The sequence below is a fragment of the Dactylosporangium sp. NPDC049140 genome (assembly GCF_040648435.1).
The window spans coordinates 177,055-233,063 of sequence record NZ_JBEZDS010000012.1 but is presented as its reverse complement, the minus strand read 5'-3'; the positions used below and the strand labels follow the sequence as shown (position 1 = coordinate 233,063).

Annotated in this window: 51 protein-coding genes and 1 riboswitch (2 of these 52 only partly in view); of the genes, 23 read left to right on the top strand and 28 right to left on the bottom strand. The window is 73.3% G+C overall.

Translation table 11 applies throughout. The features are described 5' to 3' along the window. A protein-coding gene (locus AB0B76_RS22020; RefSeq protein ID WP_360377994.1) for a C39 family peptidase crosses the window boundary here: on the top strand, positions 1-385 show its 3' end. Its footprint begins 833 nt before the window's first position; only the last 385 of its 1,218 coding nucleotides appear in the window; the start codon falls outside the window, past its left edge; its stop codon occupies positions 383-385. Between the two features lie 6 nt (positions 386-391). Further along, complete coding sequence (locus AB0B76_RS22015; protein WP_360377992.1) at positions 392-2,305, top strand: N-acetylmuramoyl-L-alanine amidase; 1,914 nt, start codon at positions 392-394, stop codon at positions 2,303-2,305. 132 nt (positions 2,306-2,437) lie between these two features. Here AB0B76_RS22015 and AB0B76_RS22010 read toward each other — a convergent pair whose 3' ends face one another. From AB0B76_RS22010 to AB0B76_RS21985, 6 genes are read right to left on the bottom strand one after another with little or no spacing between them, the layout of a single operon-like run. After that, positions 2,438-3,253: a C40 family peptidase gene (locus AB0B76_RS22010; RefSeq protein WP_360377989.1), complete on the bottom strand. Its 816-nt coding sequence runs from the start codon at positions 3,251-3,253 to the stop codon at positions 2,438-2,440. A 2-nt stretch (positions 3,254-3,255) separates the two neighbouring features. After that, positions 3,256-4,347, bottom strand: coding sequence for a dipeptide epimerase (locus AB0B76_RS22005; RefSeq protein WP_360377986.1), 1,092 nt, complete (start codon positions 4,345-4,347; stop codon positions 3,256-3,258). Next, a complete protein-coding gene (locus AB0B76_RS22000; RefSeq protein WP_360377983.1) occupies positions 4,344-5,123 on the bottom strand; it encodes a serine hydrolase in 780 nt (259 codons plus the stop codon). The genes AB0B76_RS22005 and AB0B76_RS22000 overlap by 4 nt, the downstream gene beginning before the upstream one ends. A gap of 4 nt (positions 5,124-5,127) precedes the next feature. Continuing rightward, positions 5,128-6,870, bottom strand: a complete 1,743-nt coding sequence (locus AB0B76_RS21995) for an ABC transporter substrate-binding protein (RefSeq protein ID WP_360377981.1) — start codon at positions 6,868-6,870, stop codon at positions 5,128-5,130. A 12-nt stretch (positions 6,871-6,882) separates the two neighbouring features. Next, positions 6,883-7,848, bottom strand: coding sequence for an ABC transporter permease (locus AB0B76_RS21990; RefSeq protein WP_360377978.1), 966 nt, complete (start codon positions 7,846-7,848; stop codon positions 6,883-6,885). Then, positions 7,848-8,813 (bottom strand): ABC transporter permease, encoded by a 966-nt coding sequence (locus AB0B76_RS21985; RefSeq protein ID WP_360377975.1) that lies wholly within the window; start codon positions 8,811-8,813, stop codon positions 7,848-7,850. Before AB0B76_RS21985 ends, AB0B76_RS21990 begins: the two co-directional genes overlap by 1 nt. Before the next feature lie 177 nt (positions 8,814-8,990). Here AB0B76_RS21985 and AB0B76_RS21980 point away from each other — a divergent pair, with 177 nt between their 5' ends. Then, positions 8,991-10,217, top strand: coding sequence for a hypothetical protein (locus AB0B76_RS21980; protein WP_360377972.1), 1,227 nt, complete (start codon positions 8,991-8,993; stop codon positions 10,215-10,217). Here AB0B76_RS21980 and AB0B76_RS21975 read toward each other — a convergent pair. From AB0B76_RS21975 to AB0B76_RS21965, 3 genes are read right to left on the bottom strand one after another with little or no spacing between them, the layout of a single operon-like run. Beyond that, a complete protein-coding gene (locus AB0B76_RS21975; RefSeq protein WP_360377970.1) occupies positions 10,107-10,682 on the bottom strand; it encodes a helix-turn-helix domain-containing protein in 576 nt (191 codons plus the stop codon). The genes AB0B76_RS21980 and AB0B76_RS21975 overlap by 111 nt on opposite strands. Continuing rightward, positions 10,675-11,514 (bottom strand): SAM-dependent methyltransferase, encoded by an 840-nt coding sequence (locus AB0B76_RS21970; protein ID WP_360377967.1) that lies wholly within the window; start codon positions 11,512-11,514, stop codon positions 10,675-10,677. The genes AB0B76_RS21975 and AB0B76_RS21970 overlap by 8 nt, the downstream gene beginning before the upstream one ends. 54 nt (positions 11,515-11,568) lie before the next feature. Further along, positions 11,569-12,081, bottom strand: a complete 513-nt coding sequence (locus AB0B76_RS21965) for a response regulator (protein ID WP_360377964.1) — start codon at positions 12,079-12,081, stop codon at positions 11,569-11,571. Positions 12,082-12,101: 20 nt separating this feature from the next. On the opposite strand from AB0B76_RS21965, the gene AB0B76_RS21960 reads away from it, so the two are divergent. Next, positions 12,102-12,299: an SAM-dependent methyltransferase gene (locus AB0B76_RS21960; RefSeq protein WP_360377961.1), complete on the top strand. Its 198-nt coding sequence runs from the start codon at positions 12,102-12,104 to the stop codon at positions 12,297-12,299. Here AB0B76_RS21960 and AB0B76_RS21955 read toward each other — a convergent pair. From AB0B76_RS21955 to AB0B76_RS21940, 4 genes are all read right to left on the bottom strand, one after another. After that, complete coding sequence (locus AB0B76_RS21955) at positions 12,296-12,670, bottom strand: hypothetical protein (protein ID WP_360377958.1); 375 nt, start codon at positions 12,668-12,670, stop codon at positions 12,296-12,298. The two genes, AB0B76_RS21960 and AB0B76_RS21955, sit on opposite strands and share 4 nt — an antisense overlap. A gap of 74 nt (positions 12,671-12,744) precedes the next feature. Continuing rightward, entirely contained in the window at positions 12,745-14,499 is a 1,755-nt protein-coding gene (locus tag AB0B76_RS21950) for a trypsin-like peptidase domain-containing protein (protein WP_360377956.1), read from the bottom strand. A 176-nt stretch (positions 14,500-14,675) separates the two neighbouring features. After that, a complete protein-coding gene (locus tag AB0B76_RS21945; RefSeq protein WP_360377953.1) occupies positions 14,676-16,022 on the bottom strand; it encodes a class I SAM-dependent methyltransferase in 1,347 nt (448 codons plus the stop codon). Beyond that, a complete protein-coding gene (locus tag AB0B76_RS21940) occupies positions 16,019-17,392 on the bottom strand; it encodes an FAD-binding oxidoreductase (RefSeq protein WP_360377951.1) in 1,374 nt (457 codons plus the stop codon). The genes AB0B76_RS21945 and AB0B76_RS21940 overlap by 4 nt, the downstream gene beginning before the upstream one ends. A gap of 116 nt (positions 17,393-17,508) precedes the next feature. Here AB0B76_RS21940 and AB0B76_RS21935 point away from each other — a divergent pair, with 116 nt between their 5' ends. Beyond that, the gene (locus AB0B76_RS21935; RefSeq protein WP_360377947.1) at positions 17,509-17,802 is read left to right on the top strand and encodes a nuclear transport factor 2 family protein; all 294 of its coding nucleotides are present in this window, start codon (positions 17,509-17,511) and stop codon (positions 17,800-17,802) included. An 83-nt stretch (positions 17,803-17,885) separates the two neighbouring features. Here the strand turns inward: AB0B76_RS21935 and AB0B76_RS21930 are convergent, their stop codons facing one another. Beyond that, entirely contained in the window at positions 17,886-18,962 is a 1,077-nt protein-coding gene (locus AB0B76_RS21930) for a hypothetical protein (protein ID WP_360377944.1), read from the bottom strand. A 62-nt stretch (positions 18,963-19,024) separates the two neighbouring features. After that, a complete protein-coding gene (locus AB0B76_RS21925) occupies positions 19,025-19,597 on the bottom strand; it encodes a helix-turn-helix domain-containing protein (RefSeq protein WP_360377942.1) in 573 nt (190 codons plus the stop codon). Positions 19,598-19,677: 80 nt separating this feature from the next. Between AB0B76_RS21925 and AB0B76_RS21920 the strand changes: the two genes are divergently transcribed. Beyond that, positions 19,678-20,325 carry an NAD(P)H-binding protein gene (locus tag AB0B76_RS21920; RefSeq protein WP_360377939.1) on the top strand — a complete coding sequence of 216 codons (648 nt, stop codon included), beginning with the start codon at positions 19,678-19,680 and terminating at the stop codon, positions 20,323-20,325. 186 nt (positions 20,326-20,511) lie between these two features. Here the strand turns inward: AB0B76_RS21920 and AB0B76_RS21915 are convergent, their stop codons facing one another. Both AB0B76_RS21915 and AB0B76_RS21910 read right to left on the bottom strand, forming a co-directional pair. After that, on the bottom strand, positions 20,512-22,275 hold the full coding sequence (locus tag AB0B76_RS21915) for an ABC transporter substrate-binding protein (RefSeq protein ID WP_360377936.1): 1,764 nt from the start codon (positions 22,273-22,275) through the stop codon (positions 20,512-20,514). Between the two features lie 331 nt (positions 22,276-22,606). Next, positions 22,607-23,032, bottom strand: coding sequence for an RpiB/LacA/LacB family sugar-phosphate isomerase (locus AB0B76_RS21910; RefSeq protein ID WP_360377934.1), 426 nt, complete (start codon positions 23,030-23,032; stop codon positions 22,607-22,609). Positions 23,033-23,306: 274 nt separating this feature from the next. On the opposite strand from AB0B76_RS21910, the gene AB0B76_RS21905 reads away from it, so the two are divergent. Next, on the top strand, positions 23,307-24,347 hold the full coding sequence (locus tag AB0B76_RS21905; protein WP_360377931.1) for a caspase family protein: 1,041 nt from the start codon (positions 23,307-23,309) through the stop codon (positions 24,345-24,347). Continuing rightward, entirely contained in the window at positions 24,347-24,916 is a 570-nt protein-coding gene (locus AB0B76_RS21900; RefSeq protein WP_360377928.1) for an RES family NAD+ phosphorylase, read from the top strand. Before AB0B76_RS21905 ends, AB0B76_RS21900 begins: the two co-directional genes overlap by 1 nt. A gap of 82 nt (positions 24,917-24,998) precedes the next feature. On the opposite strand, the gene AB0B76_RS21895 is transcribed toward AB0B76_RS21900, so the two are convergent. After that, the gene (locus AB0B76_RS21895) at positions 24,999-25,628 is read right to left on the bottom strand and encodes an alpha-ketoglutarate-dependent dioxygenase AlkB (RefSeq protein WP_360377926.1); all 630 of its coding nucleotides are present in this window, start codon (positions 25,626-25,628) and stop codon (positions 24,999-25,001) included. 76 nt (positions 25,629-25,704) lie between these two features. Between AB0B76_RS21895 and AB0B76_RS21890 the strand changes: the two genes are divergently transcribed. The 3 genes from AB0B76_RS21890 (at position 25,705) to AB0B76_RS21880 (ending at position 27,965) form a co-directional block, all read left to right on the top strand. Further along, positions 25,705-26,898, top strand: a complete 1,194-nt coding sequence (locus AB0B76_RS21890; protein ID WP_360377924.1) for a cytochrome P450 — start codon at positions 25,705-25,707, stop codon at positions 26,896-26,898. A gap of 91 nt (positions 26,899-26,989) precedes the next feature. Next, the gene (locus tag AB0B76_RS21885; RefSeq protein WP_360377922.1) at positions 26,990-27,370 is read left to right on the top strand and encodes an STAS domain-containing protein; all 381 of its coding nucleotides are present in this window, start codon (positions 26,990-26,992) and stop codon (positions 27,368-27,370) included. A gap of 43 nt (positions 27,371-27,413) precedes the next feature. After that, positions 27,414-27,965: a hypothetical protein gene (locus tag AB0B76_RS21880; RefSeq protein WP_360377920.1), complete on the top strand. Its 552-nt coding sequence runs from the start codon at positions 27,414-27,416 to the stop codon at positions 27,963-27,965. Here the strand turns inward: AB0B76_RS21880 and AB0B76_RS21875 are convergent. Further along, positions 27,941-29,338: a PLP-dependent aminotransferase family protein gene (locus AB0B76_RS21875; RefSeq protein ID WP_360377918.1), complete on the bottom strand. Its 1,398-nt coding sequence runs from the start codon at positions 29,336-29,338 to the stop codon at positions 27,941-27,943. The genes AB0B76_RS21880 and AB0B76_RS21875 overlap by 25 nt on opposite strands. Between AB0B76_RS21875 and AB0B76_RS21870 the strand changes: the two genes are divergently transcribed. Beyond that, entirely contained in the window at positions 29,337-30,263 is a 927-nt protein-coding gene (locus AB0B76_RS21870; protein WP_360377916.1) for a DMT family transporter, read from the top strand. The genes AB0B76_RS21875 and AB0B76_RS21870 overlap by 2 nt on opposite strands. A gap of 18 nt (positions 30,264-30,281) precedes the next feature. Further along, complete coding sequence (locus AB0B76_RS21865; protein ID WP_360377914.1) at positions 30,282-31,094, top strand: helix-turn-helix domain-containing protein; 813 nt, start codon at positions 30,282-30,284, stop codon at positions 31,092-31,094. Positions 31,095-31,110: 16 nt separating this feature from the next. Here AB0B76_RS21865 and AB0B76_RS21860 read toward each other — a convergent pair whose 3' ends face one another. Next, on the bottom strand, positions 31,111-32,412 hold the full coding sequence (locus AB0B76_RS21860) for an ROK family transcriptional regulator (protein WP_360377911.1): 1,302 nt from the start codon (positions 32,410-32,412) through the stop codon (positions 31,111-31,113). 721 nt (positions 32,413-33,133) lie between these two features. Here AB0B76_RS21860 and AB0B76_RS21855 point away from each other — a divergent pair. After that, the gene (locus AB0B76_RS21855; protein WP_360377908.1) at positions 33,134-37,432 is read left to right on the top strand and encodes a discoidin domain-containing protein; all 4,299 of its coding nucleotides are present in this window, start codon (positions 33,134-33,136) and stop codon (positions 37,430-37,432) included. On the opposite strand, the gene AB0B76_RS21850 is transcribed toward AB0B76_RS21855, so the two are convergent. Further along, positions 37,422-38,372, bottom strand: a complete 951-nt coding sequence (locus AB0B76_RS21850) for an AraC family transcriptional regulator (RefSeq protein ID WP_360377906.1) — start codon at positions 38,370-38,372, stop codon at positions 37,422-37,424. The genes AB0B76_RS21855 and AB0B76_RS21850 overlap by 11 nt on opposite strands. Then, the gene (locus AB0B76_RS21845) at positions 38,369-38,956 is read right to left on the bottom strand and encodes an isochorismatase family protein (protein WP_360377903.1); all 588 of its coding nucleotides are present in this window, start codon (positions 38,954-38,956) and stop codon (positions 38,369-38,371) included. The genes AB0B76_RS21850 and AB0B76_RS21845 overlap by 4 nt, the downstream gene beginning before the upstream one ends. 137 nt (positions 38,957-39,093) lie before the next feature. Between AB0B76_RS21845 and AB0B76_RS21840 the strand changes: the two genes are divergently transcribed. Continuing rightward, the gene (locus AB0B76_RS21840; RefSeq protein WP_360377901.1) at positions 39,094-39,882 is read left to right on the top strand and encodes a methyltransferase domain-containing protein; all 789 of its coding nucleotides are present in this window, start codon (positions 39,094-39,096) and stop codon (positions 39,880-39,882) included. A 147-nt stretch (positions 39,883-40,029) separates the two neighbouring features. After that, a complete protein-coding gene (locus AB0B76_RS21835; RefSeq protein ID WP_360377899.1) occupies positions 40,030-40,857 on the top strand; it encodes a histidinol-phosphatase HisJ family protein in 828 nt (275 codons plus the stop codon). A gap of 1 nt (position 40,858) precedes the next feature. Here the strand turns inward: AB0B76_RS21835 and AB0B76_RS21830 are convergent, their stop codons facing one another. Next, a complete protein-coding gene (locus tag AB0B76_RS21830; protein ID WP_360377897.1) occupies positions 40,859-41,968 on the bottom strand; it encodes a lytic polysaccharide monooxygenase in 1,110 nt (369 codons plus the stop codon). A gap of 162 nt (positions 41,969-42,130) precedes the next feature. Between AB0B76_RS21830 and AB0B76_RS21825 the strand changes: the two genes are divergently transcribed. Beyond that, a complete protein-coding gene (locus AB0B76_RS21825; RefSeq protein ID WP_360377895.1) occupies positions 42,131-43,081 on the top strand; it encodes a metallophosphoesterase family protein in 951 nt (316 codons plus the stop codon). Between the two features lie 41 nt (positions 43,082-43,122). Next, positions 43,123-44,025 (top strand): hypothetical protein, encoded by a 903-nt coding sequence (locus tag AB0B76_RS21820; protein WP_360377893.1) that lies wholly within the window; start codon positions 43,123-43,125, stop codon positions 44,023-44,025. Between the two features lie 163 nt (positions 44,026-44,188). Here AB0B76_RS21820 and AB0B76_RS21815 read toward each other — a convergent pair whose 3' ends face one another. Then, positions 44,189-44,776, bottom strand: a complete 588-nt coding sequence (locus AB0B76_RS21815; protein ID WP_360377891.1) for a TetR family transcriptional regulator — start codon at positions 44,774-44,776, stop codon at positions 44,189-44,191. A gap of 46 nt (positions 44,777-44,822) precedes the next feature. Between AB0B76_RS21815 and AB0B76_RS21810 the strand changes: the two genes are divergently transcribed. Next, a complete protein-coding gene (locus AB0B76_RS21810) occupies positions 44,823-45,584 on the top strand; it encodes a class I SAM-dependent methyltransferase (RefSeq protein ID WP_360377889.1) in 762 nt (253 codons plus the stop codon). Here the strand turns inward: AB0B76_RS21810 and cobN are convergent. Continuing rightward, positions 45,581-49,129, bottom strand: coding sequence for a cobaltochelatase subunit CobN (gene cobN, locus AB0B76_RS21805; protein ID WP_360377887.1), 3,549 nt, complete (start codon positions 49,127-49,129; stop codon positions 45,581-45,583). The two genes, AB0B76_RS21810 and cobN, sit on opposite strands and share 4 nt — an antisense overlap. Before the next feature lie 35 nt (positions 49,130-49,164). Continuing rightward, positions 49,165-49,296: riboswitch (cobalamin riboswitch) on the bottom strand. A 36-nt stretch (positions 49,297-49,332) separates the two neighbouring features. Here cobN and AB0B76_RS21800 point away from each other — a divergent pair. The 3 genes from AB0B76_RS21800 (at position 49,333) to AB0B76_RS21790 (ending at position 52,842) form a co-directional block, all read left to right on the top strand. Next, positions 49,333-50,394, top strand: a complete 1,062-nt coding sequence (locus AB0B76_RS21800; protein WP_360377884.1) for a precorrin-3B synthase — start codon at positions 49,333-49,335, stop codon at positions 50,392-50,394. Between the two features lie 305 nt (positions 50,395-50,699). Continuing rightward, on the top strand, positions 50,700-51,320 hold the full coding sequence (locus AB0B76_RS21795) for a precorrin-8X methylmutase (RefSeq protein ID WP_360377882.1): 621 nt from the start codon (positions 50,700-50,702) through the stop codon (positions 51,318-51,320). Between the two features lie 10 nt (positions 51,321-51,330). Continuing rightward, entirely contained in the window at positions 51,331-52,842 is a 1,512-nt protein-coding gene (locus AB0B76_RS21790) for a precorrin-2 C(20)-methyltransferase (protein WP_360377879.1), read from the top strand. On the opposite strand, the gene AB0B76_RS21785 is transcribed toward AB0B76_RS21790, so the two are convergent. Then, positions 52,757-53,902: a hypothetical protein gene (locus tag AB0B76_RS21785; RefSeq protein WP_360377877.1), complete on the bottom strand. Its 1,146-nt coding sequence runs from the start codon at positions 53,900-53,902 to the stop codon at positions 52,757-52,759. The two genes, AB0B76_RS21790 and AB0B76_RS21785, sit on opposite strands and share 86 nt — an antisense overlap. Positions 53,903-53,993: 91 nt before the next feature. Between AB0B76_RS21785 and AB0B76_RS21780 the strand changes: the two genes are divergently transcribed. Further along, on the top strand, positions 53,994-54,509 hold the full coding sequence (locus AB0B76_RS21780; RefSeq protein ID WP_360377875.1) for an Lrp/AsnC family transcriptional regulator: 516 nt from the start codon (positions 53,994-53,996) through the stop codon (positions 54,507-54,509). Here the strand turns inward: AB0B76_RS21780 and AB0B76_RS21775 are convergent. After that, positions 54,466-55,272, bottom strand: a complete 807-nt coding sequence (locus AB0B76_RS21775; RefSeq protein ID WP_360377873.1) for an ABC transporter ATP-binding protein — start codon at positions 55,270-55,272, stop codon at positions 54,466-54,468. The two genes, AB0B76_RS21780 and AB0B76_RS21775, sit on opposite strands and share 44 nt — an antisense overlap. Then, a protein-coding gene (locus AB0B76_RS21770) for an iron chelate uptake ABC transporter family permease subunit (RefSeq protein ID WP_360377870.1) crosses the window boundary here: on the bottom strand, positions 55,265-56,009 show its 3' portion. 257 nt of this gene lie beyond the right edge of the window; the window shows 745 of its 1,002 coding nt (coding positions 258-1,002); its start codon lies off the right edge, out of view; the stop codon is at positions 55,265-55,267. Before AB0B76_RS21770 ends, AB0B76_RS21775 begins: the two co-directional genes overlap by 8 nt.

Below are 56,009 nucleotides of genomic sequence, written 5' to 3'. Positions count from 1 at the left end.
GGCCACGTTCGGGCTGTCCGGCATCGTGACCCGGCTGCACTCGCTCGACGAGCTGGAGCGGTTCATCGCGGCCGGCATCCCGGTCGTCACCTCGCAGTCGTTCCTCGCCTCGGAGCTGACCGGCGCGAACTACTCGACGTCCGGGCACCTGTTCGTGGTCGTCGGGTTCACCGCGACCGGCGACGTCATCGTCAACGACCCGGCCTCGTCCTCCGACGACGCCGTGCGCAACGTGTACTCGCGCGCCGAGTTCGAGCAGGTGTGGCTGCGCACCAAGCGCCACCGCGCGGACGGGTCGGTCGCCTCCGGCAGCGGCGGCGTCGCATACCTCATCACGCCCCCGTGGAAGCCGCTGCCGCGCGTGCCCGGCTCGGAGAATTGGTAGGTCCACATGAGACGGCTGCTCACCGTCGCGGTGCTCGGCGCCGCGATCCTCACCGCGCCCGGCGCCGCCGCGGCCGCGGACAGTCAAGGACAGCAGGACTACGCCGATGCCGCAAACGCCGCAGGTGTACCGGCTGACGTGCTCCTCGCCGTGTCGTACCTGGAGTCGCGGTGGGACACCAACCAGGGCGCCCCGAGCACCAGCGGCGGCTTCGGCCCCATGCACCTCACCGACGCGGCCGCCGTCCGGGCGCGCCACGACGGGGCCGGCGACGCGCGCGGCGACACCGCGCGACCGTCCACGGTGGACGCGCCGGCGGGCGACACGGTACCGGCGGCGCAGACCCTCGACGCGGCGGCCGCGCTCACCGGGATCGACAAGGCGCGCCTGCGCACGGACGCGCGGGACAACATCCGGGGCGGCGCCGCGCTGCTGGCCTCCTACCAGCGCGACCTCGGCGCGCCCGGCGGGGCCGGCAGCGACCCGGCGGCCTGGTACGGCGCGGTCGCCCGCTACAGCGGCGCCGATACCGCCGACGCGGCCGGGGACTTCGCGGACGAGGTGTACTCGACCCTGCGCGACGGCGCCGACCGGGTCACCGACGACGGGCGGCACGTCACGCTGACCGCCCACGCGGGGGTACAGCCGCAGACCTCGTGGCTCGACCGGCTCGGGCTGCCGAGGCCGCCGCGGGGCGACGTGGAGTGCCCGGCGAACCTGCCGTGCGAGTGGATCCCGGCGCCCTACGCGGACCTCGGCGGCGGCGACTACGGCAACCACGACCTCGGCGACCGGCCGGCGAGCCAGAAGGTGCGGTACATCGTCATCCACGACACCGAGGAGTACTACGACCGGACCGTCCAGCTGGTGCAGGACCCGGCGTACGTCAGCTGGAACTACACCATCCGCTCGGCCGACGGGCACGTCGCCCAGCACGTGAGGACCAAGGACGTCGCCTGGCACGCCGGGAACTGGTACGTCAACGCGACATCGGTCGGCATCGAGCACGAGGGGTTCGCGGCCGAGGGCGCCTGGTACACCGAGGCGATGTACCGCTCCTCGGCGAAGCTCGTGCGCTACCTCGCCGCGCGGCTGGACATCCCGCTCGACCGCGGCCACATCGTCGGCCACGACAACGTCCCCGGCACCGTGCCGTCGACCGTGAAGGGCATGCACTGGGACCCGGCGCCCTACTGGGACTGGAGCCACTACTTCGACCTGCTGCACGCCCCGTTCCGCGGCACCGGCACGGCCCGCACCGGCCTGGTCACCATCGACCCGGACTACGACGCGAACCGGCCCGCGTTCACCGGCTGCGACGGTACCGCCGCCGATCCCTGCTCCTCCCACGGCGCCTCCGCGCTCGTCCTGCACACCGCGCCCGACGCGAACGCGCCGCTGCTGAACGACCCCGGGCTGCACCCGGACGGCTCGGCGTCGACGATGGCGCTGTCCGACCACGGCTCCCGGGTCTCGGCGGGCCAGACCTACGCCGTCGCCGGGCTCTCCGGGGACTGGACCGCGATCTGGTACCTCGGGCAGACCGGCTGGTTCTACAACCCGCCCGCGCACCCCACGGCGAAGTGGGCGACGGGCCTCGTCGCGGTCCCGAAACCGGGCCGGACCACGATCCCGGTGTACGGCCGCGCGTACCCGGAGGCGGCGGCGTACCCGGCGGGCGTGCCGTACCAGGCGATCACCCCGCTGCAGTACACGTTCGCGGCCGGGCAGCGCTACGCGGTATCCGGGGTGGTGCCGGGCGAGTACTACCGGGCCGTCTCCTTCGACGGCTCCTCCCCGGGCGACCGGACGGTCGTGCGCGGCCAGAACCGGTACGTGCAGGTCCAGTTCGGGCACCGCTTCATGTTCGTCAACCTCGACGACGTGTGGCTGGTGCCGTCACCTAGGCCTGTTGCATAACTGGGGTGGGTGCGAGGCCGAGTCCAGATTTCGTCAGGGTGTGCCCCGCGGAAGCCCGGCTACCGGTGTTGTAACCGGGCTTTCGCGGGGTGCGCCCTGGCGGAATCTGGGCCGGCCGCAGCCCCGCCTCAGTTATGAAACAGGCCTAGGGCGCGCCGCGCCCGTGAGGGTGGCCACGCGCGACGGGGGCAGCGGCTCCTCGACCACGATCCGGGCGTCGCCGCACGCGTGGAGCATGGAGCCCGGGTTCACCACGATGCCGACGTGGTGGACCCGGGCGCCGGGCTGCGCGAAGAAGTACAGGTCGCCGGCGCGCTCCTCGCCCGGCGCGAGGGGCTCGGCCGCGGCCGCCTGGGCGTGGGCGTCGCGGGGCAGCCGGACGCCGGCCCGGCGCCAGGCCAGGTGGACCAGGCCGGAGCAGTCGATGCCGCCGGGCGAGAGGCCGCCCCAGACGTACACGACGCCGAGCAGCCGCCGCGCGGTCGCGAGGGGGTCGGCCGGGTCCGAACGGACGTCGGCCGCGGCCACCCACCGGGGCTCGGCGGCGCCGGGGACCCGGACGGGGAGCCAGCCGTCGCGGCCCGGGCCGGCGGCGACGAGCCGGGTGCCGAGCGGTACGCCGGGCATGGCGAGGGTGCCGTTCGGCTCGTCGCGCAGGTCCGTCGCCAGCGCATCCACGGTGGCGACCGGTCCGTCCACGGTGGACCCGTCGGCCAGCTGCGCGATCGGGAGCCAGCCGGGGTAGTCGCCCTGGTCCGGAAGCCGGACCCGGGCCCAGCCGTCCGGGCGGACCTCGTCCACCACCGCCTCGTCGCCGAGCAGGGCCTGCGTCACGACGTCGGAGGGGAAACTGAGCCGCCGCCGGCCGACGGCGTCTCCATCGACGTGGCCTGTGTCATTGAGGTCGGGGTCCGACCACAGCGTGGCCAGGGGCACGCGGACGAGCACGGTCACTCCTTCAGGGTCAGGCCCAGTCCGGGTGCGTCGGGCAGGACCACCTCGGCGCCGTCGTAGCGCAGCCCGCCGGTCACCGGGGAGGCGCCCAGGAACCAGGCCGCGTCGAGGTCGGAGACGACCGTGGTGCCGAGCGCGGCCACGAGGCTCGCCGCGGCGCCGACGCCGACCTCCGTCTCCATCATCGAGCCGACCATCGTGCCGACGTCGTGCGCGGCGGCCAGCTCGAGCAGGGTGCGGGCCGGGCCGAGGCCGCCGCACTTGGCGAGCTTCACGTTTACCATGTCGGCGGCGCGGCGGCGGATGACCTCGGTCAGGTCGCGGACGCCGAACACCGCCTCGTCGGCCAGGATCGGCACGTCGACGCGGGCGCTGACCCAGGCCAGGCCGTCGAGGTCGGCGGCCGGGACGGGCTGCTCGACCAGCTCGATGTCCAGGCCCGCGTCCTGCATGCCGCGGATGGCCCGCACCGCCGCGCGCGGGGTCCAGCCCTGGTTGGCGTCGAGGCGGATGCGGGCGTCCGGGCCGGCCTCCGCGCGGATGCGGGCGATGCGGGCGATGTCGGCCGCGGCCGGGTCGCGCTCGCCGGCGCCCTTGCCCACCTTGACCTTGAGTACCGCGAAGCCCTCGGCCACCCGGGCCCGCGCGGCCACGCCGAGCTCGTCGGGGCCGCCCGCGGGCAGGGTGACGTCGGTGGGCACGCGCAGCCGGGCGCCGCCGAGCAGCCGCACGAGCGGGATGCCGAGGCGGCGGGCGGCGAGGTCGTGCAGGGCGGTGTCGGCCGCGGCCTTGGCCGCGAAGTTGCCGGCCGCGGCCGCCCGCACCGCCCGGAGGTTCGCGGCGAGGTCGTCGGGGTCGCGGCCGGTCAGCGCGGGGCCGAGGAGCTGCTCGACGCAGGCCTCGGCGCCGGCGACGGACTCGCCGGTGACCTTCCAGACCTGGGGCGCCTCCCCGAAGCCGGCGCGGCCGTCGGCGTCGACGACCTCGACGAGCAGGCTCTCCACCGAGGTGGCGGTGCGCAGGGCGGTGACGAACGGGGTGTGCAGGGGCACGCTGACCCGGTGGGTCCGCACGCGGGCGATGGTCATCGGGCCCGCTCCGCCCAGGCGTCGGCCGAGATCTCGGCGATCCGGCGGCAGGCCAGCTCGTCGTAGTCGTCCGGGGGAACGCCGCGGGAGGTGGTGCAGACGGCGATCACGTACGGTTCGGCGTCGGGCGGGTAGACGATGCCGGCGCTGTGGCGTACCCCCGTCATCCAGCCGTTCTTGTGGGCGATCCGGACGCCGTCGGGCACGCCGGCCGCGAGGTCCACGCGCCACTCCTGCTCGGCGAGCAGGTCGAGCATCGCCGCGCACGACTCCGGCGCCGCGAGCTCGCCGCGGTACAGGGCGGTGAACAGCGCGGCCAGGTCGGCCGCGGTGACGACGTTGTCGCGGCCGGCGTCGCGGGCCGCGTAGTCCTCGATGCCGCGCGCGGTCACGCTGCCGGTGGCGCCCGCGAGCGACCACACCTCGGCGACGGCGGGCAGTCCCACGCGCGCCAGGAGCAGGTTGGTGGCCAGGTTGCTCGAGCGCACGATCATGCGGCGGGCCAGCCACCGGGCGGGCACCGGCTCGCCGAGGTGCTTCCAGACCTCGTCATCGTCGTCGTAGGAGCGGTCGTTGCGGTACCGCGAGCCGTCGTCGGCGGCGCTCGCGAAGTCGTTGACGACCGGCACGGGCGCGTCGAGATCGGCCCCGCGGTACAGCGCCGCGAGCACGGCCACCTTCATCGTGCTCGCGGCGCCGTGGAGGCGGTCCGGTTCGCGGCTGCGCCGGGGCGGGCCGCCGGGGCGGCCCACCCAGATCGAGACGGAGCTGGTCATGCGCTCACTTCACGTAGGTGTTCGCGAACTGCGGGCTGCCGAAGATGCTGTCGATGAAGACGCCGTGCACCTTCGAGCCGTGCAGCGTGAACATCACCTGCACGTAGAGCGGGACCACCGGCGCGTACTCCCGCATGATCTTCTCGTCCAGCTTGGCCCACTCGGCGCCCTGCTGCTCGACCGGGAGGGCGAGAACCCGGTCGAACTCGGCGTTGAGCGCGGGCGCGTTGAGGTACGAGGCGCCGTTGTTGCTGCCGTCGGCCTTGATCGCCCGCCCGTCGTAGAGCACCGGCAGGATCGCCGCGCCGCTGGGCCAGTCCGCACCCCAGGAGCCGATGTACAGGTCCCAGGGGTTGTCCTTCTTCTTGGTCTCGTCGAGGAAGGAGTCGGCCGGGATCGCCTTGAGGGTGATCTTGAACCCGGCCTTCTCCAGGTTGCCCCGCAGCTGGGTGCTGACCGCCTGGAACGTGGCGTCGTCGGAGAACGCCAGGACGAGCTCCTTGGCGGCACCCCCCAGAAGCTCCTTGGCCTTCGCCGGGTCGCCGCTCTTGCCGGCGGGGTAGGCGTCGTACTGCTTCCAGCCGATCGTCGCCGGTGGCATGAGCGTCGTGACCGGCGCGGCGAAGGTGGCGCCGCCGAGGGTCTTGACGAGCCCGTCGCGGTCGATGGCGTAGTTGAGCGCCTGGCGCACCTTGAGGTCGGTCACCCGCTGGTTGTTGATGGTGAGCGTGAAGTGCTGCGGCGTCGGGGCCTGCAGGATGCGGTCCTTGAGCGCGGCGTCGCCGATCACCCTGGTCACCAGCGACGGGTCAACGCCGTTCCACGAGACCGCGGTCTGGTCGGCGCCGCCGTCGGCGATGATGCGGTTGGTCTGGGTGACGAGGTCGGGCCCGAACGACCACACGAACGAGTCCGGGTACTGGTGGCGCACCGGGTCGGTGGCCGGGTCCCACGCCGTGTTGCGCTCCATCGTGAGCTGGGTGCCGGCCTCGTTCTTGGTGATCTTGTACGGCCCGGAGGAGACGGGCTTGGTGTCGTACTGCGTGCCGGTGTCCTTCGCCGCGGGCACGGGCGCGGTCGCCGGCAGGGACGCGGCGAAGGGCAGGTCGCAGTGCGGCTTGGCGAAGGTGAACTGCAGCGTCTTGTCGTCGGGGACGCTCAGCCCCGGCGGGAGCCCGGTCTTGTTGCTCTTGAAGTCGAACTTGGTGTCGAACTGGGGCGAGTCGGCGAGCCACTCCTGGATGTAGGTCGGGCCGCCGGTGAGCGACAGGTCGAAGGAGCGGGCGATGCCGTAGGCGATGTCCTTCGCGGTGATGGCCGAGCCGTCCTCGAACTTCACCCCGTCCTTCACGGTGTACCGCCAGACCTTGCAGTCCTTGTTGACGTCCGTCCCCGGCGTGGTCGCGAGGTCGCCGACGAGCGTCACGTGCCCCTGGCCGTCGTCCTTGTAGGTGGTGAGCCGCCGGGCGTAGAGCTGCGAGGCGTTGAGGCCGACGAAGCTGTAGACCCGCTGGGGGTCCAGGTGCGAGATCTTCGTCTGGCGCAGGACGGTCACGGTGCCGCCCTTGGCCGCGCCCGGCACCTCGGCCGCCGGGCCCTGCGAGTCCTTCGGGTCGGTGGCGATGGCCCCGGTGGCCTGCCGGTTGCTGTCGACGCCCGGGTCGTCGTCGGTCTTCTTGTTGTTCGTGCAGGCGCTGAGCCCCGCCACGAGCGTGAGCAGCACGACGGCCGTAAGTGGTCTGCGCACTTGGTCCTCCCCTTAACGCAACCGGACTCGCGGATCGATCTGGGTGTAGAGCGCGTCCACGACGATGTTGGCGACGATGATGAACGCGGCGGCCAGCAGTACGGTCGCCATGATCGTCGGCAGGTCGCCGTCGCGGACGGCGTCGATGGCGGTGCGGCCGAGGCCGCGGAAGCCGAAGGTGGTCTCGGTGATGACGGTGCCGCCGAGCGCGGTGCCGACGTCCAGCCCCGCGGCGGTGACGAGCGGGGTGACCGCGGCGCGCAGGACGTGGCGGCGCACCACGGTCCGCTCCGGCAGGCCCTTCGCGCGGGCGGTGCGCACGTAGTCCTCGGACATCGTCTCCAGCATCTGGGCGCGGGCCAGCCGGGCGTACACCGCCGAGAACAGGAACGCCAGGGTGCACCAGGGCAGCACGAGCGCGGTGAGCCAGGCCAGCGGATCGTCCAGCAGCGGGGTGTAGCGCGGGTACGGCAGCACCTTCAGCGAGTACACGAACACCAGGAGCAGGACGCCGCCGACGAAGTACAGCTGCATCGACGCGCCCGAGAGCGAGAAGCCGATCGCCAGCCGGTCGAACACCGTGCCGCGGCGCAGCGCCGAGAGCATGCCGAGGCCGATGCCCAGCGCCAGCCACAGCACCGCCGCCGGCACCACGATGCTCAGCGTCACCGGGAGGGTCCGCGTGAACGTGTCGCGCACCGGTTCGTTGTTGACGTAGCTGTACCCCAGGCAGGGCGCCGGGCAGCCGTCCCGGCCGGCGAACACGCCCTTGAAGTAGCGCAGGTACTGCACCGCCTTCGGGTCGTTGAGGCCGAGCTCGTCGCGCACCCGCTCCAGCCGCTGCGCGTCGCAGTTCTTGGGGCACATCGCGGCGGCCGGGTCGCGGGGCAGGGCGAAGAACATCAGGAACGTCACGACGCTTACCGCGAACAGCGTCAGCAGGCCCAGCAGCACCCGGCGCAGCAGGAAGGTGCCCATTACCGCTGGGCCTTCGGGTCGAGCGCGTCGCGCAGCGCGTCGCCGAAGAGGTTGAAGGCCAGCACGAGCACGAAGATGGTGACGCCCGGGAAGAGCACGTACGCCGGGTCGGTCTGCAGGTAGTTCAGGCTGCGGAAGATGGTGCGGCCGAAGTCCGGCGTCGGCTCCAGCATGCCGATGCCGAGGAACGACAGGGCGGCCTCGCCGGTGATGTACGCCGGGATCGCCAGCGAGAAGGCGACGAGGATCGGCGCCCCGAGGTTGGGCAGCAGCTCCTTGCCCAGGATGCGCGGCAGCCGGGCCCCGCCGGCCTTGGCCGCCTCCACGAACTCGCGCTCGCGCAGCGACATGACCTGCCCGCGCACGAGCCGAGCGGTCGTGGTCCAGCCGAACGCGGTGAACAGCGCGATGAGCACCACGACCCGGAACCAGCCCGGCACCGCCTCGCGCGGCCCGTAGAAGTGCAGCTCCAGCGGCCGGATCACGGCGAGGGTGAAGATGAGGAAGGGCAGCGCCAGGGTCACGTCGGTGACCCAGTTGATGACCGCGTCGACCCACCCGCCGACGTACCCGGCGACGATGCCGAGCAGCACCCCGACCGCGGTCGTCATGAGCGCGGCGGCGAACGCGATGCCCAGCGACGTGCGCATGCCGTAGACCATCTGCATGAACAGGTCCCGGCCCTGGCCGGGCTCGAGCCCGAACCAGTGCGAGCCGCTGATGCCGCCCGCGACGCCGTACGGCATGCCGTAGCGGTCGAGATCGTCCTTGAAGTCGTCCTGCGGCCCGATGCCGTAGCCGAGCCGGATGAGCGGCGCGGCGAGCCCGACGACGATGAGCAGCACGGAGACGACGCCACTGACCAGCGCGGTCCGGTCCCGGCACAGCCGCCGCCACGCCATCCGCCCCGGCGACCGGGTGGCGAGCGCAACGGGCGCAGCGGGCTCCAAGGGCGTGATACTCATCCGCCGCCCCTCCCGATGTAGCTTCTCGCCGGTGAATGACCTTGCTCCGAAAATAAGCTACAACGACGACCGGCGATGCACGAGGCGGCGTAACGAGTTGATATCGACACTCGTCCCGGCTCGCTCGTCCAGCCGCTGCCGACCATGCCGCGGCCCTGTGCGGTACCGTCGCGAGCCATGGGCAAGCTCATCCGGGTGCTGCTGGCCGCGCTGCTGTCGGCGTTCGCGGTGAGTTCGTTGCTGCGCTTCCACGCGCCCGTTCAAGGGGCGCACCGGCAGCTCGCCCACCTCCGGGCCGCGCTCGACGGCGGGGCCGGCGAAGGTGCGCAGGCGCTGTTCCCCGAGGGGTACTTCTTCTCGTACGTGCTCTACGGGCTCGCCTGGGTCGACGAAGGGCGGCGCGCGGCCGACAAGGGCGAGGCGGTGCGCGAGGTTCGGTGGGCGCTGGCCCGGCTCGACGGGCCGGAGGGGACGGCGCCGTTCAGTGAAGGGCTCGCGCCCCGCTACGGGGTCTTCTACGCCGGGTGGACCAACTGGCTGCGGGGCGGGCTGCTCGGCCTGCAGCGGGACCCCGCCGAGGCCGAGCGGTACGAGCGGGAGTCGCGGGACATCGCGGCGGCGTTCGAGCAGAGCTCGTCGCCGTTCCTGCAGGCGTACCCGGGGCAGTCCTGGCCGGTCGACTCGACGGTCGCGATCGCCTCGCTGGCGCGGCACGACCGGCTGTTCCCGGCCGCGTACGCGGGTACGGTGCGGCAGTGGCTCGACCGGGTCCGGCAACGGCTCGACCCCGCGACCGGGCTCCTGCCGCACGTGACCGACCCGGCCACGGGCGCGCCGCTGCAGGGGGCGCGGGGCAGTTCGCAGAGCGTCATCCTGCGCTTCCTGGCCGACGTCGACGCCGGGTTCGCCCGCGAGCAGTACCTGCGCTTCCGCGACCTGTTCGTGGACCGGCCGCTGCACCTCGGGCCGGCCGTGCGGGAGTACCCGAAGGGCACCGGCGGCGTCGCCGACGTCGACAGCGGGCCGCTGCCGCTCGGCATCTCGTTCTCGGCCACCGTCGTGACGATCGGCGCGGCGCGGGTCAACGGCGACGGCGCGCTCGCCGGGGCGCTGGCCTCGTACGGCGAGCTCGCCGGCGTGCCGATCAGCACCTGGCACACGAAACGGTACGCCCTGGGCCTGCTGCCGATCGGCGACGCGTTCCTGGTCTGGTCGAACACCGCCGAGGAGCGGCCCACCGGGGTGGCCTCCGATGTCGGTCCACTGTGGAAGGTGCCGCTGACGCTCGTGCTGCTACTGCTCGCCGTCGGGCCCTGGCTCCGCAAACCCCAGCGGCGCCAGCAGCAGCCCGACCGCCCGGACGAAGGCCGCGTGGTCGAGCCCGTCGTCCCAGAGCGTCTGTAGGACCAGACCCTGGTACACGGCGATGAAGACGCGGGCCAGGGACTCGGGGTCGTCGGTCAGGCCGGCCAGGGCGGGCGCGACGGCGGCGACGGGGCGGTCGACGTTGGCCCGCGACATCTCACGAACGGCCGGATTTCGTACCGTCTCCGCCCACACCTGCACCGCGAGCTGGAGCTCGGCCCGGGTGCCGGGGTCGCCGACGCGGCGCAGGACGTCGAGGTAGCCCGCGGCCGGGTCGTCGCCGAGCATCGTCGTGCGCCGCTCGTGCCACTCGGCGACGATGGCGGCGATCATGTCGTCCTTGCCGGTGAAGTACCGGTAGATGAGCCCGGCACTGATGCCCGACTCCCGGACGATGTCCAGCATCGACGTGCGGTGGAAGCCCTCCCGCGCGAAGCAGGCCCCGGCGGCGTCGAGGATCTGGCGCCGGCGCGCGGCGAAGTGGGCGTCGTCGACCTTAGGCACGGGCGACCGCGATGCGGTAGAACTCGGCCGTCGGCTCGTCGCGGCCGAGCGGCTCCAGGTAGCGCGCGGCGGCGTCCCTTGTGGACAGGTCCTCGGTCAGGTGCAGGCCGCGCTGCTCCAGGTACACCGGAAGCTCCCGCGGATCGAAGCCGAACGTCCACGGCTCGCCCCCGCGGCGCACGGCGGCGTGCCACTCCTCGACGCCGGTGAAGCCGCCGGTGCCGTCGAGAGCGGCCCGGTCGACGTAGGTGAACACGACGGTGCTGCCCGCGCCGAGCAGGTCCGCGAGGGCGCGCAGGGTCGCGTCGACGGCCTCGGCGGTGAGGTAGTTGGTGACGCCCTCCCACACGACGACGGCCGGGGCGTCCGCGTCGAAGCCGGCGGCGAGCAGGGCCGGGGCCAGCGCGTCGCGGGTGAGGTCGACCGGGACGAACCGGACGGTGCTGCCGCCGGGCGCCCGGCGGCGCTTGGTGGCCTGGGTCGCGGGGTGGTCGACCTCGAACGTGACGGGCACGGCGAGGCGGTGGGCGCGGTTGTCGAAGCCGGCCCCCAGCAGTACCAGCTGCGGCGCGCCGGCCTCGGCGACCCGGTCGTCGATCAGGCGGGTGCGCACCACCGCCGAGGCGCGCGGGCCGCCGGCGAAGTGCGTGTCGATGTACCGCACGATCCAGCGGTGCACGGCCGGCACGCGCGAGGCGGCCACCACCGCGCGATGCAGGGGCGGGAGCATCCGCGCCGCCAGCTCGTCGTCGAAGAGCCGGTCGTGCCGGCGGCTGTGTTCGAGGGCGCGGAAGAACGCCACGTGCTCCGCGGAGCGGCTGCTGCCTCGCATGGGTACAAGAATAATGAATGAACGTCCATTTTCAAACCCGCCGGCGGCGGCCGGCTACACCTCCGCCGACGGGGCCTGTGTAATTGCGCTCACGGGCAGCTGCTCCGCGACCGCGTTGAGGAGGTCCGCGCCGGTGAAGGGCTTCTCCAGCCGGTGCACGCCCGGGTCGAGGATGCCGTTGCTGGTGAGCACGGGCTGGGCGTAGCCGGACATGAACAGCACCCGCGTGTCCGGGCGCAGCCGCAGCAGCCGCTCGGCCAGCACCCGGCCGAGCATGCCGGGCATCACGACGTCGGTGAGCAGCAGGTGGATGGGGCCGTCGTGCCCGGCGGCGACCTCGAGCGCGGCGACGCCGCCGGCGGCGGAGAGCACCGCGTACCCGCCCCGGCGCAGGATCCGCGTGGTGACCTCACGCAGCGCCGGCTCGTCCTCGGCGACCAGCACGGTCTGGCCGCGGCCGGGCGGCCGGGCGGTGCGGGCGGTGTCCTGCACTTCCTGCCCGACACGCCCGAGCTGCACGCGTACCACGAGGCGCTCGCCCCGGGCAGCGTGCTGGTCGTGTCGCACGCGACCGGGACGTGGACGAGGTGGCCGAGCTGTACACGCGGACCGGGACGTCGACGGTGCTGCGCGACCGCGGCGCGCTGGCCGGGCTCCTGGAGGGCTGGGAGCTGGTCCAGCCCGGGCTGGTCCACGGGCCGTCGTGGCGCCCGGACCCGGCGGACGAGGCGGTGGCGGACCCGGCGTCGTACGCGACGCCGGCTGCCGTGGCCATAAGGCCCTAGAGACCGAGCTCGTCGGCCGGCTCCCCGGCCGCGGTCACCACCAGGGCCCGGCTGTCCGCGGGCTCGACGTGCCGGTGCGGCGCGGCCCGCCCCGGCTCGGGCACCTCGGCGGCGACGGCCTCCAGCGCGGCCCAGACCTCCTTGAGCGCGTCGTCGGCCCCGCGCAGGTGCAGCGTCGGCGCGCCGCGCAGCTCGATCACCAGCGGCCCCTCGGTGCGCTCCTGGGCCACGGCCCCGTTGCGGATCGCGACCTCGGCGACGGGCCCGGCGTCGCGCAGGAGCGCGGCGAGCGCCCGCAGCGCCGCCGGCGGGCCGGCCAGGTCGAGGTTCTCGCCGATCACGCGCAGCCGGAGGTACCGCTGGTCATCCATCCCGCCATTCTTGCAAAGACGCAGCGGCCCGCGTTGTGGCGAACGCGGGCCGCTGCTGCGAAAGGAATTTCGGTCTAGGGTGCTTCGCCCAGCGTGACGGTCACCGTCTGCTCGGCGTTGTTGCGCTTCACCGCGACCCGCACCTGGTCGCCGGCCTTGGCGCCCTGTACGGCGTTGATGAGCGAGGTCGCGTCGGTCACCGTCGCCGAGCCGAACTTCGTCACCAGGTCGCCGGTCTTGAGGCCCGCCTTGTCGGCCGGGCCACCCGCGACCACGCCGCCGATGAGGGCACCGCCGGCGCCGTCGGTGAGCTGCACGCCGAGGTACGGGTGGCTGACCTTCCCGCCCTTGGCGAGCTGGTCCGCGGCCGCCCGGGCGCGGTTGGCGGAGATGGCGAACCCGACGCCGATGTTGCCGCCGTTCTCCCCGGCGGTGGCGATCGCGGTGTTGATCCCGACGACCTCGCCGCGCAGGTTGACCAGGGCCCCGCCGGAGTTGCCGGGGTTGATGGCGGCGTCGGTCTGGATGGCGTCCGCGATGGACTTGCCGCCCTGCTCGCCCTCGATCGTACGGTGCAGCGCGCTCACGATCCCGGCCGTCACGGAGCCCTGCAGGCCGAGCGGGGAGCCGACCGCGAGCACGGTGTCGCCGACGCGCAGCGCGTCGCTGTCGCCGAACTTGGCCGGCGTGAGCCCGGAGACGCCCTGGATCTTGATCACGGCGACGTCGCCGGCCGGGTCGGTGCCGACCACGCTCGCCGCGGCGGTCTTGCCCGTGCTGAACGTGACCTGCAGCTGCTTGGCCCCGGCCACCACGTGGTTGTTGGTGATGACCTGGCCGTCGGCGGTCATGATGATGCCGGAGCCCTCGGCCTCGCCGGTGCTGATGTCGACCACGCTGGGCAGCACGGCCTCGGCGACCCCGCCGACCGAGGACCGGTCGAGGTTCGGGGCCGGGTTCTGGCTCACCACGGACGGTGAGGCGGCCGGCTTGTCGCCGGCGAGCCGGTTGGCGACCAGGCCGCCGCCGAACGCCGACACCAGCGCGAGCACGACGGCGCCGACGGCGAGCAGCGGCACCCGGCCGCCGCGCTGGGGCACCGGCTGGCCGTACGCGGGCTGGCCCGGCGGGTAGCCGGGCGGCGGGCCGTACGGGTGGCCGGCCTGCGGGTAGCCGCCCGGGCCGGAGCCGTAGGGCGCGCCCGTCGAGATCGGCGTGGTGGCGAAGGTGCCCGTGGCCGGGCCGGCCGGCGGGAACTGCTGGGTCGTGGGGCCGCCCGGGTGCGGGTGGCCGTTCAGGCCGGGGCGGCTCCAGGGCGAGCCCGGGGCCGGTGCGGCCGGCTGCGGCACCGTCGCGCCGCCCCCGAGCGGAGCGAAGGCGGGCGGCTGCGGCGTGCCGTAGGCGACCGGGGCGGCGCCGTTCGCGTACGGCACGGGGCCGGGCGGGGCGGAGGCCATGGCGGCGGGCGGGGCCGAGGCCGGGTAGCTAGCCGCGGGCGGGGCCGAGCCCGGGTAGTTCGCGGCCGGCGGGGCGGACGCGGGGAACGCCTCGGCGCGCGGGGCGCCCGGCTGGCCGGGCGTCATCCAGGCCGGCGGGGCCGAGGCCGGGGTCGGCACTCCGGCGGGCGGGGCCGAGGACGGGGTCGGCGCTTCGAAGGGGGCGCCCGAGGCCGGGGCTTCGAACGGCGGCGCCGGGGACGGGGCGGCCGAGGACGGTGGGGGCCAGGATGCCTGGGGCGGGCGCGGGCTGGCGGGCTCCTCCGGCGTCGAGGCGGAGCCGGGCGTCTCGGCGGGCTCCGAAGTGCTCCACTGGCGGTCCTGGTCACTCATGATGTCCAGATTGCACGCTGCGGCTGCCACCAAACTGGATTCTACCTGGGAGAAAGCCGAGAGCCGACGGGACATGGCCGGATAAATCCACTCATGTCCTACGGAGTTGACACACGACTAAATACCGTTATGGCCGATAAGCCCGTGCTTATCGGCCATAACCGTGCAAAGTCGTACTAAGCCGTCCAGTCGGGGCGCAACGGGTACGACGAGACCCCGTCCTTTGTCGTTTTGGTGGCCAGGATCTGGTGCAGCTGGATCTCGTTGCGCTCGAACGCGAGCCGCGAACCGGCCATGTAGAGGCCCCAGACCCGCGCGGTGCCGAGCCCGACCTCCTCCACACAGGCGTCCCACTGCTCGACCAGGTTGCGGTTCCAGCCGGCGAGCGTGAGCGCGTAGTGCAGCCGCAGGTTCTCCTCGTGCTGCACCTCGAAGGCCGCGTCGTGCACGGCGCTGACGAGGCGCCCCGGCGAGGCCAGCTCGCCGTCGGGGAACACGTAGCGGTCGATGAAGGCGCCGGGCTTGTGCGAGGCGCGGTTGTCCGAGCGCGTGATGCAGTGGTTGAGCAGGCGGCCGCCCGGCTTGAGGCGGTCGCGCAGGGCCCCGAAGTACCGCGGGTAGTTGCGCACCCCGATGTGCTCGGTGAGGCCGATCGAGCTGACCGCGTCGAAGTGCTCCAGCGGCGCGTCGCGGTAGTCCAGGAAGCGCACCTCGGCGAGGTGGCCGAGGCCCTCGCGCTCGATCGCCGCCTGCGCCCACCCGGCCTGCTCGCGCGAGAGCGTGACGCCGAGGGCGCGCACGCCGTACTCGCGCGCCGCGTGGCGCACCATCCCGCCCCAGCCGCAGCCGACGTCGAGCAGGCGCTGGCCGGGCTTGAGCGCGAGCTTGCCGGCGACCAGGTCGTACTTGTTCGACTGGGCCTGCTCCAGCGTGTCGGACTCCGAGCGGTAGCAGGCGCAGGTGTACGTCATCGACGGCCCGAGCACCATCTCGTAGAAGCGGTTCGAGACGTCGTAGTGGTGGTGGATCGCCTCGGCGTCGCGGCCCTTGGCGTGGCGCAGGCCGAGCCCGGCCAGGGTGCGCTTCCACCCCGGGGTCGCCTCCTGCGGCGGGGGCGGCGGCGGGCGCAGGCGCTCCCAGCCCAGGCCGCGCACCAGGCGCAGTACCTCGGCGGCGGGCGGCATCCGCAGCTGCAGGCCGGTCGCCAGCTCCCGCAGCGCCGGGTACGGGTCGCCGGGGTGGGCGCCGCGGACCTCGAGGTCGCCGGTGACGTACGCGCGCGCCATGCCGAGGTCGCCGGGCGCGGTGAGCAGGTAGGACAGGCCCCGCTCGGAGGCGACGTGCAGGCCGATGACGGCGTCCTCGGGGCCGACCGCGCTGCCGTCGTAGGCGGTGATGCGGACCGCCGGCTCGCCGGCCGTCACGGCCCGGACGATGTCGGCGACCTTGGGTACCGGGGGCCGGCGGCGGGGCTGGCCGGGTACCGATCCTTGGGTGTTCGTCGAACGGTAGGTGCTGGTCATCTGCGCCCCACAACCTTGTCGTAGAGGTCGGTCAGTCGATGATCGGGGTCGTAGCGGTCCTTGGCGGCGCGGTACGCGAGGCCGCCGTAGAGCCGGTCGAAGGTCTCCCGGTCGTAGTAGGCATCGGAGTAGAGGGACTTGTGGCCGCCGAGCTCGAAGACCTTGTCCTCGATGAGGCGGTTCACGTCGCCGTCGGCGCGGCCGGGCTCGACCGGCACGGTGCCCCAGAAGCCGACGTTCACGTACGCCTGCCCGGCGTGCATCGGGTAGAGCGGCCACTCCCGCTCGCGCAGGCGCAAGGGACAGAGCCAGAGCGGCGCCATCGGTACCGCCTCGGCGAACCACCGCAGGAACTCGCCCGTGCGCTCCAGGGGCAGCTCGACGTCCTGCACGACCCGTTCGCGGTCGGGCCGGCCCCGCCACCGGTCGATGCGGGCGACGACGCCGTAACGGTTCTCCCAGCGCACGATGCGGTGGTACACGTCGGAGCGGCGGTACTGCCGGGGCCACAGCCGGCGCACGGCGGGGATCTGCGCGCCGAACGCGGCCGAGCACCAGAACCAGTCGGTGTCCCAGCGCCACAGGTAGTCGTAGGCGGAGAGGCGGTCGGCGCCCTTGGCCCGCAGCGACTGGTAGTAGATGTCCTGCCCGGTGTAGTCGCCGGTCGGGCCCGGCTCGTCGGTGAAGTGGCCCAGCACCAGGTAGGACTCGCCCGGCCGGAAGACCACGCCGTCCATGACGTCGACCGCGATGCCGTCGTGCTCCCCCGTCTTCATGACCTCGCCGACGGCCGCGAGCAGCTCGTCGACGTCGTCGAAGCGCAGGTTGCGGGTGGCGACCGCGGCGGCGATCGGCATCAGCTCGATGCGCAGGCGGGTGGCGTACCCGAGGCTGCCCAGCGAGTTCGGGAACGCCGCGAAGAGCTCGGCGTGCTCGTTGTCGGGCCGCGCGGTGAGCACCTCGCCGGCCCCGGTGAGAATGTCCAGCTCCAGCACCGACTCGTGCGGCAGCCCGTGGCGGAACGAGGTCGCCTCGATGCCGAGCCCGGTCACCGCCCCGCCGAGTGTGATGGTGCGCAGCTGGGGTACGACGAACGGCATCAGCCCGTGCGGCAGGGTCGCGTCGACGAGGTCCTCGTACGTGCACATGCCCTGCACCTCGGCCGTACGCCCCTGCGGATCGACCTCGATCACGCCCCCGAGGCCGCTCACGTCGAGCCCGTGGTGCACGGTGTCGCGCGGCCGGAACAGGTTCGACGTCTTCTTCGCCAGGCGAACGGTCTCACCCGGCGGGATGGCGGCGTACGAGTCCTCGAGGGCCCGCACGGCCCGGCGGTGGGCTTCCCAGCCGATTGGTTCAGCGCGCCCCATACAACCACCTCGCTTCCCTGGCCAAAACTTGCACACTCCGCAAGATCAGCCAACGGCTGGTGACTGAACTCACGCCCGCGGTAACGCCCGGGGATGGCCCGGGCGAGAATGACGCCGTGGAATCCCTGATCGAGCGGTACTTCGCGATGTGGAACTCCGGCGATACCTCCGCCGCCTCCGACGTCCTTTCCCCCGCCTGGACCGACTACAACCATCCCGAGGTGACGACGCCGGAGCAGGTCGCCGAGTCGGTGACCCGCATCCGCGCGGCCCGGCCGGCGCTGCGCTTCGAACTGGACTCGATCACGGGTCACGTTGCGGTCGGGCGGGCGGGCGAATCCCTGCTCGCGTGGGTCTTCACCTCGGACGGTACCCACCTGACCTCGGTGCGCACCTACCGCGCCATGTGACCGGACACGGATGAGCGGCCCCCTCCGCCCGAAGGCTTCGAGGACCGCCCGATGGTCGGTGTCCAAATATTAAAGGATCGGCGTCAGTACCGGACGATCAACGCGATCCGCCCGTCGCTCGCGAGGCTGTCGTCGCCCACGAAGGTGACCTCGCCGCTCTGGCGGGCGACCGACTCGACGATGTCGTCGACCGCGTCGTCCAGGAGCACGCCGGGCGCGTCCTGGTGCGGCTCCTGGTCCGGCGGGTGCAGGTGGTCGTCGTGGACCCAGGCCGGGCTGTGGTAGCCCTCCTCGACCAGCAGGTGCGCGCCCCGGCCCTGGTGGGCCAGCGACCAGCACTCGGCCAGTCCGGCCGCGAAGCGGTTCGCGCCGCGCGCCGCGTCCAGCGACTCCAGCGCGGCGACCTGCTCCATCGCCGTGTACGCGGCGAGGCGGGGGGCCAGCAGCTCGTACACCTCGTGCGCGCCCGCGTGGTCGTAGTTGCCCAGCACCGTGCCGGCGAACGGGCGCGGCCACTCGGCGGCGAGGTACGGCAGGTAGCGGTCGACGCCGAGGACGAAGAGGGGCCGGGTGTCGAGGCGGTCGATCGCGGCGAGGGCGCCGGCGATGTCGCGGAAGAACTGGCGGTGCCGCTCCATCTCGTGCTTGCTGGGCTCCTGGCCGTAGTCGCGCGGCATGCCCATGCCCTCGTGCGTGAACGGGAAGCCGTTCGTGGTCACCTCGACGAGCTCGGGGCCGTCGCCGCTCCACAGGCGGGTCGGCTGCTCGGAGAGCACGAGCGCCCAGTACCGGTGCCGCCGGGCCGCGTCGGCGACGACGTCGCGGACCTCGAACGTGTCGGCGATGACGACCCGCTCGTGGACCGGGCTGTCGAGGACGCGCACGTGCACCTGGCCCGGCGAGGCGAACACCGCGAGCCCGTCGCCGGCGTGCCGCAGGTCGACCCGTTCGGCGGCGGTCGCGATCTCGTCGTACACCTGCGAGGCGACCTCCCGCGGCACCGTCTCGTCGCTGTCCAGCCGGCGGCGTGCCTCGGCGAGCAGGTTGCGCAGGCGGATCGGGTCCTGCTGGTTGGCCGGCGCGGTGCGGTGGGTCGGCATGAGCAGGGAGACCGCCGGGTATCCGCTCGGGGTCAGCGTCGCCAGGTCCTTCACCGTCATGTGCCCACCGTGCCCCGCGCGGCGCCGGACGCGCTCGCCCGCGGCGGGTTAGCTTCGCGCGGTCAGAGCCGCAGGCCGGCCACGAAGGCGGCCGCGGCCTTGTCGTCGGCCACCGGGTCGGGCGCGAAGAACGTGATGAAGGCGTGCTGGAAGCACGCGCCGAGCACGAGCCCGGCGAGGGCGTCGGGGTCCGCGTCGGCGGCGATGTTGCCCAGAGACTGCTCGGCGCGCAGGTACGCGGCCAGGCCCTCGTTCGCCCGGTGCGGCCCCAGGTTGCGCGCGCGCAGGTTGTCGCGGTGGGCGGCCAGGATCTGCGGGTCGGAGAAGATCGAGGCGAACATCGGGAAGCCGTCGCGGTAGAACGTGATGCACACGGCCGCGAGCTCGGTCAGGATGTCGCGGACCGGCGCCGAGCCGGCCCGCGCGGGCAGCGTCATGAGCATCGGGATGAACTGCGGGCCGCGCTCGTGCAGCACGGCGAGCATGAGCTCGAGCTTGTCCCGGAAGTGCTTGTACAGCGTCGCCTCGGAGAAGCCCGCCGCGCGCGCCAGCTCCTTGGTGGTGGCGTTGGCCAGCCCGCGCTCGCGCAGCACCCGCGCGGCCGCGTCGAGGATCACGTCACGCGTCGTCGCCACCGGTGCCCCTTCCGAATTTCCCGAACCCATGCCATTGTAGGGGTTAGTGAGTACTTACTAACCACAGGGGGAAGTCTCTCATGAAGCTGACCGTCTTCGGGGCGACCGGCGGGATCGGCCGGCAGCTCATCCGGCTCGGACAGGAGCGCGGGCACGAGATGACCGCCGTCGCGCGGCGCCCGGCCGACCTCGGCTGCGACGTGGTGGTGGCGGACCTGGACGACGCCGAGGCGCTCGCGGCCGCGGTGGCCGGGCGGGACGCGGTGCTCTCCGCGCTCGGCATCCGGCCCGCGGAGATGAAGGCGCGCCGCGTGGGCGACCCGGGCGCGCGCAGCACGGTACAGGCCGACGGGGCCCGGGCCGAGGCGGCCGCCATGCGGGCGACGGGCGTGCGGCGGATCATCAGCGTCGACGCCGCGGGGCGGGTGGCCGACTCGGGCGACGGGGTCGTCATGCGGTACGTCGCCAAGCCGCTGGTGCACCGCATCTTCCGCGAGGGGTTCACGGACCTCACCGTCGCCGAGGGGGTGCTGCGCGACAGCGGGCTCGACTGGACGCTCATCGCGCCGCCGCGGCTGACCGACGGGCCGAACCGGCCGTACCGGACCGTGCTCGACGTGAACGTCCGGGGTGGACGGTTGCTGTCGCGCGCCGACGTGGCCGACGCGATGCTGCGGGCGCTGGCGGAGCCGGGCTGGATCCACCGTCGGGTCAACGTGGCGTACTGAGACGGCGTCACCCGTGCGGCGATGGCCGGCCGCCCAAGGAGGAGAGCGGCCGGCCGTGTGACCGCGTGCCCGGGAAGTCCCTCGTCAACCCGGGCACTGCATGCAGCGGTCAGCTCATGAGACGCGTCACGAGACGCTTCCCGGGACGTGTCACGGGACGCTTCACGGGACGCTTCACGGGACGCGTCACGAGACGCCGAGGTTACCGAAGTCGACCTGACCGTAGTACTGGGTCACGTAGACGTTCGTCAGCCGCGGGTTGCGGTAGTTCAGCGCCTTGTCGTAGGTGAACGGCATGTACGCCGCGGACTCCGAGACCTTCTTGTTGATCTGCTTCCACAGCTCGGCGTTCTTCTGCTGGTCGGGCTCGGCCGCCGCCTGGTCGATGAGCGCGTCGATCGACGGGTCGCTGAGCTCGGCGTAGTTGTTGTTGCCCGACTCGGAGATGGCCCGGCTGTCGACGATGACCTGCAGGAAACCGGCCGGCGACGGGTAGTCCGCGCCCCAGCCCGCGAGCATCAGGCCGTAGCCCTTGTTGTGCACGTTGCTCGGCGAGCCGATGATCGAGCGGAAGTACAGCGCCGCGTCCTGCGGGTCGATCCGGGCGTTGATGCCGATCGCGGACATCGACTGCTGCAACGCCTCGGCCGTCTTCATCTCCTTGCCCGTGTTGCGGGTGGCGATGACGGTGTCGAAGCCGTTCGGGTGCCCGCACGCGGCCAGTTCCTCCTTGGCCTTGTCGACCTGCGGCTTGCCGGACTTGGTGTTGAACAGGTCGTCGGCGTCGTCGTGGCCGTTGATCGTCGGCGGCAGCATGTTGGTGGCGATGTCACCGCCGGCCTCGGCGCCGCCGCGGGCGGTCTGCATCGCCGTCTTGTCCAGCGCGTACTGCACGGCCTTGCGGCAGTGGACGTTGTCGAACGGCGCGACCTTGGTGCTGATCGCGACGTACCGGATGAAGCCGGTCACCGGCGCGTCGGCGTTCTTCTTCTTCTCCGGGTTGAGCAGGATCTTCGGCTGCGAGCCGGGCTGCACGCCGGTCTGGGCGATGTCGAGGTCGACCTCCTCGGCCAGCAGCTGGTTGTCGATCTCCTCGACCGCGGTGCCGTACGTCACCTCGACGCGGTCCGGCAGCGCCTTGCGCACCGGGTCGGTCTTCTGGTCCCACTGGTCGTTGCGGACCATCGTGAGCTTCTTGCCCGGGTCGTAGGACTCGAACTTGTACGGGCCCGTGGACTGCGGGTGGTTGGCGTACTGGGTGCCGGTGTCCTTGGCCTTCTGCACGGGGCTCGAGACCGGCATCTGCATGTGGTACAGGAAGTCGGAGTTCGCCTTGGCCAGGGTGAACACGATCGTGTTGTCGTCGGGCGTCTGCACCGACCGCAGGCCGAGCTTGTCCGGGTCGGTGTCCTTGTACGCGCCCGGGTACTTCTGGCCCTGGTCGAGAAGGTCCACGAGGTACTTCGGGCCGGCGTTGACGACCTCCAGCGCGAAGACGCGCTCGATGCCGTACTTGATGTCCTTCGAGGTGATCGGCGAGCCGTCCTCGAACTTGACGCCGGGCTTGATGTGGAAGGTGTACTTCTTGCCGCCGTCCTCCGGCGTGGGTACCTCGGTGGCCAGGTCCGGCACGAGCTTGAGCCCGTCGGCGCCCGGCTTCGCGTCGTTGGCCAGCAGCGTGCGGACGTAGAAGCCCTTCATCAGGTTCCACTCGCTCGCGTAGTACGCGATCTGCGGGTCGAGCGAGTCCGGGTTGTCGTGGATGGTGAGCTTGAGCGTCCCGCCCTTCTTGCCGGACGGGTTCACCACCCCGGTGACGGCCGCGTTGTAGCCCGACGACGCTTTCTGACCATTGTCCTTGCTGCTATTGTCGCTGCTGGAAGCGCCTCCGCAGGCGGACAGCACGAGCGTCGCGGCGGCCGCTCCGGCCACCAGCACGCGTCTCCTCATATCGGCATGTGTCACGTTCACGAGCAGGCCTTTCCGGGTGCCGCGGTTGTGGGGCCGCGGATTCGGGGTTTCCGCACGCGGGCAGCGCGCATCGCCCAGTCAGGTGGTCCACAGTGGATGGTCCACTGTGTCCAGGGCGTGGGCATGCACCACGCCCACCGGGTGGGTCGCACGATGTTTGGTGGCTGCGTCGCGTGGACGGCGATGTGCGTCGCCGTTCACTGTGCAAAGACCTCGGGCTCATCACCCCGGTTGCGTTCGCGACTCCCTTACCACATAACGGATTGGTCACCGTCAACGCCGACGCCGAGCGCCGATTCGGTTGCGTGCGTTACCGATTCTTGTCCAAGCCCTTCAACCGGGCGATGCTGGCGGCCTCGTCCGGATCGGGCTCCGGCGTCTCCAGGAACGCGCGCAGCACCTCGACGGCAACGTCCGGCGCGAGCCGCTTGAGACTCATCGCGAGCACGTTGGCGTCGTTCCACAGACGCGCGCCGCGCGCCACCCAGGGGTCCCAGGCCACCGCGGCCAGGGCCCCCGGGATCTTGTTGGCGGCGATCGCGGTGCCGGTCCCGGTCCAGCACATGACGACCCCGAACTCGGCCGATCCAGCCGCCACGGCCCGGCCCACACCGGCCCCGAGATCGGGCCAGGGCAGCTCATCAATGCGCAGGATTTCGTGCCCGGCCTCGGCGAGGTGGGCGAGGACGGCCTCGGTGGTGGCGTTGCTGTCATCAGCGGCAAAGGCGATGCGCACGCCCCCATTGTCACTCCAGCGGGGTCACCGCATATGTCACTCCAGCGGGGTCACCGCACGACCTGGGCGGACTCACGGTCAGCACAGGCGTGGCCGCGCAGCGCCGAGCGACCGTTCGGCAGTCACATCCGCCGATCCGGCGACTTGAACAGCAGCCAGGTTCCGACTACGGCCCCCCGCCGGAGTGAGCAGGTCTCGACGGCCGAATTCCGATAAGTTATGCTCAATATGAGCAAGACTCTGATCTTGCTGAGAACGCTCGGCTGGAGGTGTTGTGACGGGGCGAACGGCTGTCCTCATCGGAATCTCCACGTACGAGAGCCTTCCCCCGCTGCCGGGCGTCGCCCGTCAAGTCGAGGAGCTCCGTGCGGTCTTGACCGACCCGGCTCTGGGCGGGTTCACGGCCACAGAGGCCATCGATCCGCCCGTCGAGGAGCTGCGATCCGCCGTCGAGGGCACGTTCCGAGCCGCCGAGCTCGGCGACGTGCTCCTCTTCTACTTCGCCGGTCACGGACTCGTCTCGGCCTCGTCGGAGCTGTACCTCGCCGCCGCGGACTCCACGGCCGATGATCTGGAACGGACGGCCTTCCCGGCCCGGCGGCTGGGCGATCTCCTCGATGCGAGCCGGGCCTCGATCTCCGTCATCGTCCTCGACTGCTGCTATGCCGGTCGGGCGTTCGAATCGATCCACATGCTGACGGCGGCCGCCGGCGGTGGCAGCCCTCCTCCGCTCGACGCATACCGGCAGCGAGCGGTCATCACGTCCGCGACGGACATGGAGCCGGCTCACCGCGGCGCGACGGGCTCGCTCTTCACCTCGGCGCTGATCGGCGCCTTGAAGGGAGGCGCCGACCTCGACGGCGACGGCGTCATCGACGTTGCCGAGGTCTACGAGCACGCCACGGCCGTCCTCGCCAGAGCCGGCGTGCCGCAACGGCCGGCGCTGATCATGAAAGGCGGCGGTGGGGCGCCGGCCCTCATCCGCGCGCCCGGTCTCAAGCTCGGTGACGTGGTCGTGCCGGCCATCTTCGTGCAGGCGGCCGGCGGGCCACGGGCGGCGGCTCAAGCGCTGGGGCTCTCGGACCCGGCGGCCGTCGGCGAGCCCGTCGATCCCGTCGTGGCGCGGCGCGTGGACGACGTGAGGAGCGTGATCGACGCGGCCGCCGACGTCTGGGACGAAACGGTGATCGCGTCCTGGCTCCGCTCGGTCAACGACCACCTCGGCGGGGCCCGTCCGATCGACGTGCTGCTGCAGTCGGGGCCGGACGAAGTGCTGGTGGCGTTGGAGGCCGAGGCCGAGGGGGTCTTCGCCTGATGCTCGTCTATCGGGTGTTTCCCCACCTGCCCTCGGCGGCGCCGGGCCAGCCGGGTCACCCGTCGTACCTGCACCCCGGACGCGGTGGCGGCCGACTGGACAATCCGGCCTCGTACTCCGTCTGGTACCTCTCGTACGACCCGTGCGGCGCGATCGGCGAGGTCTTCGGCAACCGTCAGACGTGGCCGGACACGATGTTCACCGAGAAGCGGCTTCCGGGCAGCCGGAAAGCACTCGCGACGCTGCGGCTCCCCGACGACCTGTCGATCCTCGACCTCGACGACCCTCAGGTCCTGCTCGACCGCGGCCTGCGGCCATCGCAGGTCGTGGCGCGGAATCGGGCGGTCACGCAGGCGTGGGCCCTCCGCATCTTCGACGAGCGAAATGATCGCCGCGAACGCCTGTGGTACGGGGTGGCCTGGCGGAGCTTTCAGCGGCCCCAGTGGCGTCTGCTCGGCTACTGGGGGTCCGCGGAGCCGGTCGTCGTCAACGTAGAACCGCTGCACTACCAGCACTACGCGGTCATCGACGCGGCCGGGACGCTCTTCAAGCGGCTCAGCCGGAAGTGATGCCGGCCGTGGCGGGCGGGTGCGCGGGCCCGGCCAGCGTCGGACGGGGGTGGGAGTCAGCTGAATCCGAAGCGGTTGACGCTCAAGCAACCCCAGCCGGACGGAACTGGACCGACACCCGCGGCCCCACGACCCGCGCCGTCTTCGGCACGCAGTGCTCCCACGTCCGCTGGCACGACCCGCCCATCACCACCAGATCCCCGTGCCCGAGCGGGAACCGGACGCTGTCCCCGCCCCCGCGCGGCCGCAGCAGCAGCGGCCGCGGCGACCCGAACGACACGATCGCCACCATGGTGTCGAAGCGCGCCCCGCGGCCGATCGTGTCCCCGTGCCAGGCGACGCTGTCGCGGCCGTCGCGGTAGAGGCACATGCCCGCGGTCATGAAGGGCTCGCCGAGCTCCTCCACGTAGTGCGCCGTGAGCCGGCGCCGGGCCTCGGTCAGCAGCGGGTGCGGCAGGGTCTCCTCGGCCGGGTACCACCGCAGCAGGCGCGGCACGTCGACCACGTCGTCGTACATCTTGCGGCGCTCGGCCCGCCACTCCACGTCGTGCACCAGCGTCTGCAGGATGGCGTCGGACCCCAGCACCCAGCCGGGCAGGTGATCGACCCACGCGCCCCGGCTCAGGTGATGGCGGGTGACCTGCCCGGTCAGCGACCCGAGGGAGGGCCCGGCGACGTCGAACATCGAGGGCTGGTACGCGAGGTCAATCATGGCTCCAAGTCTACCGGAGTTCGAACACGCGTACGAGCCCATCCCACCGTAGAGGGACAGGCTTTACAGTATGTCGATGCATTCGTCACGCAAGGTCGATCGCGGCGATGCCGGGGGCACGGGCCCGGTCGCGCGGGGCGATGACGGGGTCTGGCACGTCAGCGGGCACGCCGCCGGGCGGGCGGTGCTGCGCAGCGCCGACACCGTTCAGGCGGGGCTGGGCGTCGAGACGGTCGAGAGGCTGCCGCCGAAGATTCGCCGGCCGGTGCTCTACCGGGACGGGGCCGAGCACCGGGAGTACCGTCGCCAAACCGCCCGGTTCTTCACCCCGCGCCGCGTCGACGAGCACTATCGCGGGCTCATGGTCGAGATCGCCGAGCGGCAGCTGGCCGTCCTGCGCCGCGACGGCGAGGCCGAGCTGTCCACGCTGAGCTTCCGGCTCGCCATCGACGTGGCCGCCGCGGTGATCGGCCTGACCGAGAGCCGCCCCGGCATCGACGGGCGCCTCGAGCGCTTCTTCCCGGAGAAGTTCGGCCGCCCGGGGCTCACGAGCCTGACCGGCCTGCGCTGGTTCCTGCGCCAGAACGTGCAGTTCCTCGGCATCTACCTCAAGGACGTGCGCCCCGCGATCCGCCCGCGCCGCCGGGAGCGCCGCGACGACCTGATCTCGCACCTGCTCGACGAGGGCTGCCGCGACGGCGAGATCCTGGGCGAGGTGATCACGTTCGCGGCCGCGGGCATGGTCACCACCCGGGAGTTCATCAATCTGGCCGCCTGGCACCTCTTCACGAACGAAGAGCTGCGGCTTCGGTACCGCGAAAGCCTCGAACCCGACCGCATCGCCATCCTGCACGAGCTGCTGCGCCTGGAGCCGGTCGTCGGCAACCTGAAGCGCCGCACCACGGCCGAGATCACCGTGCCCGACGGCGACACCACCGCGACGATCCCGGCCGGCGCGCTCGTCGACGTCGCCGTGCACGCCGCGAACCTCGACCCCGGGGCGGTCGGCCCGGACCCGGGCGCCGTCTGCCCGGCCCGCCCGGTCGCGACCGGCGTGGCGCCGGCCGTGCTCTCCTTCGGCGACGGCCCGCACCGCTGCCCCGGCGCGCACGTCGCCATCCAGGAGTCCGACATCTTCCTCACCCGCCTGTTCGCGCTGCCGGGCCTGCGCATGACGAGCCCGCCGCGGGTGGCGATGAAGCCGGACATCAGCGCGTACGAGCTGCGGGGCCTGCGCGTGGCCGCCGATCCCGATGTCGTTCGGTACTGAACGAATAGCCCTTCGTGATGGTCCGGGGTGACGCGGCGGGCGAATGCCCGTATCGTGAGAGCGGCTCAGATGTTGGAAGGTGTTGAGCCCGATGAGTCCCGCCGATCGTTTCGCCGTGTTCCCCGAATTCAACGTCACCGTCGAGCCGCTGCCCAACCAGGCGCTGCGGGTCCGCGTCGCCGGCGAGGTCACCCTGGAGAACGTGGGCGAACTGCGCTCGGTGCTCTTCCGCGCGGTGGACGACGTCCGCGCCCGCGCCGTCGAGGTGGACCTGAGCCTGGTGACCTTCATCGACTCGACAGGCATCGGCAAGCTCGTCAGCGCGCGCGCCCACGCCGTCACGAACAACAGCGACCTGTGGATCGTCAACCCCAGCCCGGGCATCCGCCGCGTCCTGAGCCTGCTCGGCCTCCTGGAGATCCTGAGCACCCCGACCGGCACGAGCGGCTGGGCCCCGCCCAAGTCCGCCTGAGCGCCGGCCGCCGGGCGTGCGGCCGTAGGGCACAATGCCACGCGTGTTTGTCGTACGCGCGGATGCCGGGCCGCGCCGGCGGCGGTACCGCCGGATGGTCACCGTCATGGCCGTCGGGTACGCGCTGCTGGCGGCGCTGTTCGGCGTGCAGATGAGCCTCATCGCGCACCAGCTCGACGACCTGCTCGCCGCGCTCGTGCCCGGGGCCGTCGCCGGGCTGCTCGGGTTCATGTTCGGCTCGCTGCTGCTGGTCGGCGGGGCCCTGAAGCGGCTGCGCGCGGCCGCGGGGCTCGGCCGGATCATGACCGTCCAGGCGGACGGGCTCTGGATCGACGCCGTCGACGTCTTCCTGCCGTGGGAGATCGTCGGGCAGGTCCGCCGGCGGCCCTGGCGGCGGCACGAGATCCTCATGGTCACCGTCCGGCCGGGCACCGCGCCGGACCACCCCGGCGCCTACGGGCTCGGCGACGACCCGAAGCTGTGGCGCGCGTTCAACGGCACCGGCGTGGCGGTCGGCCTGCGCGACATCGTCCCGGACAAGGAGCGGGTGTACGCCGAGATCGCCCGGTATCACGCCGTGGAGCGCAGCGCCTGAGCGAGCCGGTGCACGCCCTCGTCGAGCAGGGCCGGCGGGGCGGCGGCGAAGGTGAGGCGCAGGTGCGGCGCGTCCGGCTCGGCGGCGTACCACGGCCGGCCCGGGAAGACGACCACGTGCAGCGCGGCCGCGGCCGTCGTCACCGCGACGTCGTCGGTGCCGTCGGGCAGGCGGAGCCAGGCGTGGAGGCCTCCCCGCGGTACCGATGGCGGATCCAACGCCGGCAGGTGACGCCGGACCGCGTCGAGGAGGGCGTCGCGGCGCGTGCGCAGGGCCGCCCGCAGTGCGCGAAGGTGTCGCGGCCACGCCGGTGAGGTCACGAAGTCGAGGGCGGCCTGCTGCAGGGGGCCCGTGACGAAGAAGTCGTCGAGCACGCGCGCGGCGCGCAGCCGGGCGCCGGCCGGGCCCCGGGCGCCGATCGCGGCCACCCGGAGCCCCGGCGCGGCCGACTTCGTGAGCGAGCGCAGGTACACCACATGGCCGTCCCGGTCGTCGGCGACCAGCGGCGGCGGGGGGTCGGCGTCGATGGCGAGGTCGCGCGCGTAGTCGTCCTCGAGCAGGAACGCGCCCGCGGCGCGCATCTCGGCGAGCACCGCCGCGCGGCGGCCGGGCACGAGCGTGGCGCCGTGCGGGTTGGCGAACAGCGGCTGGCAGTAGAACAGCCGGGCGCCGGTGCGGCGCAGCGCGGCGGCGAGCAGGTCGGGGCGCACCCCGGCGTCGTCGGCCGGCACCGGCACGACGCGCAGCCCGGCGGCGCGGGCGGCGGCGAGCGCGCCGAGGTACGTGGGCGACTCCACCAGTACCGTGTCGCCCGGCGCGGCCAGGGCGCGGAACGCGGTCGACAGCGCCGCCTGCCCGCCCGGGCAGATGACGAGGTCCTCGGCGCGCAGGGCCCCGCCGGCGGCCCGCGCGAACCAGGCGCGCAGGTCCTCCCGCCCCTCGACCGGCCCGCGCTGCCAGCTCGCCGGCTGCCGGGCCGCCCGCACGAGCGCGGCGCCGAGGGCGCCGAGGGGCTGCAGGTCCTCGTCGAGGTACCCGCTGGACAGCGCGATCGCCCCGGGCCGCGGCACGGCCAGCAGCGCCTGCAGCGCGTCCTCGCCGGCCGGCCGCGGCCCGAGCGCGATCGACTGCCACGACAGGTCGGACGCGGGCTTGGCCGCGGCGCGCGCGGCGACGAACGTGCCCCGCCCCGGCTGCGTGTCGAGCACGCCCTCGGCCGCGAGGGCCCGGATCGCCCGGGTGACGGTGATCGGCGACGCCTGGTGCCGGGCGGTGAGCTCCCGCACGGTCGGCAGCCGTGTCCCCGGCGCCGCGGCGCCCGCCACGGCCCGGAGATCTTGGATAACGCGACCGGCTGCGTTATCGTCATTCATGAGAAGCAAGGATAGCGTTACTCGCTCGGACGCGATAACGGGGGCCACCCTCGGCGCGCTGGGCGTCCTCGCGTTCAGCATGTCGCTGCCGGCCACCCGGGTCGCCGTCGAGCACCTCGACCCGTGGTTCGTCGCGTTCGGCCGGGCCGTCGGCGCGGGCCTGCTGGCCGTGGCGTACCTCGCGGCCGTGCGCGCCCCCCGCCCGACCGCGGCCCAGTGGCGCCGCCTCGCCGTCGTCGCGCTCGGCGTCGTGGCCGGCTTCCCGATGTTCACGTCGCTGGCCCTGCAGACGAGCACGGCCGCGCACGGCGCCGTCGTCGTCGCCCTGCTGCCCGCCGTGACCGCCGGCCTCGCGGTGCTGCGCGCCCGGGAGCGCCCGACACCGGCGTTCTGGCTCGCGGGCGCGGCCGGCCTGCTCGCCGTGCTCGTCTTCCTGGCCCTCAGCGGCGCCGTCTCGGGCGCGCTCGGCCCCGCGGACCTGTTCCTGCTCGCCGCGATCGCGCTGTGCGGCCTCGGGTACGCGGAGGGCGGCGCCCTGGCCCGCGAGCTCGGCGGCGCCCGCACGATCTGCTGGGCACTCGTGCTCGCCCTGCCGGCCACGGTCGCCATCACCGCCGTCGCCGCGCTGCGCCACCCGCCGCACGCCCCGGCCGCCGGGTGGGCCGGCTTCGGGTACCTCACCGTGATCTCGATGTTCCTGGGGTTCTTCGCGTGGTACGCCGGCCTCGCCCGCGGCGGCGTGGCGCGCGTCGGGCAGGTCCAGCTGGCCCAGCCGGTGCTCACCCTCGCGTGGTCGGCGTGGCTGCTGCACGAGCACGTCCCGCCGGTCGCGGTGGCCGCCGCCGTTCTGGTCCTCGGGTGCGTCGCGCTGACCCAGCGCCTGCGGTTCGAGAAGCCGAAGGCGGTTGACCCTCACCCGGCGTGAGGGTGGATCGTGGGAGGCGTGGAGCTGCTCAGCATCGGGGACTTCGCGCGGCGAACCGGCCTGTCCCAGCGGGCCCTGCGCCTCTACGACGAGATGGGCCTGCTGCGCCCGGAGCGGGTCGACGCCCACTCCGGCTACCGCTGGTACGGCCCGGACCAGGCCGCCCGCGCCCGGCTCATCGTGGCCCTGCGCCAGCTCGGCGTGCCCCTGCCCGAGGTGGCCGCGATGGCCGACGCCGAGCCGGCGCGGGCGGCGCGCCGGGTCGCGGAGCACTGGGCCCGCGCCGAGTTCGAGCACCACGGCCGCCGGGTGCTGGCCGGGTACCTGGTCGACGAGCTCGAGGGCCGCGCGGCGCCGCGCTTCGACGTGCGGGTGCGCACCGTACCCGAGCGGCGGCTGCTGACCCTGCGCCGGCACGTGACCCCGGAGGAGCTCGTCCTCGTGGGCCGCGACCTGCTCGTCACCCGCATGCGCGAGGCCGGCGTGCCCCGCCCCGCGAACGAGCTCGAGGCCCCGTTCGTGATCTACCACGGCCTGGTGACGGCCGACAGCGACGGCCCGGTCGAGTGGTGCCGCCCGCTCCGGCCCGGCGACGCCGAGCGGGTGGCCGCGCGCTTCCCCGACCTCGGGCTGCGCACCGAGCCGGAGCACGAGGAGGCGTACGTCCACCGGCCCACGGCCGAGACCGACCCCGAGGCCTGGCTGGTGATGGAGGCCCTGGCCGCATGGGCGGTCCAGCACGCGAGGTCGGCGTCGGGGCCGGTGCGGGTCAGCATCCGGCCCGGCCCCACCCGCTCCGCGGACATCTCGATCCCGCTGGCGGCCCGCTGACGTCGCGGCGCGCGGTCTACGGGCCGGCCAGGAGCAGGGGGCGCTGCGCGTGGTCCGGCTGGGGCCGGGTGCCCAGCGCCACCGCCGTCGGGTCCTCGATCATCCGCTCCACCACCACGCCCGCTCCGCCGCGCGCGGCGGCCGTGAACCCCAGATGCGACGCCACGAAGTTGCATCTCGCGGCGGTCGAGGCCACGGCCAGCCTCGCCAGGTTGGCCTGGGCCGACGGGATCAGGTGGTCGGCGAGCTCGGCGAAGTAGCCGCCCAGGACGATGACGCGCGGGTTGAAGAGGTTCACCAGGATGGCGCCGCCGTGGCCGAGCCAGCGGCCCACCTCCTCCACGGCCTCCGTCGCGGCCTCGTCGCCCCGCTGCAGGCGGTGGCTGATCTCCGCGATGCGCTCCTGGGGGTCCGGGATCGGGCCGTCCTCCAGGCCGTAGGCGGCGTCCGGGGTGGCCTTGCGGACGAGCTGGGCCAGGCCCACCTTGGTCTCCCAGCAACCGATCCGGCCACAACCGCAGGGTGCGCCGCCCGGCTCCACCGGCAGGTGGCCCACCTCGCCCGAGAAGCCGTCGGCGCCGCGCAGCAGGCGGCCGTTCACGATCACGCCGCCGCCCACGCCGACCTCGCCCGTCAGGTAGACCAGGTCGTCGGTGCCGGCCGCCACGCCCCAGGTGTACTCGGCCAGGGCGGCCAGGTTCGCGTCGTTGTCCACGCCGATCCAGAGGCCCGGGGCCAGGCCGTGCGCCAGCCTCGTCGCCACCGGGACGTCGCGCCAGCCCAGGTTCGGGGCCAGGACGACCACGCCGCGAGCGACGTCGACCAGGCCTGGTACCGCCACCGTCAGACCCACCGGCGTCACGCCCCGGCGCACCAGTTCGGCCACGGAACGGCGCGCCGCCTCGGTCAGGTCCTCGAGGCAGCGCTCCACGTCGCGGTGCATGGCGTCGAAGCTCACGCGCTTCTCGATCACCGTGCGGCCGGTCAGGTCGGCGCCGTGGACGGCCAGGTAGTCCACGTTGATCTCGATGCCGATCGCGCCGACGTCGGGGCTCAGGGCGATGCCGCGCCCGGGCCGGCCGGCCGTGCCCGAGTGCTCGGCGCCGATCTCGCGGACCAGGCGCCGGGTCAGCAGCTCGTCCACCAGGCTCGACACGGTCGCCTTGTGCAGGCCCGTCGCGGCCGCGATCGCGGCCCGCGAGCGCGGGCCGTTCGTGCGGATGTGGCGCAGGGTCCTGGTCAGGTTGGTGCGGCGCAGGGCCAGCTGGTCGGTGGGCTCCTCCGCGGATCCGGCGCCCGCGCGTTCCTTGCTCACCATCGTTCTCACCCCTGCGGCCGCGGCGCGTGCGGGCCGAGGCGGCCGGGACGCGCCCACTCAGTGACTACGGACATGGCGGACCGGCGGCCGGATGCGCCGCGTGGTTCGCGGGCGTCCGTCGCGTGTGGCCTCAGCGGCGCGGTGCTCGTGGGTCCGGTGCGGCGGCCTTGCCGAGGGGCCGCGGCGACCGGGAGCCACCGCATCGATGCGGCTCATTCGTCGGTCCGTCCGACGAATCAACCACGAAACATCCCGGCTGCACCAGACCTACGGGCAACGAATCAGGCACGTTTCGAAACTCGGCGGGACAGGGGCAACCAGCCGCGCATATTCCAACGCGTCAATCACACGGGATGGCACACAACCGAAGAACCGTTGACTTGCCGGTAGCTTGTCTGCAACATTTGGCGCAACGTAGTGCAAGATTCCTACAAGCGCTCGTCAGACTTACGCTACTCTCCGCAACTCGATCGCAGCCGGCACCGCCAACCCGATGCGACCGTCCCACCACCCCGCCTACGGAGAGGGTTGCCGTGCTGCGCATCCACACACCCTGAACGAAGCACGTCCCGACCGACTGAACCTCTGTGGCCGCCGCCGCACCCGGACCGCCGACAGCGCACCGCCAATCCCGCCCGCGGGAAGCGCCCGTTCCGCCCAGCGCGCCGCCACCGCACTGAACACACCCCGTTCGGACGCATTGAGACGACGAAGGATCCCGATGAGCAGAAGGCTCGTGACGCGGAGGGTGCTCGCGGCGTTCGCCGTGGCCACCCTTGTCGCCGTGACGGCGCAGACGCTGCCGGCGCAGGCCGCCGGTGGCCCCAATCTCGCCAGTGGCCGGCCCGCCACCTCCAGCAGCACCAACGGCCAGAACGGCATCGGCAACATCAACGACGGCAACCAGGGCACCTACTGGGAGAGCGCCAACAACTCCTGGCCGCAGTGGGCCCAGATCGACCTGGGCAGCGCCAAGAGCATCGACCAGATCAAGCTGAAGCTGCCCAACGACGCCGCCTGGGCGACGCGCACCGAGACGCTGACGGTGACCGGCAGCAACGACGGGACCAGCTTCTCCACGATCGTCGGCTCGGCCGGGTACATCTTCAACCCCGCGAGCCAGAACACGGTCACGATCGGCTTCAACGCCACGACGACGCGGTACGTGCGGCTGAACTTCTCGGCCAACACGGGCTGGCCCGCCGCCCAGGTCTCCGAGTTCGAGATCTACGGCGTGTCCACCGCCGGCAGCAACCTGGCCGCGGGCAAGACGTTCACGGCCAGCACGCAGAACGCGCAGTACGTGCCCGGCAACGGCGGCGACTCCAACCAGGACACCTACTGGGAGAGCTCCGGCGCCCTGCCGCAGTGGCTGCAGGTCGACCTCGGCTCCGCGGTGCCGGTCAGCTCCGTGGTGCTGAAGCTGCCCGCCGCCTGGGGCGCGCGCACCGAGACCCTCGCCGTGCAGGGCAGCACCACCGGCAGCACGTTCTCGGACATCGTGGCGTCGAACTCGTACAACTTCGCGCCCACCGCCGCGAACACGGTGACCATCCCGTTCACCCAGACGACGACCCGGTACGTGCGGGTCAGCATCTCGGCGAACACCGGCTGGGCGGCCGCGCAGCTGTCCGAGCTGGAGGTGTACGGGCCGACGACCGGTGACACCCAGGCGCCGACCGCCCCGGGGAGCCTCGCGTACACGATCCCGGGCAGCGGCCTGATCAAGCTGACCTGGAACGCGTCGACGGACGACAGCGGCTCCATCGCCGGCTACGACGTGTACGCCAACGGCGCGCTGCGCACCAGCGTCGCCGGCAACGTGCTGACGTACACGGACAGCCAGCCCGACAGCGCGACCGTGAGCTACTACGTGAAGGCCCGCGACGCCGCCGGCAACCAGTCGGCCAACTCGAACACGGTGACCCGCACGGGTACCACTCCGGACACCCAGGCGCCGACCGCGCCCGGGAGCCTCGCCTACACCCAGCCGGGCAGCGGCCAGATCAACCTCACCTGGACCGCGTCGACCGACAACAGCGGCTCCATCGCCGGCTACGACGTGTACGCGAACAACTCGCTGCGCGGGTCGGTCGCCGGCAACGTGCTGACCTACACGGACAGCCAGCCCGACACCGCGACCGTCAGCTACTACGTGAAGGCCCGCGACGCCGCCGGCAACGCCTCCGCGGCCAGCAACACGGTCACCCGCACCGGCACCGGCACCCCGCCGCCGGGGACCAACGTGGCGCTGGGCAAGACGATGGAGGCCAGCGGCTCGGTCTTCACGTTCGTGCCGGCCAACGCCAACGACAACAGCGTCACCACCTACTGGGAGGGCGCGGCCGGCTACCCGGCGACGCTCACCGTGAAGCTCGGCGCCAACCACGACATCAGCAAGATCACGCTGAAGCTCGACCCGAGCTCGGCGTGGGGCACGCGGACCCAGAACGTCCAGGTCCTCGGCCGTGACCAGGGCTCGTCGACGTACACCAGCCTGGTGTCGGCGGCCAACTACACCTGGAACCCGGCGAGCGGCAACTCGGTCGACATCACCGTCAGCGCCCGGGTCGCCGACGTCCGGCTGCAGTTCAACTCCAACACCGGCGCCCCGTCGGGCCAGGTCGCGGAGTTCCAGGTCTTCGGTACCCCGGCCCCCAACCCGGACCTGCAGATCACCGGCATCAGCCAGTCGCCGGCCGCGCCCATCGAGACGGACTCGGTGAACCTGACCGCCACGGTGAAGAACAACGGCTCGGCCGCCTCCGGCGCGACGAACGTCAACTTCTACCTCGGTACCGCCCAGGGCACCGTCCTGGCCGGCACCGCGACCGTGACCGGTCTCGCCGCCGGTGCGCAGGGCACGTTCACCGCGAACATCGGGCCGCGCACCGCGGGCACGTACACGGTGAGCGCGAAGGTCGACGAGGGCAACACGGTCATCGAGACCGACGAGACCAACAACTCGTTCACCAGCGGCTCGAACCTCGTGGTGCAGCCGGTGCAGTCCTCGGACCTCGTCGCCGCCCCGGTGGCCTGGTCGCCGTCGAACCCGTCGGCGGGCAACACGGTCACCTTCACCGTCGTGATCAAGAACCAGGGCACCCAGGCCAGCGGCTCGGGTGCGCACGGGGTCACGCTGACGCTCAAGGACGCCACCGGGGCCACGGTGAAGACGCTGACCGGGTCGTACACCGGGACGCTCGCCGCCGGCGCCAGTTCCCCGGTCGTCAGCCAGGGCACGTGGACCGCGGTCAACGGCAAGTACACGGTGCACACCGTGCTCGCCAACGACACCAACGAGCTGGCGGTCAAGCAGGCCAACAACACCAGCGACAACCCGCTGTTCGTCGGGCGGGGCGCGAACATGCCCTATGACATGTACGAGGCCGAGGACGGCACGGTCGGCGGCGGCGCGCAGGTCGTCGGGCCGAACCGCACCATCGGCGACCTCGCCGGCGAGGCGTCGGGCCGCAAGGCGGTGACGCTGAACTCGACCGGGTCGTCCGTGCAGTGGACCACGCGGCAGAGCACCAACACGGTGGTCGTGCGGTTCTCGATCCCGGACGGCACCACGTCGTCGGTAAACGTGTACGTCAACGGCTCCTTCGCCAAGGCGATCCAGCTGACGTCGAAGTACACGTGGCTCTACGGCAACGAGGCGTCGCCGACCAACTCCCCCGGCACCGGCCCGCGGCACATCTACGACGAGGCAAACGTCCTGCTCGACAGCACCGTGAACGCCGGCAGCACCATCAAGCTGCAGAAGGACGCGGCCAACGGCGGCAACATCGCGGTCGACTTCATCAACACCGAGCAGGTCGCCCCGATCGCCAACCCGAACCCGGCCACGTACATCACCCCGGCCGGCTTCACCCAGCAGGACGTGCAGAACGCCTTCAACACGGCGACGCAGAGCAGCACGGCGGTCGGCGTCTACCTCCCGGCGGGCACCTACGTCACCACCGGGAAGTTCGACATCAACAGCAAGGCGATCCAGGTCGTCGGGGCCGGGCCGTGGTACACGAAGTTCACCACGCCGCAGGACCAGCAGAACACCGATGCGGGCTTCCGGGTCCAGACCTCGGCGAACGGCTCCACGTTCAAGAACCTGGCCTTCTTCGGCAACTACGTCGAGCGCATCGACGGCCCCGGCAAGGTATGGGGCGAGCTGAAGGACAACCAGAACCTGACGATCGACAACGTCTGGGTGGAGCACACCGTCTGCATGTACTGGGGCGTGCACAACAGCGGCATCAACATCTCCAACAGCCGCATCCGGGACACCTTCGCCGACGGCATCAACTTCACGAACGACACGACGAACACCCACCTGAACAACATCGACGCCCGCAGCACGGGTGACGACTCGTTCGCGCTGTTCTCCGCGATCGACAGCGGCGGCTCGGTGGGCAACCACGACAACCTGTGGGAGAACCTGTCCGCGACCCTCACCTGGCGCGCGGCCGGCTTCGCGGTCTACGGCGGGTACAGCAACACGTTCCGCAACATGTACATCGCGGACATGCTGACGTACTCGGGCATCACGATCAGCTCGCTGGACTTCGGCTACCCGTTCGTCGGCTTCGGCACGCAGCCCACGACGATCCAGAACGTGTCGCTCGTGCGCGACGGCGGGCACTTCTGGGGTCAGCAGGCGTTCGGCGCGATCTGGGCGTTCTCGGCCTCGAAGGAGTTCCGCGGGGTCCGGGTGTCCGATGTGGACATCGTGGACCCGACGTACTCCGGCATCATGTTCCAGACGAAGTACAAGGACCCGAACACGCCCGAGTTCACGTTCACGGACACCATCTTCACGAACATCACCATCAGCGGCGCGAAGCGCAGTGGTGACGCGTTCGACGCGAAGTCCGGGATCGGCATCTGGGCGAACGAGCTGCCCGAGCCCGGGCAGGGCCCGGCGCGCGGGTCGGTCACGTTCAACCACCTGACGTTCTCGGACAACGCCGAGAACATCAGGAACACGACGAGCACGTTCACGCTGACGATCAACCCGTAGTACTCCGCTCGAGGGAACGGCCGCCGGGGCTCCCGGCGGCCGTTCTTGCTCTCAGCCGCCGCAGCATGCGCGCGTCCTCGAAGCCGGCCGAGCGGGCCGCGGCGTCGACCGTCGCGCCGTGGCCGATCAGGTGCTCGGCGCGCTCGAGGCGCAGCAGCTGCTGGTACCGCAGCGGGGTCAGCCCGGTCGCGTCGCCGAACGCGCGGGTCAGGGTCCGCTCGCTCACCCCGGCCGCGGCGGCGAGGTCGCGCAGCGGCAGGCGCTCGGTGAAGCGGTCGTCGATGACGTCCTGCGCCCGGTGGACCACGTCGCTCACGTGGTCGCGGTGGCGCAGCATCGCGCTGTGCTGGGGCGCGTCGCCGTTGCGGCGGGCGTAGACGACCATCTCGCGGGCCACCTGGGCCGCCACCGCCGGGCCGTGGCGGGTCGCCACCAGGTGCAGTGCCAGGTCGATGCCGCTGGCGATGCCGGCCGAGGTGACGACCCGCTCGTCGACGACGTAGAGCACGTCGCGCACCACGCGGGCCCGCGGGTAGCGCTCCGCGAGGTGCTCCTGCAGCCCGTGGTGGGTGGTGCAGCGGCGCCCGTCGAGCAGGCCGGCCTGGCCGAGCGCGTCGGCGCCGGCGCAGACGCTCGCGACCGTTCCGCCGTCGGCGTGGTGGCGGGCGATCCGGGCGCGGGTCGATCCGGTCAGCAGGCCGTTGCGGCCGAACTCGGCCCCGCGCCAGCCCGGGACCAGCACGAGGTCGTCGCGGCCCAGCTCCGGCCACCGGGTCCGGGCGCGCAGCGGGAGACCCTGCGCGGTGGGTACCTCCTCCCGCTCGGCCACGTAGTGCAGCTCGTAGCCGAGGCCGAGGTCGCGCACGGTGGAGAACACCTGTGCGGGGCCGGCCAGGTCGAGCAGGTGCACCTGCGGCACGAGCAGGAAGACGATCCTCACCGGGCGAGGACCTCCTTGACGGTGGCGATGGTGGCGAAGCGGCCGGCCAGAGCATATTCGGTGCGTGCGATGACGTCCGCGGTCGACAGCGTGCGCGGGCTGGCGAGGATCTCCTCGTAGGGGCGGCCGCGCTCGTCGCGGTGGGCGATCGGGAAGGTGGCGGTCGCCTCGGTGACGAAGGTGACGTCGTAGCCGAGGTCGCCGGCGACGCGGGTGGTGGTCTCGCAGCACTGCTCGGTCTGGATACCGGTGACGATCAGGTGCCGGATGCCCTCGGCGGTGAGCAGCTGCTGCAGGCCGGTCGTGGTGAACGCGTTCGCGCTGGTCTTGACGAGCTGGGGCTCGCCGGCGACGGGCTCGAGGCCGTCGAGGTGGCGGATGAAGTCGTGGCCGGCCGCGGGGTCGAACACGCCGCCGGTGCCCGGCTCGCTGTGCAGGACCCACACGACGAGGTCGCCGCGCTCCCGGGCGTCGGCGATGAGCGGGGCCACGGTGGCCGCGATGTCCGGGTTCGACACGGCCGCCCAGCTGGGCCGCTGCCGGAAGGACTCCTGGATGTCGATGACGAGCAAAGCACTTCGCATGGCCTCGATCGTGCGCCTCCCGGGCCGGGCCCGCCAGGCCCGTCCCGGACTCCCACCGGACCGATCCGGTCATCCCGCAGATCATATATTGGGAAGATGGTTCCGAATTATGGGAAGCAAATACTAACCTCTGGGACATGCCTTCCAACGTGTACACCCACGGGCACCACGAGTCGGTGCTGCGCTCCCACCGCTGGCGCACCGCCGAGAACTCCGCCGCCTACCTGCTGCCGGTCCTCCTCGACAAGATGTACGTGCTCGACGTGGGCGCCGGTCCGGCCACCATCACGCGGGACCTCGCCGGGCGCGTCGCGCGGGTCACCGCGCTGGAGGTCACCGAGGAGGCCGTCGCGGTGGCCCGGGAGGGGCTCGCCGGGGTGGACAACGCCGAGGTGGTGCTGGGCGACGTGCACGCGCTGCCGTTCCCCGACGACACGTTCTGCGTGGTGCACGCCCACCAGGTGCTGCAGCACGTGGCCGACCCCGTACTGGCGCTGCGCGAGATGCGCCGCGTGTGCAAGCCCGGCGGCTATGTGGCCGTGCGCGACAGCGACTACAAGGCGTTCGCGTGGTACCCGCAGCTGCCCGAGCTCGACGACTGGATGGCCCTGTACCAGCGGATGGCCCGCGCCAACGGCGGCGAGCCCGACGCCGGGCGGCGGCTGCTGGCCTGGGCCCGCGAGGCCGGGTTCGCCGACGTGACCGCCACGTCGAGCACCTGGTGCTTCGCCGACGACCAGGACCGCTCGTGGTGGGGCGGCATGTGGGCCGACCGCGTCCGGCAGTCGGCGATGGCCCGGCAGGCACTGGCGGCGGGGGTACCGCAGGAGGAGCTCGACCGGCTCTCCGCGGGCTGGCGGCAGTGGGCCGGCGACCCGGACGGCTGGCTGTCGGTGCTGCACGGCGAGATCCTGGCCCGCCCGTAAGCTGGGCACGTGAGCGGTCCGGAGCGAAACGGCGCCCGGTCTGGGTCGATCTCCGCGAAGCGACATCGAGCCAGACTGGGCGGAGGGGCCGCTCACCATGGGCACAGTTCTGTAGCGCCGGCACCGGAGCGAAGCGGAGGTGACGGCGTGAGCCTGCCCGCCGATCTGCATACCCACTCCGAGTTCTCCTGGGACACCCGGACCGGCGACATGGAGGGCTCGTGCGCGCGGGCGGTGGAGCTCGGGCTGCCCGCCATCGCGTTCACCGAGCACACCGACTTCGTGTCGTGGACGGTCGAGGCGGACCGGGTGCCCGAGCGGTGGACCCCGCACATGGCCGACGCCACGCACCTGGCGCCGCCGCCCCTGGACGTCGACGGGTACCTCGCGGCGATCGACCGGTGCCGTGCGAAGTACCCCGAGCTGCGCATCATCACCGGCGTCGAGCTCGGCGAGCCGCACTGGTTCGCCGGGCCGGCCGCCGCGCTGCTCGCCCGCGCGCCGTTCGAGCGGGTGATCGGCTCGCTGCACTCGGTACGCGTGGACGGGCTGGACCGGCTCGTCGAGGACGAGTACGCGACCCGGCCCGTCCGCGAGGTGCTGCGCGACTACTTCGCCGAGACCGTGCGGATGCTTGAGGCGTTCGGCGACTTCTCGACGCTGACGCACCTGGACTACCCGGTGCGGTACGTGCCCGCCGGATACGTGTTCCGCATCGAGGACCACGAGGACGAGGTGCGGCAGGTGCTCAAGACCCTCGCCGGGCAGTCCCGCGCCCTGGAGGTCAACACCCGCCGCACCCTGGAGCCGACCCTGCTGCGCTGGTGGCGCGAGGCCGGCGGCGCCGCCGTGAGCTTCGGCAGCGACGCGCACCGGCCCGACGCGGTGGCGGCCGGGTTCGCCGGCGCCGCCGCCCTCGCGGAGGCGTCAGGCTTCCGTCCCGGCCGTCACCCGTACGACCACTGGATCCGCTGACCTACTGCGCGGAGCAGGTAAGCGCCGGCGCGTTGTTCGTGCCGTTCCAGGTACCGTTGAACCCGAAGCTCGTGCTCTGCCCCGCGCTCAGCCGGCCGTTGTAGCCGGCGTTCACCGCGGTGACCGTGGAGCCGCTCGATGTCAGCGTCGCGTTCCAGTAGCTGCTCACGGTCTGGCCGTTGGCGAAGGTCATCTTCACCGTCCAGGAGCTGATCCCCGCCGAGCCGGCGGTGACCGTCACGTTGGCCCCGAAGCCGCCGGCCCACTCCGACGTCTTCGCGTACGACGCCGAGCAGCCGCCCGGCCCCGGCGAGCCCGGGTTGGACGGCGAGGTGCTCGCCGACCGCGACGGCGACGAGCTCACCGACCGCGACGGCGACGCGCTGGCCGACGGCGACCGGGACGCGGACGCCGACGGCGTCGGCGAGCCCGTGCTCCCGCCCTGGCCGGTGAAGATCACGTCGCTGCACAGGTAGTACGACTGGTCCAGGTGACTGGCCTGCCAGATGGTGTAGATGACGTGCCGGCCGGTGCGGGTGCCGGCGTCGACCTCGGCCTGGTACTGCGGGGCGGGCGCATACCGGGCGGTGCGCTGGAGGAGCTCCAGGCTGTTCCAGGTCAGCGGCTGCGTGGCCGGGTCGAAGCCCTGCTTGGTGATGTAGATGAGCAGGTAGTCCGCGCCGTGCTGGGCCTGGTCGGTAAGCGTGAGCGTGAACTTGTTCGGCTTCGTGGCGGCGATCCACGGCCCGACCGTGTCCAGGGAGGCGTAGAAGCCGTTCTGGGTACGGCCGCCGCTGCACAGCTGCCCGTCGGGGATCGCGGCCTGGTGGTTGCCGGCGACGCCCTCGCGGTAGAGGCCGTTCCAGTTCCACATCGTGTTGGGGTTGGCCTGCCAGGCCTGGGCGCACATCGGGTCGGTGTCGGCCATGTGCGGGTTCTGGAAGTCGGAGCCCCAGCGGGCCCAGCAGCCGTAGTTGCGGGACGGCGGGTCGGTGAGCGATCCGTGCGCGGCGGCCGGCTGGGGCCGTTCGAGCGCGATCAGGCCCAGGGCGGCGGTGACCACGACGAGGGCCCCGACCGCGATACGCCGGGCGGTCGATGAAAGTTGCATCGGTACTCCTCGGGGGTGCGCAGCCGCCGACGCGCATCCGAGCGCGGCGGCGACGCGGCTGACATACGGACAGTCGATGTCAACGCGCGCGGCTCCCGCCGGGCAGGGTAGCCGGTTAAAAGTAGAATGTGAATATCTCGACGGGACGGTACCGTCGCGCGGATGGGGCGCACGATCGTCGTCGGAGACATTCACGGCTGTCATGACGAGCTGGTCTCGCTGCTGTCGCTGGCCGGCCTGCGCGACGACGACCTGCTCGTGAGCGTGGGCGACCTCGTGGACCGCGGCCCCTCCCCCGGCGCCGTCGTGGAGCTGTTCCGGCGGCGGCCGAACTCCGTCGCGGTGATGGGCAACCACGAGCGCAAGCACGTGCGGGGGATCTACTCGTACGCCCAGGAGATCACCCGCCTGCAGCTCGGCCCCGCGTACGGGTCCGCGGTCGCCTGGATGGCGTCGCTGCCGTACTGGTTCGAAAACGCCCACGTCCGCGTGGTCCACGCGGCGCTCGTCCCGGGCGAACCGCTCGGCTCCCAGCCCGAGGAGCTGCTGTGCGGCACGACGGCCGGCGCCCGGCTGCTCGGTGACGTGCACTGGCACGAGCGGTACACCGGTCCGAAGCCGGTCGCGTTCGGCCACCACGTGACCGGGCGGGAGCCCCTGCTGCGGGACGGCCTCGTCTTCGGCCTCGACACCGGCGCGTGCCACGGCTGGAACCTGACCGCGGCGTCCTTCCCGGACGGGACGATCTACAGCGTTCCCGCGCGCGACGACTACTGGGCCCGGGCGAAGGCCGAGTGGCAGGAGCCGGTGCTGCGCTCCCGGGAGTGGCTCGACCTGCCGTGGGACCGGCTGGCGGCGGAGGCGGCCCGGTTCGCACACGTGCCCTGGACCGCGTCGCTGCTGGCGTGGTCGGCGTCGTTGCAGGCGCTGGTCCCGGTGCTGAGCGAGGCGGCGCGGGCGGCGGCGGCGACCCTGTCCCGGGCCGAGATGCGGGCCCACCCGGCGGCGCCGGCGCTGTTCCAGGGCTCGGCGGAGCGCATCTGCCGCACACCGCGGCGGACCCTCGACCTGGCGGCGGCCCTGGGCGTGCCGACCCCGCCGTCGCCGCTCTGAAGCTTGACCTTGTCGCGGGGTGAAGCCGCAGTGTGGGGCGCATGGTTCCCTACATCGGCTCCGGCCCGTACTGCTACGCCAACTCCCTCGCCATGGTGCTCGGCCCCGGGGCGCCGGCACCGGCCGTGATCGAGGTGCTCACCGGCTCGCCGTTCGGCTTCTGCCTGCTCAGTGGCCGGCTGCCGCTCTTCGACCCGTACGGCTGGGACCCCGACCTCGGCCTCGACGACGCCATCGGGCGCCTGGGCTGGACCTGCTCGCGCCGCGGCGCCGACGGCCCGGCCGCGGCGCTCGAGCTGCTGCACACGGCGCTGGAGGCCGGGCCCGCGCTCGCCGGGCCGATGGAGATGGGTCTCTTCCGGCACCAGCCCGGCATGACCGCCCCGATCGAGGCGGACCACTTCGTCGCGGTGCTGGCGGCCGACGACGAGCGGGTGCGCTTCCACGACCCGCACGGGCACCCCTTCGCGACGCTGCCCACCGGTGCGTTCCTCGCGGCTTGGAAGGGCGAGACGATCGCGTACCGCAGCACGGAGTACACCATCCGCTTCGGCTTCTCGCGCGACCGCGAGGTCTCCCCCGAGGTCGCGCTGCGGGAGGCCCGGCCGGCGTTCGCGGCGTGGCTGCGCGGCCGGGCGGACCTGGCTCCGCCGCCGGGGACCGTGGGCGGCGCCGAGGCCGTGCACCGGCTGGCCGACCGCGTGGCCGCGGGGCTGCCGGACGATGTGCTCGGGTTCCTGACGTGGTTCGCCGTGCGCGTGGGCGCCCGCCGGCTGGCCGACGCGGCGGCGTTGCACACCGACGAGGCCGCCGAAATCCTGGAAAATCAGGCGATGCTGGTCGGTGAGCTGCAGTACGCCCTCGTCAACGACGACCGCGCCGGCGCGGAGCGGACCCTGCGTGCGCTCGCACCCACGTACGAGCGGCTGGCCGGCGCGCTGTGACGACGGTGATCGTGCGCGCTTGCCTGCGGGACGGCCACGGCGGCAGCCCGACGACTGTCGTGGCCGACGAGGACACCCCCGCGTCGAGGCCGGCGGAGCCTGCCGGGCCTGGCCGGCCGGCGCGGACGACTGCCGCATTGCGGTAGGCGCCGGCCGCACGTAGTCAGCCGGCGGCGAGGTCGAGCACGCCGCACACCGCTCGCTCCACCGCCGCACGCGTCGGGGGCGGGCCCGTCCGGTCGGCGAAGAGCAGGTGCGCGGAGCCGATCAGCATCCCGGCCAGGCCCTGGACGTCCGGGCCCGGCGCGACGCGGCCCCGGTCGCGCTCCGCCTCCAGGTAGTCGGCGAGCATGCGGGCCGCCTCGGTCAGCACCGGCACGCCGGCCGGCCAGGTCTCGCGCAGCCGGGCCCGCAGCTCGTCGCGGAACGTCACCAGCGCCACGATCGCCACCGCGACCGAGCCGAACACGGCCACCAGCGCGTCGGTGACGTTGCCGGCCACGGTCCCGGTGCCCGCCGCCGAGCGCAGGGCCAGGGCCTGCGGGGCCATGCGGTCCACCCGGTCGAGCACGAACGACGCCAGGAAGTCGTCGAAGTCCGCGAAGTGCTTGTGCAGCACGCCCTTCGCCACCCCGGCCTCCGTCGTGACGGCGCGGCTCGTCAGGCCGCTCGGGCCGTCGCGCAGCAGAACCCGGTCCGCGGCCTCGAAGAGCTGCTCGCGGACGTCACGGATGGCGACCCCGGTCGGCATGCCGAACTCCCTTGCTAAGTGGGCGCTTGCCCATTAGCGTGGGCACATGCCCACTCTACCGCACGAGCAGCGAGCGGTCGCGGAGTCCTTCGGCGCCGACGCCGAGCGCTACGACCGGGCCCGCCCCGGCTACCCCGACGCCCTCATCGAGCGCATCGTCGCGCAGAGTCCCGGAACATCCGTGCTCGACGTCGGCTGCGGCACCGGCATCGTCGCCCGGCAGCTGCGGGCGGCCGGGCGCACCGTGCTCGGCGTCGACCCCGACGAGCGCATGGCCGAGGTCGCGCGCCGCCAGGGCCTCGAGGTCGAGGTCGCGAAGATCGAGGAGTGGGACCCGGCCGGGCGCGTCTTCGACGCCGTCGTCGCCGGGCAGACGTGGCACTGGGTCGAGCCCGGCGCGGGCGCGGCCGCCGTGGCGCGGGCGCTGCGGCCGGGCGGGCTCGTCGCCCTGTTCTGGAACGGCGTCGAGCCGCCGCCGGAGGTCGCCGAGGCCACCGCGGAGGCCCTGCGGGGCCACGTGCCGCTGCCGCCGCGGTTCTCGTTCGGCGGCGAGGCCTACCGCCCGCTCGCCGACCGGGCCGCCGACGGCCTGCGCGCCACGAACGCGTTCACCGACCCGGAGCCGTGGACGTTGCCGTGGGAGCGCGAGTACACCCGCGCGGACTGGCTCGAGCAGCTGTCGACGTCCGGCTTCGTCAACCGGCTGCCGCCCGCGACGCTGAGCGCGGTGCTCGCCGGCATCCGGACCCCGGACGCGTTCGTCGTGCGCTACAGCACCGTCGTCGCCGCGGCGCACCGGCGGCCCTAGGCGTCGTCCTCGAGGTCGCCCTCCGTCTGGAGGTACACCTCGCGCAGTCCGTCCAAAGTAGACGGCTCGGGGTGCTCCCACAGGCCCCGCTCGGCCGCCTCCAGCAGGCGCTCGGTGATGCCGTGCAGCGCCCACGGGTTCGACTCGGTCAGGAACTTCTGGTTGTCCGGGTCGAACACGTAGGACTCGGCCAGCTTCTCGTACATCCAGTCCGCCACGACCCCGGCGGTGGCGTCGAAGCCGAACAGGTAGTCGACCGTGGCCGCGAGCTCGAACGCCCCCTTGTACCCGTGCCGGCGCATCGCGGCGAGCCAGCGCGGGTTGACCACCCGGGCCCGGAAGACCCGCGCGGTCTCCTCGCTGAGCGTCCGGGTCCGCACGGCGTCCGGGTTCGTGCTGTCGCCGACGTACGCCGCGGGGGCCCGCCCGGTCAGTGCACGCACGGTCGCCACCATGCCGCCGTGGTACTGGAAGTAGTCGTCGGAGTCGGCGATGTCGTGCTCGCGCGTGTCGGTGTTCTTGACCGCCACGCTGATCCGCTTGTAGGCGCCCTCCATGTCGGTCCGCGCCGCGATCCCGTCGACGCCGCGGCCGTACGCGTAGCCGCCCCAGACCGCGTAGACCTCGGCGAGGTCGCGGTCGTCGCGCCAGTTCCGGCTGTCGATGAGCGGCAGGATGCCGGCCCCGTAGGCGCCGGGCTTGGAGCCGAAGACGCGCAGGGTCGCCCGCCGCTCGTCGCCGTGCTCGGCGACGTCGGCCGCGACGTGCGCCCGGACGAAGTTCACGTCGACCGGCTCGTCGGCCGCGGCGGCCAGCTGGACGGCGTCGTCCAGCAGCGCCACCACGTGCGGGAAGGCGTCGCGGAAGAAGCCGGAGATGCGCATGGTCACGTCGATGCGCGGCCGGTCCAGCTCGGCCGGGTCGATGAGCTCGAGCCGGGTGACCCGGCGCGACGCCTCGTCCCACACCGGACGGACGCCGAGCAGGGCGAGCGCCTCGGCGATGTCGTCGCCGGCGGTGCGCATGGCGCTGGTGCCCCACATCGACAGCCCGACCGAGCGGGGCCAGTCGCCGTGGTCGGCGCGGTACCGCGCGAGCAGCGAGTCGGCCATGGCCTGCCCCGTCTCCCAGGCGAGCCGCGAGGGGACGGCCTTGGGGTCCACGGAGTAGAAGTTGCGGCCGGTCGGCAGCACGTTGATGAGCCCGCGCAGCGGCGAGCCGCTGGGCCCGGCGGGCACGTAGCCGCCGTCGAGCGCGTGCAGCACCATGGTGAGCTCGTCGGTGGTGCGCTCCAGGCGCGGCACGATCTCCTCGGCCGCGAAGCGCAGAACTCGTACAACTTCCGGATTATCGGAAATATCCGAAAAATCGGCTGAGGACCAGTTTCGTCCCTCCATGGCGGCGACCAGCGCCCGCGCCCGCGCCTCGACGTCGTCGACGGCCGCCCGGTCCACAGTGGACTCGTCGTGGCCGAGCGCCTCGCGCAGCCCGGGCAGCGCGGCGACCTGGCCGCCCCACATCTGCCGGGCCCGGAGCATGGCCAGGACGAGGTCGACGCGGGCCTCGCCGGACGGCGCCTGGCCCAGAATGTGCAGCCCGTCGCGGATCTGCACGTCCTTGACCTCGCACAGCCAGCCGTCGACGTGCAGCAGGAAGTCGTCGAACTCGGCGTCGTGCGGCCGGTCGTCCAGGCCCAGGTCGTGGTCGAGCTTGGCCGCCTGGATCAGGGTCCAGATCTGGGCCCGGATCGCCGGCAGCTTGGCCGGGTCGAGCGCGGCGATCGTGGCGTGCTCGTCGAGCAGCTGCTCCAGGCGGGCGATGTCGCCGTACGAGTCGGCGCGGGCCATCGGCGGCACCAGGTGGTCCACGAGCGTGGCGTGCGCGCGGCGCTTGGCCTGGGTGCCCTCGCCCGGGTCGTTGACGAGGAACGGGTAGATGAGCGGCAGGTTGCCCAGGGCCGCGTCCGCGCCGCAGCCGGCCGACATCCCGACCGTCTTGCCCGGCAGCCACTCGAGGTTGCCGTGCTTGCCGACGTGCACGACCGCGTGGGCGCCGAACTCGTCGGCCAGCCACCGGTACGCGGCCAGGTAGTGGTGCGAGGGCGGCAGGTCGGGGTCGTGGTAGATGGCGACCGGGTTCTCGCCGAAGCCGCGCGGCGGCTGCACCATCACCACCACGTTGCCCCGCCGCAGCGCCGCGAGCACGATGGCGCCGTCGGACGGGTCGACGAACAGCTCGCCGGGCGCCGGGCCCCAGTGCCGCTCCATCCCGGCCCGGAGGCCCTCGTCCAGGCCGTTGAAGAACGAGACATAGGCCGAAGCCGGAATGCGGACCGGGTTGCCCTGTAGCTGCTCCTCGGTGAGCCAGTTGACGTCCTGCCCACCGGCCGCGATGAGCTCGTGGATGAGCGCGTCACCGTCGGACGGGAAGCCCTCCCCGAGGTCGTACCCGCGCTCCTGCAGCGCCGCCAGCAGCCGCACCACGCTGGCGGGCGTGTCGAGGCCGACGGCGTTGCCGATCCGGGAGTGCTTCGTCGGGTACGCGCTCAGCATCACGACGATCCGCTTGTCCGCGTTGGCCAGGCGCCGCAACCGCGCGTGGGCCGCGGCGATCCCGGCCACGCGCCCCGCCCGCTCCGGGTCGGCGACGTAGACGGTCAGGCCGTCCTCGTCGACCTCCTTGAACGAGAACGGGACCGTGATGAGCCGCCCGTCGAACTCCGGGATGGCGACCTGGGTCGCGGTGTCCAGCGGCGACAGCCCGTCGTCATTGCCGTCCCACGTCTCGCGGCTGCTGGTCAGGCACAGCCCCTGCAGGATCGGCACGTCGAGCGCGGCGAGCGCGCCGACGTCCCAGGCCTCGTCCTCGCCGCCGGCCTGCGCGTCGGCCGGGCGGGTGCCGCCGGCCGCGAGCACGGTCACGACGAGCGCGTCGGCCCGGCGCAGGGTGTCGAGCAGCTCGGGCGGGGCGGTGCGCAGCGACGCGGCGAAGACCGGCAGCGGGCGGGCGCCCTCGGCCTCCAGCGCGGTGCACAGGCCCTCGACGAACGCGGTGTTGCCGGCCACGTGGTGGGCCCGGTAGTAGATGACGGCCACGGTCGGCCCGTCGACCGGCGCGGCCGTGCGCTCCAGCACGCCCCACACGGGCGTCTCGACCGGGGCGGCGAAGCCGTGGCCGGTGAGCAGGACCGTGTCGGAGAGGAAGCGGTGCAGCTCGGCGAGGTTGGCCGGGCCGCCGAAGGCCAGGTAGGCGTGGGCCTGCGCGGCGAGGCCGGCCGGCACCGTGGAGTGGCTCATGAGCTCGGCGTCGGGGGCCTGCTCGCCGCCGAGGATCACCACCGGGAGCCCGGTGGCGAGCAGCGTGTCGAGGCCGTCCTGCCAGTCGCGGTACGCCCCCAGGAACCGCACCACGATCAGCTCGGCGCCCGCGGCCAGCCCGGGCAGGTCGTCCACGGTGGTCCGCGACGGGTTGGCCAGGCGCCAGCCGGCGCCGCTGGCCCGCGCGCTGAGCAGGTCGGTGTCGGACGTCGACAGCAGCAGGATCACGCCGGTCCTCCCTCGGGGTCCGCGCCCCAAGACGGTGGGTTGGGTCCGGCGACGGAAAGTATCCTGGCTCCCGGATCGTCTCCGGTCACAGTGGCGGGACCGTCCCGGACTCGCACCGGGTTCCTCCCACATCGCCGTTGTACAGCGCCGCCAACTCTTCAGGACGAGCCTGGGCGCCGTCAAGCGCAGGTAGTATCCGCCCCGTGCAGGCTCCCAGCGGACGCGACGCCCCCGACCGGTGCCCCGGCGCCGTGCAGGTCCACGCGGCCGCCGACGGCGGGCTGGCGCGCGTCCGGCTGCCCGGCGGGCGGATCACCGGGGCCCAGCTCGCGGTCCTGGGCGCCGCCGCGGCCGAGCTCGGGGACCCCGCCCTGGAGCTCACCTCCCGCGGGAACGTGCAGGTCAGGGCGCTGCGGCCGGGCGCCGAGCACGAGCTGGCGGCCCGCCTGACCGACGCCGGCCTGCTGCCCTCGGCCACCCACGAGCGGGTCCGCAACATCGTCGCCAGCCCGCTGGGCGCCGCGGTCCGCCCGCTGGTCGCCGAGCTCGACGCGCTGCTGTGCGCCTCGCCCGCCCTCGCGGCGCTGCCGGGCCGGTTCCTGGCCACGATCGATGACGGCCGCGGCGACGTGACGCCGCTGCTCGGCGACGTGGGCCGACACGGTTCCCGGTTGGTTCTGGCGGGTGTACCCACTGAGCTTCACGGCGGCCCCGAGCTGCTCGTACGCGCCGCGGAGGCCTTCCTGGCCGAGCGGGCCGCGCAGGGCGCCAACGCGTGGCGGCTCGCCGAGCTGGCCGACGGCCCGGCCCGGGTCGCCGCGCGGCTCGGCACCGGACTCGCGACCGTCCGGCTCGCGCGCTCGGACGCGCCCGAGCCCGGGATCCACGGCTCGTCCGCGGTGCTCGTCGTGCCGCTCGGGCTGCTCACCGCGGCCCAGTCGGCGACGCTCGCGGCCGCGGCGGAAGAGATCATCGTCACGCCGTGGCGGACCGTCGTGGTCCCGGCTCCGGCGATGTCCGACGCTGTGGCGTCCGGACTCGTCGCCGACCCCGCCTCGCCGTGGGCCGGGGTGACCGCGTGCGCCGGCCGGCCGGGCTGCGCCAAGGCGCTCGCCGACGTCCGCGCGGACGCCCGGGCCGCGGTGGCCGCGGGCACGCACGAGCCGGCGCACTGGGTCGGATGCGAGCGCCGGTGCGGCGCGCCGAAGGGAAGGCACGTGGAGATGCTGGCGACGGGCGCGGGCTACCGCCGGAGCGTGACGTGAGCGGTCCGGAGCGGAGCGGAGGGGCCGCTCACCATGGGCTCAGTGTTGTCGCGCCGTCGCCGGAGCCTGCGGAGGTGACGGCGTGAGCGGTCCGGAGCGGAGCGGAGGGGCCGCTCACCATGGGCTCAGTGTTGTCGCGCCGTCGCCGGAGCCTGCGGAGGTGGCGGCGTGAGCGGTCCGGAGCGAAGCGGCGCCCGGTCTGGGTCGATCTCCGCGAAGCGACATCGAGCCAGACTGGGCGTTGGGGCCGCTCACCATGGGCACAGCTTTGTCGCGCCGGCGCCGGAGCCTGCGGAGGTGACGGCGTGAGCGGGTACATCCGCGACGGGGCCGAGATCTACCGGCGCTCGTTCGCCACCATCCGGGCCGAGGCCGACCTGTCCGGGCTGCCGGACGACGTGGCCCGGGTCACGGTCCGCATGATCCACGCCTGCGGCATGGTCGACCTGCCCGCCGACGTCGGCTACTCCCCCGGCGTCGTCGCGGCCGCGCGCGCCGCCCTGCGGTCGGGCGCGCCGATCCTCTGCGACGCCGAGATGGTCGCGTCGGGGGTGACCCGCGCGCGGCTGCCCCGGGACAACGAGGTCGTGTGCACGCTGCGCGATCCGGCGGTACCGCCGCTGGCTCTAGAATTGGCCAACACGCGCAGCGCGGCCGCGCTCGAGCTTTGGCGGGGCCGCATCGACGGCGCCGTGGTGGCCGTCGGCAACGCCCCCACCGCCCTGTTCCGGCTGCTGGAGCTGGTCGCCGAGGGGGCCGGCACACCCGCCGCGGTGATCGGCATCCCGGTCGGGTTCATCGGCGCCGCCGAGTCGAAGGCGGCGCTGGCCGCGTCCGGCCTCGAGCACCTGGTGGTGCACGGCCGCCGGGGCGGCAGCGCGATGACGGCCGCCGCCGTCAACGCGATCGCGAGCGAATCGGAATGAGTGGCGCAGCATGAGCGAGGACAGTGGACGGCTGTACGGCGTAGGTCTCGGGCCCGGGGACCCCGAGCTGATGACGGTGAAGGCGGCCCGGCTGATCGCCGCGGCGCCCGTCGTCGCCTACCACAGCGCCCGCCACGGCCGCAGCATCGCCCGCGCGATCGCCGCGCCGTACCTGCGCCCGGAGCAGATCGAGGAGGCCCTCGTCTACCCGGTGACGACCGAGGACACGCCCGACTACCGGGGCGTCATCGAGGAGCACTACGACGCGTGGGCGGCGCGGCTGGCCGCACACCTCGACGCGGGCCGGGACGTGGCCGTGCTCTGCGAGGGCGACCCGCTGTTCTACGGCTCCTACATGCACATGCACAAGCGACTGCGGCAGCGCTACCCCACCGAGGTCGTCCCGGGCGTGACGTCCGTGGCCGCCGCCGCGGCGGTGCTCGGCCGCCCGCTCGTCGAGCGCGACGAGGTGCTCACCGTGCTGCCCGGCACCCTGCCCGAGGAGGTGCTCGCCGAGCGCCTCGCCGCCACCGACTCGGCGGCGGTGCTGAAGCTGGGCCGCACGTTCGGCAAGGTGCGGGACGCGCTCGAGCGGGCGGGCCGGCTCGACGACGCCTGGTACGTCGAGCGCGCCACCACCGCCGGCGAGCGCGCCGCCCCGCTGGCCGAGGTCGACGCGGGCTCGGTGCCGTACTTCTCCATCGCCCTGCTGCCCTCCCGCGTGCACGACGAGACCGCCGCGGCCCTGGCCGAGCGGCCCGCGCCGGCACCCCTGGGCGAGGTGGTCGTCGTCGGCCTCGGCCCGGGCGGGCGCGACTGGCTCACGCCCGAGGCCCAGGCCGCGCTCGCCGCCGCCGACGACCTCGTGGGCTACGGCCCCTACCTGGCCCGCGTCCCCGGCAACCCGCGCCAGCGCCGGCACGCCTCCGACAACCGCGTCGAGGCCGAGCGCGCCGAGTTCGCGCTGGCCCTGGCCAAGGAGGGCCGCCGCGTCGCGGTCGTCTCCTCCGGCGACCCGGGCGTGTTCGCGATGGCCGCCGCGGTGCTGGAGGTCGCGGCCGAGCCGCGCTGGAAGGACGTGCCGGTCCGCGTCCTGCCGGGCCTGACCGCGGCCCAGGCCGTGGCGAGCCGCGCGGGCGCCCCGCTGGGCCACGACTTCTGCGTGCTGTCGCTGTCGGACCGCCTCAAGCCGTGGGACGTCATCGCGTCCCGCCTCGAGGCCGCGGCGCGCGCGGACCTCGTCATCGCCGTCTACAACCCCGGCTCGAAGTCCCGCACCTGGCAGGTCGAGGCGGCGAAGGCCCTCCTGCTGGCCCACCGCGCGGCCGACACCCCGGTGGTGATCGGCCGCGACGTGGGGGGTCCGGAGGAGTCGGTGCGGGTGGTGCGCCTGGCCGAGCTGGACCCGTCCGAGGTGGACATGCGCACGCTGCTCATCATCGGCTCGTCCCAGACGCGAGTCCGCGACCGCGAGGACGGCGGCCCTCCGGTGGTGTGGACCCCGCGCCGCTACCCCGCCTGACGCCGCTCATCAGCGCGACGACGGCGAAGGCGGCCGCCAGCGCGGCCCCGGTCCAGGCCAGGGCCGGGTAGCCGGCGCTCGCGGCGAGGGGTCCGGACAGCCCGCCACCGGTCATCGCGGCCGCCCCCATGCCGACCTCGCCCCAGCCCTCGAGCCGGGGACGCGCGGGCCCCGGCACACCGTCGACGAGCAGGGTGCTGCCCGCGACGAGGCAGAGGTTCCAGCCCGCGCCGAGCAGGAACAGCCCCGCGACGAGCGCCCCGGCGCCGACCCCCACGCAGGCCAGGACCAGCACGCCGGCCCCGAGCAGCGCGGTGCGGGCGGCCCCGCCCGCGGCCACCAGGCGCGTGGACACGACCGACGGGGCGAACATGCCGGCGATGTGGGCGCTGACCACCAGGCCGATCATGGTGCGGGACGCGCCCGCGTGCGCCAGGTGCACCGGCGCGAACGTCATCACCCCGACCATGACGAGGTTCGCGCAGGTGAGGATCGCGAGCCCGGCCCGGCTCGGCGGCCCGGCCGGCGCCGGCGGCCGCGCGGTCGCGGTCACGGGCGCCGCCGCCCGCCCCCGCACCGGCAGGTAGCAGGCGGCGGCGAGGACGAAGCCGGCCGCGGCCACGAAGTACGGGTCGGCGAACCCGAGCAGCAGCGGCCCGGCGACCGCGCCCGCGGCCGTCGCGGTGAGCACGGCGGTCATCGTGCCCGCGAGCTCGGCCGCCGCGTACCGGGTCAGGGTCACCGCCGTGTTCCCGGCCCCGGACAGCAGCGTGCCGGCGAGCACGAGCGGCAGGCTGCCGAGGTGCCCCGCGACGATCACGACCGCGCAGCCACCGGCCGCCGTCAGGGCGCCGGCCGCGAGCGCCCGGGGCCGGCCGGCGCGCCGGGTGAGCGCGGACAGGGCGAGCGCGGCGAGGGCCGCCCCGGCGACGAGCGCGGCCTGCGGCAGGCCGGCCGCCGCGGGTCCGCCGCCGACGCGCTCGGCGAGCAGGGCACCGGCGGCGCCGGCGAGGGACTGCGCGAAGCCGCCGATCGCGGCGGCCATCCACAACCAGGTCATGCCACTAAACCGTAGGCAGATCGGGACCGTTGGCCCATGGCCGGCGCCGGCCGGTACCCGCGAAAGACCTTGCGCTCGTACCGTGATCGGCATGGCCACTTCACGATCGTTCGAACCGGACGCGGTCGACTGGCGCCTGCTCGCCGAACTGCAGGCCGACGCGCGGCTGTCGTTCAACGAGCTGTCCCGGCGGGTGCACCTGTCGCCGCCCGCCGTGGCCGAGCGCGTGCGGCGGATGCGGGAGGCGGGCGTCATCGCGGGCTACCGCGCGACGGTGGACCCGGCCGCGGTCGGGCAGGAGGTCCGGGCGTTCGTCCAGCTGCGCTGCCGCCCGGGCGCGTGCCTGCTGCGCACGACGGCCGAGGCGGACTACCCGGAGGTGGCCGCGATCCACCGCCTCTCCGGGGAGTACTGCACCCTGCTGGAGCTGCGGGCCCGGGACCTGACCCACTTCGAGGGCGTGGTCGAGCGGATCGGCACGCACGGCGAGCTCCGCACGCACGTGGTGCTCTCGACGCAGTACGAGGGCCGCCCGGTCGGTCCGCTCGACACCCCGCGCCCGGTCACCCCGTCGGCCGGGTGGAGCCCGCGCGGCGACGGGGAATGACGAGCGCGGTGCCGGTCTCCGGGTCGGGGATCACGCGGCAGGGCAGCGCGAAGACCTCCTCGATCAGCGCCTCCGTGACCACCTCGGCCGGCGGGCCCTCGGCCCGGATGCGGCCGTCGCGCATGGCCACGAGGTGGGTGGCGTAGCGGGCGGCGAGGTTCAGGTCGTGCAGCACGGAGACCAGGGTGCGGCCGTGCTCGCGGTGCAGCCGCGCGCACAGCTCGAGGATGTCGATCTGGTGGGCGATGTCGAGGTACGTGGTCGGCTCGTCCAGCAACAGCAGCGGCGTCTCCTGGGCCAGGACCATCGCGATCCAGACGCGCTGGCGCTGGCCGCCCGAGAGCTCGTCGACGAACGCGGTGGCCAGCGGGGTGACCGCGGTCGCGTCGAGGGCCCACCGCACGGCCGCCTCGTCGGCGGCGCTCCAGGTGCTCAGCGGGCCGCGGTGCGGGTAGCGGCCGCGGGAGACCAGGTCGGCGACGGTGATGCCGTCGGGGGCGATCGCGGTCTGGGCGAGTAGGCCGAGGGTGCGGGCGACCTCGCGGGCCGGGCGGGTGGCGATGTCGCGGCCGTCGAGCAGGACGGTGCCGGCCTTGGGGCGCAGTACCCGGGCCAGGGCGCGCAGCAGCGTCGACTTCCCGCACGCGTTGGGGCCGACGATCACGGTGAAGGAGCCGTCCGGGATGTCGATGGAGAGGCCATCGGCGACCGTGCGGCCGTCGTAGCCGAGGGTCAGGCCGGTGCCGCGCAGGCGGTCAGACACGGGCTCTCCTTGCGGTGCGGGCCAGCAGCAGGATCAGGTACCCGCCGCCGAGCAGGCCGGTGACGACGCCGACCGGGAGCTGGCGGCCGGGGAAGAGGCGCTGGGCCAGCACGTCGGCCCCGGTGAGCAGGGCGGCCCCCAGGAACAGCGACGGCAGCAGGTTCGGGCCCGACGCCCCGGTGAGGCGGCGGGCCAGCTGCGGGGCGGTGAGCGCGACGAACAGCACCGGCCCGGCGGCGGCCGACGCCGCGGCGGCGAGCAGCACCGCCCCGGCCAGCGCGGTCAGGCGCACGAAGCCGACGCCGACGCCGAGGGCGCGGGCCGGGTCGTCGCCGAGCTCGAGGTTGGCCAGGGCCGGGCCGAGGGCGGCGACGACCGGGGCGAGCAGCACGACCGCCCCGCCGGCGACGGCGGCGTGGCCCCAGCCGCGGCCGTCGAGGCTGCCGGTCAGCCAGAGCACGGCGCGGGCCGCGTCGACGATGTCGGCCCGGATGAGCAGGTAGCTGTTGACGCCGGTGAGGATGCCGGCCACGCCGATGCCGACGAGGATCAGCCGGTGCCCGTGCCCGCCGCCGCGCCAGGCCAGCAGGTAGATGGCGGCGCCGGTGGCGATCGCGCTCAGCACGGAGCCGGCGGCCACGGCGGTGGTACCGCCGCCGAAAACCACGACCGCGAGCAGGCCGCCGGTGGCCGATCCCTGGGTGAAGCCGAGCACGTCGGGGCTGCCGAGCGGGTTG

Excerpts from the sequence above, each read along its gene's own strand:
- AB0B76_RS22015 (WP_360377992.1), top strand. The coding sequence starts at position 392 with ATGAGACGGCTGCTCACCGTCGCGGTGCTCGGCGCCGCGATCCTCACC.
- AB0B76_RS22005 (WP_360377986.1), bottom strand. The coding sequence starts at position 4,347 with ATGACCATCGCCCGCGTGCGGACCCACCGGGTCAGCGTGCCCCTGCAC.
- AB0B76_RS22000 (WP_360377983.1), bottom strand. The coding sequence starts at position 5,123 with ATGACCAGCTCCGTCTCGATCTGGGTGGGCCGCCCCGGCGGCCCGCCC.
- AB0B76_RS21990 (WP_360377978.1), bottom strand. The coding sequence starts at position 7,848 with ATGGGCACCTTCCTGCTGCGCCGGGTGCTGCTGGGCCTGCTGACGCTG.
- AB0B76_RS21985 (WP_360377975.1), bottom strand. The coding sequence starts at position 8,813 with ATGAGTATCACGCCCTTGGAGCCCGCTGCGCCCGTTGCGCTCGCCACC.
- AB0B76_RS21980 (WP_360377972.1), top strand. The coding sequence starts at position 8,991 with ATGGGCAAGCTCATCCGGGTGCTGCTGGCCGCGCTGCTGTCGGCGTTC.
- AB0B76_RS21970 (WP_360377967.1), bottom strand. The coding sequence starts at position 11,514 with ATGCGAGGCAGCAGCCGCTCCGCGGAGCACGTGGCGTTCTTCCGCGCC.
- AB0B76_RS21955 (WP_360377958.1), bottom strand. The coding sequence starts at position 12,670 with ATGGATGACCAGCGGTACCTCCGGCTGCGCGTGATCGGCGAGAACCTC.
- AB0B76_RS21950 (WP_360377956.1), bottom strand. The coding sequence starts at position 14,499 with ATGAGTGACCAGGACCGCCAGTGGAGCACTTCGGAGCCCGCCGAGACG.
- AB0B76_RS21945 (WP_360377953.1), bottom strand. The coding sequence starts at position 16,022 with ATGACCAGCACCTACCGTTCGACGAACACCCAAGGATCGGTACCCGGC.
- AB0B76_RS21940 (WP_360377951.1), bottom strand. The coding sequence starts at position 17,392 with ATGGGGCGCGCTGAACCAATCGGCTGGGAAGCCCACCGCCGGGCCGTG.
- AB0B76_RS21930 (WP_360377944.1), bottom strand. The coding sequence starts at position 18,962 with ATGACGGTGAAGGACCTGGCGACGCTGACCCCGAGCGGATACCCGGCG.
- AB0B76_RS21920 (WP_360377939.1), top strand. The coding sequence starts at position 19,678 with ATGAAGCTGACCGTCTTCGGGGCGACCGGCGGGATCGGCCGGCAGCTC.
- AB0B76_RS21915 (WP_360377936.1), bottom strand. The coding sequence starts at position 22,275 with ATGAGGAGACGCGTGCTGGTGGCCGGAGCGGCCGCCGCGACGCTCGTG.
- AB0B76_RS21900 (WP_360377928.1), top strand. The coding sequence starts at position 24,347 with ATGCTCGTCTATCGGGTGTTTCCCCACCTGCCCTCGGCGGCGCCGGGC.
- AB0B76_RS21895 (WP_360377926.1), bottom strand. The coding sequence starts at position 25,628 with ATGATTGACCTCGCGTACCAGCCCTCGATGTTCGACGTCGCCGGGCCC.
- AB0B76_RS21890 (WP_360377924.1), top strand. The coding sequence starts at position 25,705 with ATGCATTCGTCACGCAAGGTCGATCGCGGCGATGCCGGGGGCACGGGC.
- AB0B76_RS21885 (WP_360377922.1), top strand. The coding sequence starts at position 26,990 with ATGAGTCCCGCCGATCGTTTCGCCGTGTTCCCCGAATTCAACGTCACC.
- AB0B76_RS21870 (WP_360377916.1), top strand. The coding sequence starts at position 29,337 with ATGAGAAGCAAGGATAGCGTTACTCGCTCGGACGCGATAACGGGGGCC.
- AB0B76_RS21875 (WP_360377918.1), bottom strand. The coding sequence starts at position 29,338 with ATGAATGACGATAACGCAGCCGGTCGCGTTATCCAAGATCTCCGGGCC.
- AB0B76_RS21860 (WP_360377911.1), bottom strand. The coding sequence starts at position 32,412 with ATGGTGAGCAAGGAACGCGCGGGCGCCGGATCCGCGGAGGAGCCCACC.
- AB0B76_RS21855 (WP_360377908.1), top strand. The coding sequence starts at position 33,134 with ATGAGCAGAAGGCTCGTGACGCGGAGGGTGCTCGCGGCGTTCGCCGTG.
- AB0B76_RS21845 (WP_360377903.1), bottom strand. The coding sequence starts at position 38,956 with ATGCGAAGTGCTTTGCTCGTCATCGACATCCAGGAGTCCTTCCGGCAG.
- AB0B76_RS21840 (WP_360377901.1), top strand. The coding sequence starts at position 39,094 with ATGCCTTCCAACGTGTACACCCACGGGCACCACGAGTCGGTGCTGCGC.
- AB0B76_RS21830 (WP_360377897.1), bottom strand. The coding sequence starts at position 41,968 with ATGCAACTTTCATCGACCGCCCGGCGTATCGCGGTCGGGGCCCTCGTC.
- AB0B76_RS21825 (WP_360377895.1), top strand. The coding sequence starts at position 42,131 with ATGGGGCGCACGATCGTCGTCGGAGACATTCACGGCTGTCATGACGAG.
- AB0B76_RS21820 (WP_360377893.1), top strand. The coding sequence starts at position 43,123 with ATGGTTCCCTACATCGGCTCCGGCCCGTACTGCTACGCCAACTCCCTC.
- AB0B76_RS21815 (WP_360377891.1), bottom strand. The coding sequence starts at position 44,776 with ATGCCGACCGGGGTCGCCATCCGTGACGTCCGCGAGCAGCTCTTCGAG.
- AB0B76_RS21810 (WP_360377889.1), top strand. The coding sequence starts at position 44,823 with ATGCCCACTCTACCGCACGAGCAGCGAGCGGTCGCGGAGTCCTTCGGC.
- AB0B76_RS21790 (WP_360377879.1), top strand. The coding sequence starts at position 51,331 with ATGAGCGAGGACAGTGGACGGCTGTACGGCGTAGGTCTCGGGCCCGGG.
- AB0B76_RS21785 (WP_360377877.1), bottom strand. The coding sequence starts at position 53,902 with ATGACCTGGTTGTGGATGGCCGCCGCGATCGGCGGCTTCGCGCAGTCC.
- AB0B76_RS21780 (WP_360377875.1), top strand. The coding sequence starts at position 53,994 with ATGGCCACTTCACGATCGTTCGAACCGGACGCGGTCGACTGGCGCCTG.